General features: G+C 63.4%; 56 protein-coding genes (2 of these 56 cut by a window edge). 35 read left to right on the plus strand and 21 right to left on the minus strand.

The window, feature by feature from the left end; all coding sequences use genetic code 11:
• The 8 genes from ASH00_RS08860 to ASH00_RS08895 all read left to right on the plus strand — a co-directional run.
• Positions 1-678: the 3' portion of a gluconeogenesis factor YvcK family protein gene (locus ASH00_RS08860; protein ID WP_056547550.1), read on the plus strand. It extends 354 nt beyond the left edge of the window; only the last 678 of its 1032 coding nucleotides appear in the window; the start codon falls outside the window, past its left edge; its stop codon occupies positions 676-678.
• Between the two features lie 10 nt (positions 679-688).
• Positions 689-1669, plus strand: a complete 981-nt coding sequence (gene whiA / locus ASH00_RS08865; protein ID WP_056547553.1) for a DNA-binding protein WhiA — start codon at positions 689-691, stop codon at positions 1667-1669.
• Positions 1670-1786: 117 nt separating this feature from the next.
• Positions 1787-2413, plus strand: a complete 627-nt coding sequence (locus ASH00_RS08870; RefSeq protein WP_056547556.1) for a superoxide dismutase — start codon at positions 1787-1789, stop codon at positions 2411-2413.
• A gap of 217 nt (positions 2414-2630) precedes the next feature.
• Complete coding sequence (gap, locus tag ASH00_RS08875; RefSeq protein ID WP_056547559.1) at positions 2631-3641, plus strand: type I glyceraldehyde-3-phosphate dehydrogenase; 1011 nt, start codon at positions 2631-2633, stop codon at positions 3639-3641.
• Positions 3642-3648: 7 nt separating this feature from the next.
• Entirely contained in the window at positions 3649-4896 is a 1248-nt protein-coding gene (locus ASH00_RS08880; protein WP_056547562.1) for a phosphoglycerate kinase, read from the plus strand.
• Positions 4897-4935: 39 nt separating this feature from the next.
• Positions 4936-5751, plus strand: coding sequence for a triose-phosphate isomerase (tpiA, locus tag ASH00_RS08885; protein ID WP_056547564.1), 816 nt, complete (start codon positions 4936-4938; stop codon positions 5749-5751).
• Between the two features lie 20 nt (positions 5752-5771).
• The gene (secG, locus tag ASH00_RS08890) at positions 5772-6023 is read left to right on the plus strand and encodes a preprotein translocase subunit SecG (RefSeq protein WP_026543639.1); all 252 of its coding nucleotides are present in this window, start codon (positions 5772-5774) and stop codon (positions 6021-6023) included.
• Positions 6024-6112: 89 nt separating this feature from the next.
• The gene (locus tag ASH00_RS08895) at positions 6113-6487 is read left to right on the plus strand and encodes an RNA polymerase-binding protein RbpA (RefSeq protein WP_082566005.1); all 375 of its coding nucleotides are present in this window, start codon (positions 6113-6115) and stop codon (positions 6485-6487) included.
• Here the strand turns inward: ASH00_RS08895 and pgl are convergent.
• From pgl to tkt, 6 genes are read right to left on the minus strand one after another with little or no spacing between them, the layout of a single operon-like run.
• Complete coding sequence (pgl, locus tag ASH00_RS08900; protein WP_056547566.1) at positions 6484-7293, minus strand: 6-phosphogluconolactonase; 810 nt, start codon at positions 7291-7293, stop codon at positions 6484-6486. The genes ASH00_RS08895 and pgl overlap by 4 nt on opposite strands.
• Positions 7283-8224 carry a glucose-6-phosphate dehydrogenase assembly protein OpcA gene (locus tag ASH00_RS08905; protein WP_056547568.1) on the minus strand — a complete coding sequence of 314 codons (942 nt, stop codon included), beginning with the start codon at positions 8222-8224 and terminating at the stop codon, positions 7283-7285. The genes pgl and ASH00_RS08905 overlap by 11 nt, the downstream gene beginning before the upstream one ends.
• A complete protein-coding gene (gene zwf, locus ASH00_RS08910) occupies positions 8221-9762 on the minus strand; it encodes a glucose-6-phosphate dehydrogenase (RefSeq protein ID WP_056547570.1) in 1542 nt (513 codons plus the stop codon). The genes ASH00_RS08905 and zwf overlap by 4 nt, the downstream gene beginning before the upstream one ends.
• The gene (locus ASH00_RS08915) at positions 9763-11400 is read right to left on the minus strand and encodes a glucose-6-phosphate isomerase (protein ID WP_056547571.1); all 1638 of its coding nucleotides are present in this window, start codon (positions 11398-11400) and stop codon (positions 9763-9765) included.
• A 6-nt stretch (positions 11401-11406) separates the two neighbouring features.
• Positions 11407-12519 (minus strand): transaldolase, encoded by a 1113-nt coding sequence (tal, locus tag ASH00_RS08920; RefSeq protein WP_056547573.1) that lies wholly within the window; start codon positions 12517-12519, stop codon positions 11407-11409.
• 49 nt (positions 12520-12568) lie between these two features.
• Positions 12569-14740, minus strand: a complete 2172-nt coding sequence (gene tkt, locus ASH00_RS08925) for a transketolase (protein ID WP_082566024.1) — start codon at positions 14738-14740, stop codon at positions 12569-12571.
• A gap of 444 nt (positions 14741-15184) precedes the next feature.
• Here tkt and ASH00_RS08930 point away from each other — a divergent pair, with 444 nt between their 5' ends.
• Both ASH00_RS08930 and ASH00_RS08935 read left to right on the plus strand, forming a co-directional pair.
• Entirely contained in the window at positions 15185-16135 is a 951-nt protein-coding gene (locus ASH00_RS08930; RefSeq protein WP_056547842.1) for a heme o synthase, read from the plus strand.
• A gap of 29 nt (positions 16136-16164) precedes the next feature.
• On the plus strand, positions 16165-17070 hold the full coding sequence (locus ASH00_RS08935) for a dihydrodipicolinate synthase family protein (protein WP_056547575.1): 906 nt from the start codon (positions 16165-16167) through the stop codon (positions 17068-17070).
• 2 nt (positions 17071-17072) lie between these two features.
• Here ASH00_RS08935 and ASH00_RS08940 read toward each other — a convergent pair whose 3' ends face one another.
• From ASH00_RS08940 to ASH00_RS08950, 3 genes are read right to left on the minus strand one after another with little or no spacing between them, the layout of a single operon-like run.
• Positions 17073-18023 carry a COX15/CtaA family protein gene (locus tag ASH00_RS08940; protein ID WP_056547577.1) on the minus strand — a complete coding sequence of 317 codons (951 nt, stop codon included), beginning with the start codon at positions 18021-18023 and terminating at the stop codon, positions 17073-17075.
• A gap of 4 nt (positions 18024-18027) precedes the next feature.
• Complete coding sequence (locus tag ASH00_RS08945; protein WP_056547580.1) at positions 18028-18768, minus strand: ABC transporter permease; 741 nt, start codon at positions 18766-18768, stop codon at positions 18028-18030.
• Positions 18765-19712: an ABC transporter ATP-binding protein gene (locus ASH00_RS08950; RefSeq protein ID WP_056547583.1), complete on the minus strand. Its 948-nt coding sequence runs from the start codon at positions 19710-19712 to the stop codon at positions 18765-18767. Before ASH00_RS08950 ends, ASH00_RS08945 begins: the two co-directional genes overlap by 4 nt.
• 189 nt (positions 19713-19901) lie before the next feature.
• Here ASH00_RS08950 and ASH00_RS08955 point away from each other — a divergent pair, with 189 nt between their 5' ends.
• The 6 genes from ASH00_RS08955 to ASH00_RS08980 all read left to right on the plus strand — a co-directional run bounded on the left by ASH00_RS08955 (position 19902) and on the right by ASH00_RS08980 (position 25100).
• Entirely contained in the window at positions 19902-20741 is an 840-nt protein-coding gene (locus tag ASH00_RS08955; RefSeq protein ID WP_056547585.1) for a helix-turn-helix transcriptional regulator, read from the plus strand.
• Entirely contained in the window at positions 20741-22216 is a 1476-nt protein-coding gene (gene sufB / locus ASH00_RS08960; RefSeq protein ID WP_056547588.1) for a Fe-S cluster assembly protein SufB, read from the plus strand. Before ASH00_RS08955 ends, sufB begins: the two co-directional genes overlap by 1 nt.
• Positions 22216-23514 carry a Fe-S cluster assembly protein SufD gene (gene sufD / locus ASH00_RS08965; protein ID WP_056547590.1) on the plus strand — a complete coding sequence of 433 codons (1299 nt, stop codon included), beginning with the start codon at positions 22216-22218 and terminating at the stop codon, positions 23512-23514. The genes sufB and sufD overlap by 1 nt, the downstream gene beginning before the upstream one ends.
• Positions 23514-23891: a non-heme iron oxygenase ferredoxin subunit gene (locus ASH00_RS08970; protein WP_056547593.1), complete on the plus strand. Its 378-nt coding sequence runs from the start codon at positions 23514-23516 to the stop codon at positions 23889-23891. The genes sufD and ASH00_RS08970 overlap by 1 nt, the downstream gene beginning before the upstream one ends.
• A 73-nt stretch (positions 23892-23964) precedes the next feature.
• Entirely contained in the window at positions 23965-24738 is a 774-nt protein-coding gene (sufC, locus tag ASH00_RS08975) for a Fe-S cluster assembly ATPase SufC (RefSeq protein WP_056547845.1), read from the plus strand.
• Between the two features lie 32 nt (positions 24739-24770).
• Positions 24771-25100, plus strand: a complete 330-nt coding sequence (locus tag ASH00_RS08980) for a metal-sulfur cluster assembly factor (protein WP_056547596.1) — start codon at positions 24771-24773, stop codon at positions 25098-25100.
• A gap of 74 nt (positions 25101-25174) precedes the next feature.
• Here ASH00_RS08980 and ASH00_RS08985 read toward each other — a convergent pair whose 3' ends face one another.
• Positions 25175-25699, minus strand: coding sequence for an O-acetyl-ADP-ribose deacetylase (locus tag ASH00_RS08985; RefSeq protein ID WP_056547600.1), 525 nt, complete (start codon positions 25697-25699; stop codon positions 25175-25177).
• 113 nt (positions 25700-25812) lie between these two features.
• Between ASH00_RS08985 and ASH00_RS08990 the strand changes: the two genes are divergently transcribed.
• Both ASH00_RS08990 and ASH00_RS08995 read left to right on the plus strand, forming a co-directional pair.
• Positions 25813-27219: a class I adenylate-forming enzyme family protein gene (locus ASH00_RS08990; protein ID WP_056547603.1), complete on the plus strand. Its 1407-nt coding sequence runs from the start codon at positions 25813-25815 to the stop codon at positions 27217-27219.
• The gene (locus tag ASH00_RS08995) at positions 27197-28387 is read left to right on the plus strand and encodes a thiolase family protein (protein WP_157359062.1); all 1191 of its coding nucleotides are present in this window, start codon (positions 27197-27199) and stop codon (positions 28385-28387) included. Before ASH00_RS08990 ends, ASH00_RS08995 begins: the two co-directional genes overlap by 23 nt.
• 28 nt (positions 28388-28415) lie before the next feature.
• On the opposite strand, the gene ASH00_RS09000 is transcribed toward ASH00_RS08995, so the two are convergent.
• The 3 genes from ASH00_RS09000 to ASH00_RS09010 are packed head-to-tail and all read right to left on the minus strand — an operon-like array spanning position 28416 to position 30432.
• On the minus strand, positions 28416-29081 hold the full coding sequence (locus tag ASH00_RS09000; protein ID WP_056547607.1) for an energy-coupling factor transporter transmembrane component T family protein: 666 nt from the start codon (positions 29079-29081) through the stop codon (positions 28416-28418).
• Positions 29078-29788, minus strand: a complete 711-nt coding sequence (locus ASH00_RS09005) for an energy-coupling factor ABC transporter ATP-binding protein (protein ID WP_056547610.1) — start codon at positions 29786-29788, stop codon at positions 29078-29080. The genes ASH00_RS09000 and ASH00_RS09005 overlap by 4 nt, the downstream gene beginning before the upstream one ends.
• An 8-nt stretch (positions 29789-29796) precedes the next feature.
• Positions 29797-30432, minus strand: coding sequence for a biotin transporter BioY (locus ASH00_RS09010; protein WP_056547613.1), 636 nt, complete (start codon positions 30430-30432; stop codon positions 29797-29799).
• Positions 30433-30572: 140 nt separating this feature from the next.
• Here ASH00_RS09010 and ASH00_RS09015 point away from each other — a divergent pair, with 140 nt between their 5' ends.
• On the plus strand, positions 30573-32171 hold the full coding sequence (locus ASH00_RS09015; RefSeq protein ID WP_056547615.1) for an ABC-F family ATP-binding cassette domain-containing protein: 1599 nt from the start codon (positions 30573-30575) through the stop codon (positions 32169-32171).
• On the opposite strand, the gene ASH00_RS09020 is transcribed toward ASH00_RS09015, so the two are convergent.
• The 3 genes from ASH00_RS09020 to ASH00_RS09030 are packed head-to-tail and all read right to left on the minus strand — an operon-like array spanning position 32168 to position 33671.
• Positions 32168-32983 carry an SURF1 family cytochrome oxidase biogenesis protein gene (locus ASH00_RS09020; protein ID WP_056547849.1) on the minus strand — a complete coding sequence of 272 codons (816 nt, stop codon included), beginning with the start codon at positions 32981-32983 and terminating at the stop codon, positions 32168-32170. The genes ASH00_RS09015 and ASH00_RS09020 overlap by 4 nt on opposite strands.
• A gap of 2 nt (positions 32984-32985) precedes the next feature.
• Complete coding sequence (locus tag ASH00_RS09025) at positions 32986-33264, minus strand: hypothetical protein (RefSeq protein WP_056547618.1); 279 nt, start codon at positions 33262-33264, stop codon at positions 32986-32988.
• Complete coding sequence (locus tag ASH00_RS09030; protein WP_082566007.1) at positions 33261-33671, minus strand: DUF3099 domain-containing protein; 411 nt, start codon at positions 33669-33671, stop codon at positions 33261-33263. The genes ASH00_RS09025 and ASH00_RS09030 overlap by 4 nt, the downstream gene beginning before the upstream one ends.
• A 125-nt stretch (positions 33672-33796) precedes the next feature.
• Here ASH00_RS09030 and fabG point away from each other — a divergent pair, with 125 nt between their 5' ends.
• Together fabG and ASH00_RS09040 are read left to right on the plus strand one after the other, a co-directional pair.
• Positions 33797-34540: a 3-oxoacyl-ACP reductase FabG gene (gene fabG / locus ASH00_RS09035; RefSeq protein WP_056547620.1), complete on the plus strand. Its 744-nt coding sequence runs from the start codon at positions 33797-33799 to the stop codon at positions 34538-34540.
• A gap of 67 nt (positions 34541-34607) precedes the next feature.
• Positions 34608-35351 carry an SDR family oxidoreductase gene (locus ASH00_RS09040; protein WP_056547622.1) on the plus strand — a complete coding sequence of 248 codons (744 nt, stop codon included), beginning with the start codon at positions 34608-34610 and terminating at the stop codon, positions 35349-35351.
• Between the two features lie 31 nt (positions 35352-35382).
• On the opposite strand, the gene serB is transcribed toward ASH00_RS09040, so the two are convergent.
• On the minus strand, positions 35383-36264 hold the full coding sequence (gene serB / locus ASH00_RS09045) for a phosphoserine phosphatase SerB (RefSeq protein ID WP_442854349.1): 882 nt from the start codon (positions 36262-36264) through the stop codon (positions 35383-35385).
• 155 nt (positions 36265-36419) lie between these two features.
• Between serB and ASH00_RS09050 the strand changes: the two genes are divergently transcribed.
• From ASH00_RS09050 to ASH00_RS09070, 5 genes are all read left to right on the plus strand, one after another.
• On the plus strand, positions 36420-37205 hold the full coding sequence (locus tag ASH00_RS09050; protein WP_056547623.1) for an ABC transporter ATP-binding protein: 786 nt from the start codon (positions 36420-36422) through the stop codon (positions 37203-37205).
• A 16-nt stretch (positions 37206-37221) separates the two neighbouring features.
• The gene (locus tag ASH00_RS09055) at positions 37222-37998 is read left to right on the plus strand and encodes a sulfite exporter TauE/SafE family protein (RefSeq protein ID WP_056547625.1); all 777 of its coding nucleotides are present in this window, start codon (positions 37222-37224) and stop codon (positions 37996-37998) included.
• Position 37999: 1 nt separating this feature from the next.
• On the plus strand, positions 38000-38854 hold the full coding sequence (locus ASH00_RS09060) for a TrmH family RNA methyltransferase (protein WP_056547627.1): 855 nt from the start codon (positions 38000-38002) through the stop codon (positions 38852-38854).
• Between the two features lie 81 nt (positions 38855-38935).
• Positions 38936-39190, plus strand: coding sequence for a type B 50S ribosomal protein L31 (locus ASH00_RS09065; RefSeq protein WP_056547629.1), 255 nt, complete (start codon positions 38936-38938; stop codon positions 39188-39190).
• Positions 39191-39293: 103 nt separating this feature from the next.
• Positions 39294-40367, plus strand: coding sequence for a lipoate--protein ligase family protein (locus ASH00_RS09070; protein ID WP_157359064.1), 1074 nt, complete (start codon positions 39294-39296; stop codon positions 40365-40367).
• Positions 40368-40371: 4 nt separating this feature from the next.
• Here ASH00_RS09070 and pepN read toward each other — a convergent pair whose 3' ends face one another.
• Positions 40372-42978, minus strand: coding sequence for an aminopeptidase N (gene pepN / locus ASH00_RS09075; protein WP_056547633.1), 2607 nt, complete (start codon positions 42976-42978; stop codon positions 40372-40374).
• Positions 42979-43096: 118 nt separating this feature from the next.
• Between pepN and ASH00_RS09080 the strand changes: the two genes are divergently transcribed.
• Genes ASH00_RS09080 through ASH00_RS09090 form a run of 3 tightly spaced genes read left to right on the plus strand, consistent with a single transcriptional unit; the run spans position 43097 to position 46471 of the window.
• Positions 43097-44704: a circularly permuted type 2 ATP-grasp protein gene (locus ASH00_RS09080; RefSeq protein WP_056547636.1), complete on the plus strand. Its 1608-nt coding sequence runs from the start codon at positions 43097-43099 to the stop codon at positions 44702-44704.
• A complete protein-coding gene (locus ASH00_RS09085) occupies positions 44697-45623 on the plus strand; it encodes an alpha-E domain-containing protein (protein WP_056547639.1) in 927 nt (308 codons plus the stop codon). The genes ASH00_RS09080 and ASH00_RS09085 overlap by 8 nt, the downstream gene beginning before the upstream one ends.
• Positions 45620-46471, plus strand: coding sequence for a transglutaminase family protein (locus ASH00_RS09090; protein ID WP_056547640.1), 852 nt, complete (start codon positions 45620-45622; stop codon positions 46469-46471). Before ASH00_RS09085 ends, ASH00_RS09090 begins: the two co-directional genes overlap by 4 nt.
• A 56-nt stretch (positions 46472-46527) precedes the next feature.
• Here ASH00_RS09090 and glgC read toward each other — a convergent pair whose 3' ends face one another.
• The gene (glgC, locus tag ASH00_RS09095) at positions 46528-47769 is read right to left on the minus strand and encodes a glucose-1-phosphate adenylyltransferase (RefSeq protein WP_235563243.1); all 1242 of its coding nucleotides are present in this window, start codon (positions 47767-47769) and stop codon (positions 46528-46530) included.
• Positions 47770-47853: 84 nt separating this feature from the next.
• Here glgC and glgA point away from each other — a divergent pair, with 84 nt between their 5' ends.
• A complete protein-coding gene (gene glgA / locus ASH00_RS09100; protein ID WP_056547644.1) occupies positions 47854-49047 on the plus strand; it encodes a glycogen synthase in 1194 nt (397 codons plus the stop codon).
• Here the strand turns inward: glgA and ASH00_RS09105 are convergent.
• Positions 49044-51131, minus strand: coding sequence for an acyl-CoA dehydrogenase family protein (locus ASH00_RS09105; RefSeq protein ID WP_056547647.1), 2088 nt, complete (start codon positions 51129-51131; stop codon positions 49044-49046). The genes glgA and ASH00_RS09105 overlap by 4 nt on opposite strands.
• Positions 51128-51838, minus strand: coding sequence for a TetR/AcrR family transcriptional regulator (locus tag ASH00_RS09110; RefSeq protein ID WP_056547650.1), 711 nt, complete (start codon positions 51836-51838; stop codon positions 51128-51130). Before ASH00_RS09110 ends, ASH00_RS09105 begins: the two co-directional genes overlap by 4 nt.
• Before the next feature lie 122 nt (positions 51839-51960).
• Between ASH00_RS09110 and ASH00_RS09115 the strand changes: the two genes are divergently transcribed.
• From ASH00_RS09115 to ASH00_RS09135, 5 genes are all read left to right on the plus strand, one after another.
• On the plus strand, positions 51961-53304 hold the full coding sequence (locus ASH00_RS09115; RefSeq protein ID WP_056547654.1) for an acetyl-CoA C-acetyltransferase: 1344 nt from the start codon (positions 51961-51963) through the stop codon (positions 53302-53304).
• Positions 53301-54641 (plus strand): 3-oxoacyl-ACP reductase, encoded by a 1341-nt coding sequence (locus ASH00_RS09120; RefSeq protein WP_056547656.1) that lies wholly within the window; start codon positions 53301-53303, stop codon positions 54639-54641. The genes ASH00_RS09115 and ASH00_RS09120 overlap by 4 nt, the downstream gene beginning before the upstream one ends.
• Positions 54641-55564, plus strand: coding sequence for a MaoC family dehydratase (locus ASH00_RS09125; RefSeq protein WP_056547658.1), 924 nt, complete (start codon positions 54641-54643; stop codon positions 55562-55564). Before ASH00_RS09120 ends, ASH00_RS09125 begins: the two co-directional genes overlap by 1 nt.
• Before the next feature lie 156 nt (positions 55565-55720).
• Positions 55721-56686 (plus strand): trypsin-like serine peptidase, encoded by a 966-nt coding sequence (locus tag ASH00_RS09130; protein ID WP_235563244.1) that lies wholly within the window; start codon positions 55721-55723, stop codon positions 56684-56686.
• Between the two features lie 101 nt (positions 56687-56787).
• Positions 56788-57115, plus strand: the 5' portion of a protein-coding gene (locus ASH00_RS09135) for a kynureninase (protein ID WP_056547661.1). 911 nt of this gene lie beyond the right edge of the window; only the first 328 of its 1239 coding nucleotides appear in the window; the start codon lies at positions 56788-56790; its stop codon lies beyond the right edge, outside the window.

Raw genomic sequence — 57115 nt, forward strand, 5'->3', positions numbered from 1 at the left:
CACGCACTCGGCAATCTCCTCATCGTCACCTTGTGGGAGCTGCTCGGCGACCCGGTCGCGGGCCTTCAGTGGGCAGGAGCGCTCCTCGGCGCGCGTGGACGTGTGCTGCCGATGGCGAGCGTGCCGCTGACTATCGAGGGCGATGTGTTGACAGAGGTCGACGGCGGCCTGCGGCTCCGGAGAGTGTCCGGGCAGGCACAACTTGCCATGGCGGGAAGTTCCGGCAACGTCAGCAAGGTGCGCCTACTTCCCGAGGACGCTCCGGCTTGCGTTGATGCACTCAACGCGATCGAGTTGGCCGATTGGGTCATTCTCGGACCGGGATCCTGGTACACCTCCGTGCTTCCACACCTCCTTCTGCCCGAGCTGCGGGATGCACTCTGCACCACTACTGCTCGGCGTTGCCTGACGATGAATCTGACCAACGACACCAAGGAAACTCTGGGAATGAGCGCTGTCGATCACCTCGCGGTGATCAGGCGTTATGCGCCCGACTTCCGCATCGACGCCGTCATCGCGGACCCTTCGGTGGTTGCCGACCGCGGCGAGTTCGAAGCCGCTGTAGCAGAGATGGGCGGCCGGGCGTTCTTGGGTAAAGTAGGGTCTTCAAGCGGCGGACCGGTCCATGACGCGTTGCGCCTGGCAACGGCCTACCACGACATGTTCGGCGAATTCTAGGAGGGTGTCTGTGGCGCTGACCGCGGATGTGAAAGAGGAACTCTCGCACCTCGACGTCAAAAAATCGTCGGTACGCAAGGCTGAGGTTTCCGCACTCCTGCGTTTTGCCGGCGGCCTGCACATCATTTCCGGGCGGATCGTGATCGAGGCGGAAGTGGACCTCGCATCGACTGCGCGCAGGCTGCGCACGGCCATCGCTGACGTTTACGGGCATACCAGCGAGATCATCGTCGTCTCGGGGAACGGTCTGAGGCGGGGAAACCGCTATGTTGTTCGCGTCGTTCGTGACGGTGAGTCACTCGCACGGCAAACCGGACTGCTCGACAGCCGGGGGAGACCAGTGCGGGGACTGCCGTCCGCCGTCGTCAACGGTTCGGCTGCTGATGCCGAGGCAGTGTGGCGCGGAGCGTTCCTTGCCCATGGTTCGCTGACCGAGCCGGGCCGGTCGTCGGCCCTGGAGGTCACCTGTCCCGGACCGGAGTCAGCACTCGCACTCGTCGGTGCCGCGCGCCGGCTCGGAATAGCAGCAAAAGCGCGGGAGGTCCGCGGGGTGGACCGCGTGGTCATCCGGGATGGCGACACGATCGCCGTCCTCCTTACCCGCATGGGCGCCCATGATGCCCTGATGGTGTGGGAGGAACGGAGGATGCGAAAGGAGGTCCGGGCCACAGCCAACCGTCTGGCCAACTTCGACGACGCCAATCTGCGGCGGTCTGCGCAGGCAGCAGTGGCGGCCGGAGCGCGGGTCGAGCGCGCGCTGGAGATCCTGGGCGAGGAAGTGCCCGATCACCTGAAGTACGCAGGCGAGCTTCGTGTCGGCCACAAACAGGCGAGCCTTGACGAGTTGGGCCGGATCGCGGATCCCCCGATGACCAAGGACGCCATCGCCGGGCGTATCCGCCGTTTGCTCGCAATGGCTGACAAGCGCGCCATCGATCTCGGAATCCCCGGAACCGAGGCCAATGTGACCGCCGACATGTTGGATGACTGAATACGTGCATAGGATGGAAGTTCAAGGGCCTCCCGCGCGCCGGCAAGGGCGCGGGGCCTAGCCTGGAGAACCGCAACAACCGGGCTTCTGCCCGGACTACAGGACCTGGAGGATTTCGTGAGCGAATACGTACTGCCCGAACTCAACTACGACTACGCGGCGCTTGAACCGCATATCTCGGCGCGGATCATGGAGCTTCACCACAGCAAGCACCATGCAGCGTACGTGAAGGGTGCCAATGATGCCCTTGCACAGCTCGCCGAGGCTCGTCAGAAGGGGGACTTCGCTAACGTTCCCAAATTGTCCAAGGATCTTGCTTTCCACACCGGCGGACACATCAACCACTCCGTTTTCTGGAACAATCTCTCGCCGGACGGCGGCGACAAGCCCGAGGGCGAGCTCGCAGCCGCAATCGATGATGCGTTTGGTTCGTTCGACGCGTTCCGCGGACACTTCAACGCAGCCGCACTGAGCCTTCAGGGGTCAGGTTGGGCGTTGCTTGCCTGGGAACCCATCGGCGGAAACCTCGTCATCGAACAGCTCTACGATCAGCAGGGCAACGTTCCCGTCGGGACCACGCCGCTGCTCATGCTGGACATGTGGGAGCACGCGTTCTACCTCGATTACGTGAACGTCAAGGCGGACTACGTCAAGGCATTCTGGAATATCGTCAACTGGGCAGATGTTGCCCGCCGCTTCGAGGGTGCCCGCGCCAACGCATCGGGTCTGATTACCCTGTCCTGATTGATTCCCGCCGCGCGTAACCTTTCCCGCCAACCCGGCGGGAAAGGGCGCCGGTGCGTAACATGGAGTGCAGTGGCCGGTCCTCGAGCGGCTAGTACACGGGAACGAACGATTTCACAACGCGCACAGTGCGGTGCAAGACATTTCAGTCGCCGGGCAGGCTCTACCTCCTGGGCAACAGCCGCCGGCAGCAACCCCTAGCAAGGAGATAGATACAGTGACTACCCGTATTGGAATCAATGGCTTCGGGCGCATTGGGCGCAACTACTTCCGCGCGGCCCTCGAACAGGGCGCCGATCTCGAAATCGTTGCCGTCAATGACCTCACCAGTCCTGAGACGCTCGCTCACCTGCTGAAGTACGACTCCGTCACCGGCCGCCTCGGAGTCAGCGTCGAAGTTTCGGACGGCGCCCTCGTGGTGGACGGCAAGACCATCAAGGTGCTGGCCGAGAGGGATCCTGCTAACCTTCCGTGGGCGGATCTCGGTGTGGACATCGTCATCGAGTCCACGGGGTTCTTCACCAAGGCCTCCGACGCCCGCAAGCACATCGACGCCGGCGCCAAAAAGGTTCTCATCTCCGCTCCCGCCTCGGACGAGGACCTCACAGTTGTACTGGGAGTCAACGACGACCAGTACGATCCCGAGAACCACCACATCATCTCCAACGCCTCCTGCACCACCAACTGCCTGGGCCCCCTGGCGAAGGTGCTCAATGACGCCTTCGGCATCGAGCACGGTCTGATGACAACCGTCCACGCCTACACGGCGGACCAGAACCTTCAGGACGGACCTCATAAGGATCTCCGCCGCGCCCGCGCCGCAGCCATCAACATGGTGCCTACTTCCACTGGTGCCGCCAAAGCGATCGGCCTCGTGCTGCCCGAACTGAAGGGCAAGCTTGACGGCTACGCGATCCGCGTACCGGTTCCCACCGGATCGGCGACCGACCTCACTGTCACTGTCGGCCGCGAAGTGTCTGCAGAGGAAGTGAACGCGGCCTACAAGGCGGCGGCAGCCGACGGCTCGCTCAAGGGCTACCTCTCCTACACGGAGGCGCCCATCGTCTCCTCGGACATCGTGACGGATCCGGCATCGTGCATTTTTGACTCCGGCCTGACCAAGGTCATCGGCAACCAGGTCAAGGTGGTCGGCTGGTATGACAACGAGTGGGGCTACTCGAACCGCCTCGTTGATCTCACCGAAATCGTCGCGGCGAAGCTCTCCTAGGGACACTGTGAGCTACTCATCGCTGGATGATCTGCTAAAAGTCGGCGTGCGCGGGCGGCACGTACTGGTCCGATCGGACCTGAACGTGCCGCTCGATGGCAGCCTCCCCAACCTGCGTGTGACCGACGACGGCCGGATCAGGGCCTCGCTGCCGGTTCTGCGCAGGCTGACCGAGGCCGGCGCGGCGGTGATCGTCATGGCGCACCTTGGCCGTCCCAAAGGTGCACCCGAGCAGAAGTATTCGCTGAAGCCTGCGGTGGACCGGTTGGCTGAGCTGGCGGACTTCGACGTGGCCTTCGCCGATGATGTCACCGGTGAGAGCGCGCGTTCGCGTGCCTCCAGCCTGTCCGAGGGAGCCGTACTGGTTCTGGAGAACGTCCGTTTCGATTCACGTGAGACAAGCAAGGACGATTCCGAGCGGGCAGCGTTCGCAGACGAACTCGTGCAGTTGACGGGTACCAACGGCGCCTACGTGGACGACGCCTTCGGCGCGGTACACCGGAAGCACGCGAGCGTGTATGACGTCGCATCGCGTCTGCCTGCCTACCAGGGCGACCTCGTGAAGGCCGAAGTGGATGTGCTGCAGCGCCTGACCGTGGAGCCGGAGCGGCCCTTCGTCGTCGTGCTCGGTGGTTCGAAAGTTTCAGACAAACTTGCTGTCATCGAAAACCTCATCGGCACAGCGGACCGGTTGTTGATCGGCGGCGGCATGGTCTTCACTTTCCTCGCTGCGCAGGGACACTCCGTCGGTGCGAGCCTGCTTGAGAAGGACCAGCTCGACACTGTACGTGGCTACCTCGCCCGCGCCGAGGAGGCCGGCACCGAATTCGTGTTGCCTACCGACATCGTGGTTGCGGAGAAGTTTGCGGCCGACGCCGGCCATGAGACACGGCCCGCCGAAGCCATGGAATCAGGGCAATACGGCGCGGCGGGACTGGGACTGGATATCGGTTCCGAGTCGGGCGTTGCCTTCGCCCGCCACATTGGCCAGGCGCGCACAGTTTTCTGGAACGGGCCAATGGGCGTGTTCGAGTTCGATGCCTTCGCGGCCGGTACCAAAGCTGTGGCCCAGGCACTCGCTGATGCAACGTCGGCGGGTGCGCTCACGGTGGTTGGCGGCGGTGATTCGGCCGCGGCCGTCCGCGGCCTCGGCTTTGACGAGTCGAGCTTCAGCCACATTTCGACCGGTGGCGGCGCGAGCCTGGAATACCTTGAAGGCAAGGAACTGCCGGGCCTGACCGCTCTGCAGCGCTGACACCACTTCCGCAGACCTCTCTCTAGAACTGGAGAACCCATGACTTCCTCGACGAACGGAACTTTCGACCGGCGTCCGCTGATCGCCGGCAACTGGAAGATGAACCTGGACCACGTCCAGGCCATTACCCTGCTGCAGAAACTGGCATGGACCCTCGATGACGCAAAGCACGACTACTCGCGCGTGGAGGTCGCGGTGTTCCCTCCGTTCACCGACCTCCGCGGAGTCCAGACGCTTGTCAAGGGTGATGACCTCGAAATCGTCTACGGAGGCCAGGACCTTTCATCCTTCGATTCCGGCGCCTACACCGGCGACATTTCCGGTCAGTTCCTGGAGAAGCTTGGATGCGCCTACGTGCTTGTCGGCCATTCGGAGCGGCGAACCATTCATGGTGAGTCGGATGAACTCCTGAACCGAAAGGTACAGGCCGCATACCGCCACAATGTGGTTCCGGTCCTCTGCGTCGGCGAGGGGCTTGAGATTCGCCAGGCGGGGAACCACGTTGAACATACTCTTGGGCAGCTTCGCGAGGACGTCGCCGGGCTGAGCACGGAGCAGGCAGGCAATCTGGTGGTCGCCTACGAACCTGTGTGGGCCATCGGAACGGGTGAGGTTGCTGGGCCAGGTGACGCACAGGAGATGTGCGCAGCCATCCGCGCGGAACTTGCCGTGATCTTCGACGAATCAGTTGCTGCGCGGGTCCGGCTTCTCTACGGGGGTTCCGTGAAAGCATCGAATGCCGCTGCGATTCTCAAGGAGCGCGACGTCGACGGTGTGCTGGTTGGCGGAGCGAGCCTGGACGTCGATGAGTTTGCTAACATTGTCAGGTTCGAGCACCATCTGGTGACCGACTAAGGTCACGCTGAAAGGTCACCGTGGAAATTCTCCGTATCATCCTGTTGGTACTGCTGGGTATCACCAGCTTGCTGCTGACACTGCTCATCCTTCTCCACAAAGGCAGGGGGGGCGGTATGTCCGACATGTTCGGTGGCGGCATGACAACCAGCATGGGGTCTTCCGGAGTTGCTGAGCGCAACCTTAACCGCTTCACGGTTGCCCTCGGGCTCGCGTGGGGCGTGGTTATCGTTGCCCTCGGGCTGATCCAACGCTTCGCCGGGGACTCCTAGAACACCCTTCTGCTATCCCGCGTCCACCACATCAGGGCGTACACTGAACCTCGAACGCAGGTCGTGTGCGGTACTGATGGGAGAAATCCATGGTGAACGCGGGACACGCTTTTAAAGGCTCACGCATCGGTTCCGGCTACATTCTGCCGGCATCGGGTAGGCATCTGGATGCAGAACGCGCGCAGGGTCTTGTAGACCGCACTGTCGTGAGTTACTGGTGTCTGGAAGGCCACGAGACGAGGCCCACCTTCGCAAAGTTGAGCGAAGCCGAGATTCCTGAGGTGTGGGAGTGCGGCCGTTGCGGCCGGCCCGCCGGGCGGTCACCGGGAATGGATCTCAACGTCGACGGCGATGAGCCGTTTAAGAGTCACCTCCAGTATGTGAAGGAACGCCGCACAGAAGCGGAAGCAAAAAAGGTGTTGGAGAATGCGCTGGCGCAGTTGCGCCAGCGCCATTCCGTCTAGCCGGCGTCAGACTCGCCGGTGTCGATCAGACGCCCAGGAAGTTGGCTTGCAGCTTCCTGATCGATTAGCCACAGGGTTTTCCGCCGTCCGCGCGCGCCCGCAGCAGGAACCTGGACAGCGCCGGCACCGGCAAGTGCGAGCCCTACTGCACCAGCCTTGTCCTGACCGGCAACTCCCAGCCAGACTTCCTCAGCCGAGTTGATGGCTTCCAGCGTGAGGCTCACCCGTTTGGGTGGGGGCTTCGGTGCATCCCGAACGCCCACCACGGTTTGGCCTTTGGTACGTACTCCCGCCATCTCGGGGAACAGCGAGGCAATATGCGCGTCGGGTCCGACGCCGAGCAGCAGTATGTCGAATTTCGGCAGACGCGGGTCCGCGAGTTGCGTGCCTGCTGCTGCTTCCTTGTCCGCAGCTTGCTGTAGGCGGGAGGCGTAATCGGCAGCTGCCTCGTCCTCGGTGCTGAAGGAGTCGGATGCACCGAATTCATGCACACGCTCGGCGGAGACGCCTATCTGGTCCAGAAGAGCCGTCCTGGCCTGAACAACATTGCGGTCCTGGTGGCCGGCCGGAAGGAAGCGCTCATCCCCCCACCAGAAATCCACAGTGGACCAGTCCACTGCCGACAGGGCAGGAGACTCGGCCACAGCGCGGAGCGCGCCAATTCCGAGTGTCCCGCCGGTGAGGACCACAGTGGCGGTTCCACGCTCGTTTTGAATATCCACGAGCCGTGTAACGAGACGCGCCGCTACTGACGCCGCCAACAATCCCGCGTCAGGGTGGATACTGACTTTAGGTTCAGGGTTCACTGGTCCGTACGCTCCTCAAATTGGTCCGTGCGAGCCCATCGGTGATGACTTCGCCGAACACGTCATCGGGGTCAAGACGCCGCAACTCTTCCGCGAGACAGTCTTGCAGGCTGCGACGGGGGAGGGAAATTCGCTGTACGGGTTGGTCCGGCTGGTGCAACTCCGCGACGGATCGCCGCGGACGATTGAGCTCGACATCGCCTGCGGCGCGGGACAGCACGACGCGATGCAGGCCGGTTCCAGGCTCTCCGGCCTCGATAGAGACCGGTGTGTCGAGTGCCAGGGTCAGCCACGCTGCAAGCAGTACCGTACTGGGGGAGTCGGAAGCCCCTTCCACGGTAACTGCAGTGATGGGCGATCCATCGAGTTGCTCAAGAACGGCGGCGAGCTGGATCCGCCAATTCGTCAGCCTCGTCCAGGCCAAGTCGGTATCTCCAGCCTGATACGTCCGGCGGATGTTGAACAACGCCGCCGTCGGATCGGGCTCGTTTGCTGAATCGGTAATGCGACGGTGCGCGATGCTGCCGATTGAGGTTTGAGCGGCTGCCTCGGGAACACCATGCGGCCACCAGGCGACGATGGGCGCGTCAGGGAGCAGAAGCGCCGAAACGAGAGACTCACTTTCTCCTGCGAGCTCCCCGTAACCGCGCAGGACGATCACCTCGGACGCGCCGGCGTCGCCGCCGACCCGGATCTGCGCGTCGAGCCGAGTCTGTGCAGAGTCGGTTCCCTCGGCCAGAACGATGATGCGGCAAGGGTGTTCCCTGCTGGCTTCATTTGCCGCGAGGATCGCTTCTTCCTCGTGGCCGGAACGGGTGATGACCACCAGCGTCAGCACCCTGCCAAGGGCGACAACGCCGCCCTTGTCCCGCATGGTCATGATTTCCTTTGAAACCTTGGAGGTTGTTGTATCAGGTAGATCGACGATCATGGCCGCCTCCAGGTCCTTCCATCACGGGCCAGCAATTCATCAGCGGAGTCCGGACCCCAACTGCCGGGAACGTATTTCTCGGGTGCTGAGGGGAGGGTTGACCAATACTCTTCGAACGGATCGAGTATCTTCCACGACAGTTCCACCTCCTGGTGGCGCGGGAACAGCGGCGGTTCTCCGAGCAGCACGTCGAGGATGAGGCGTTCGTAAGCTTCCGGACTGGATTCGGTGAAGGAGTGGCCGTAACCGAAGTCCATGGTTACGTCGCGCACCTCCATCTGCGTTCCGGGAACCTTCGAACCGAAACGGATAGTGGCGCCCTCGTCCGGCTGGACGCGAATGACTACGGCATTTTGTCCGAAATCTCCCTCCCCGTGATCGCGGAACAGAAGATTCGGTGCACGCTTGAAGACGACGGCAATCTCCGTGACCCTGCGGCCCAAGCGTTTTCCGGCGCGGAGGTAGAACGGTACACCGCTCCAGCGCCGGGTATTGATGTCCAACCGGATTGCTGCGTAGGTTTCCGTCGTGGAATCGGCTGGAATACCGTCCTCGTCCAAGAAGGCATTCACCAGCTCGCCTCCCTGCCAGCCGCCGTCGTACTGTCCCCTGGCAGAGTGGGTGGACAGATCGTCAGGCAGTTTGACGGCGGCAAGAACTTTTTCCTTCTCAGCGCGTAAATCCTCCGCGTTGAATGAGATCGGTTCCTCCATAGCTGTCAGGGCCAACAGCTGGAGCAAATGGTTCTGGATGACGTCGCGCGCAGCTCCGACGCCGTCGTAGTAGCCGGCCCTGCCGCCGATGCCGATGTCCTCCGCCATGGTGATCTGGACGTGGTCAACGTAGTTGGCGTTCCAGAGCGGCTCGAAGAGCTGGTTGGCGAAACGGAGGGCGAGGATGTTCTGGACGGTTTCCTTGCCAAGGTAGTGGTCAATCCGGAAAACCGCATCGGGAGGAAAGACCTGCTCAACGATCGCGTTCAGCTCACGGGCCGATTCCAGGTTGTGGCCGAACGGCTTCTCGATAACCACCCGACGCCATTTGCCTTCCTCCGGCTGAGCGAGGCCATGCTCGGACAGCTTCTGGCACACCAGCTCGAACGCCTTGGGCGGAATGGAGAGGTAAAACGCGTGATTACCCCGGGTTCCGCGCGTTGAGTCGAGGTCCTCGACGGTCTTCTTGAGCTCTATGAAGGCGTCGTCGTCGTCGAAGTTCCCCTGAACAAACCGGATGCCGGCTGAGAGCTGTTCCCACACCGACTCGTCAAAGGGGGTTCGGGCGGACTGCTTCACCGAGGTCAGAACCTCCCGGGCGAAGTCCTCATCGCTCCAGTCCCGGCGCCCGAACCCCACCAGCGCGAAACTCGGAGGCAGCAGTCCGCGGTTCGCGAGGTCATAGACAGCCGGCATCAGTTTTTTGCGCGCAAGGTCACCTGTCACGCCAAACAGGACCAGCGAGGACGGTCCAGCGATCCGGTTGAGGCGTCGGTCCCGTGGGTCCCGCAGTGGATTCCTGAACTTGGTGCTGTTATCAGGCATCTACCCGTTTCCGTTTTCAGCTGATCGGGCGGCCAGGTGATCAATGACGTCGTGAAGCTGCCGGATGCCCGCAGGGCGGTCTGACAGGTGGAGGCGCAGGACCGGACGGTGCGCATCTTCCAGAACCTTTGCGTCTCCTGCGGCCTGGGCAGCGATCAACTCACCGAAGCTGAAGGGCCGTTCGGGGATTACCAGGTCCTCTGTAGTAGCTCCGGTTATCTGGAGGTACGCGCCCACCGGTGTTCCGCCCTTGTGGAACTGCCCGGTCGAGTGCAGGAAGCGGGGCCCCCAACCGAACGTCACCGGACGGCCGGTTGCCCGCGCCAGGGCCGGTCGGATCCTGGCCAGCGGAGCCTCAGCGATGCGGTCGAGATACGCCTGTACCGCAAGATAGCCGTTCGGCTCCAGCGATCCGATCAATGCCTCGAGCGCTTCACCGAGTGTGGCTGCCGAGCCGAGCAGGCTTCGGCTGCCGCGAACCTCGACAGCTCCGTCCACGAAGTTCGGGGCTGCGGCCTCGGGCCGCTCGTCCAGCAGTCCGCGGGCGGCCTGCTTGGCCGCCTCCACATCCGGCTGATCGAATGGGTTGATACCCAGAAGCCTGCCGGCGACGGCGGTTGCGAATTCCCACGCCAGGAGCTGGCTGCCGAGGCTGCCTCCGACGGCGATGGCGTTCCCGGCCGGCTCGGTGTTGGAGTCGGGAGAGACCAGATGGACTGCGAGTACGTCCGGTGCACCCGAAGACAATTCAGGAGCGCCCTGTTCTACAACAACCGGAAGGACTCCTGTTCCCAGCTTGCCGGTTGATTCGGCGATGAGCTGTTCGACCCAGTCGCCGAGGCCGATGATTCCGGACCCTTCGTCAACGAACACGATCTTGTCGCGTAGCGGTAGGGTACCGCCGAGAACTGCGCCGAGGCGCAAACCGACGTTGCCGGCGTCGTCATCGAACAGGAATTCACCGATGGATTCTGCGTCATCAAGCAAGGTGGCCACATCCGCCCCCGCGAGGCCTGAGGGCACGAGGCCGAACGCGGTGAGGGCGGAATATCGGCCTCCTACCGTCGGATCCGCGTTGAAAACGGCGCGGTAGCCGGCAGCCCGGGCGGATTCATCCAGTGGTGAGCCGGGATCAGTGACGATAATGATCCGGCTCTTGGCGTCTACTCCGGCATCAGTGAAGGCCTGCTCAAAGGCCCGACGCTGGGAGTCGGTTTCCACCGTTGAACCCGACTTCGAGGACACCACAATGGCGGTGGTCCCGATGCGCTCGGCCAGTGCCCCGCGAACCTGTGCAGGATCGGTTGAGTCGAGAACAGTCAGCTCAACCCCGGCGGACCGGGTAATGACCTCAGGCGCAAGCGACGAGCCACCCATGCCGCAGAGCACAATGTGGTTCACGCCCTCGTTTGCGAGATCGCTGCGCAGCTGCTCGATCTCCGGCAGGAGGGCGCGTGAGGCATCGATCAGGTCAACCCAGCCCAAACGGACCGATGCCTCAGACTCAGACTCAGGTCCCCACAGGGTGGAGTCCTTGGCCATGATCCGCGAAGCAACCTTCTCCTGCACGAGTTCGGGCATGGCCCGCTCGATGGCTTCAGCGGCGGCCCCGGATGCGTTGACAAAGAGGGTAGCCATGAGTGATCAGCCCTTCGCAGATTCGAGAGCGGTAGTGACTGTTTCGAGGAGTTCGCCCCAGCTGGCCACGAACTTGTCCAGACCCTCTTCCTCAAGCAGGTGGACGATTTCCTTGTAGGAGATTCCGATGTTCTCGAGCCGGTCCAGGATGTCATTGGACTCCGCATAGGTGCCGGTGACGGTGTCGCCCGCGATCTCACCGTGGTCTGCAGTGGCTTCGAGGGTCTTTTCCGGCATGGTGTTCACAACGCCGGCGGCCACGAGACCCGTGACGTACAGCGTGTCCGGGTACGCGGGATCCTTGACGCCCGTCGAGGCCCAGAGCGGGCGCTGCGGGTGGGCACCGGCTGTTGCGAGGACCTTCCAGCGCTCGGAACTGAAAGCTTCTTCATAGACCTGGTAGGCGAGACGGGCGTTGGCAAGCCCGGCCTGGCCGCGCAGCGCCGCTGCTTCATCGGTTCCCATGGCGTCGAGGCGCTTGTCGATCTCTGCATCCACGCGGGAAACGAAGAAGGAAGCCACCGAATGGATGGTGGAGAGATCATGCCCGTTGTCCTTCGCCTGCTCAAGGCCCAGCATGAAGGCGTTGATGACTTCGCGGTAGCGCTCAAGCGAGAAGATCAGGGTCACATTGACACTGATTCCGGCTGCGAGGGTTGCCGTGATTGCTTCGAGGCCTTCAACGGTGGCGGGGATCTTGATGTGGACATTGCTGCGGCCCACCGCATCGAACAGGTGCCGGGCCTCGGCAATGGTGCCCGCCGTATCGCGGGCAAGCCGGGGATCAACTTCGATGGACACGCGTCCGTCGACTCCGCCCGTCTTTTCAGCGACCGGGGCAAAGATGTCGCACGCTTGGGCTACATCGGTAGTGGTGATTTCGAAGACGGCAGTGTCGACGTCCGCGCCGGATGCAGCAAGCTGCTTGACCTGCGCTGAGTAGGACTCGCCGTTCTTGAGCGCTGCGGCGAAGATGCTCGGGTTGGTAGTGACCCCGACGACGTCGCGGTCAGTGATAAGCGCCTTCAGGGTTCCAGTGGTGATCCGCTCACGGGAGAGGTCATCCAGCCAGATGGACACGCCGGCTTCGGAAAGTGCGGCGGTAGGGGTGGGAGTCATTGCGTTTTCTCCTTGATCCAGGGTGGATTGTGCTGTCTGTGAGGCAGTGCTAGAGGTGATCGCCGGTTGTCGAAGCAGGGGCGCCGGCTGCTGCCGCCGTCCCGTCCGGAGCACTGCGGGTCCCGGCGGCAGCGATCGAATCGCGGGCAGCCTCGACCACGGCTTCGGAGGTAATTCCGAACTCGCGGAACAGGGTCTTGTAATCGGCTGAGGCACCGAAGTGCTCAAGCGAGACGGAACGGCCGGCATCGCCGACGAGCTCCCGCCAACCTTGGGCAATTCCGGCCTCTACTGACACGCGGGCCCGGATGCCCGAGGGCAGAACTGACTCGCGGTATGACTCATCCTGCTTGTTGAACCATTCGAGGCAGGGCAGGGAAACGACGCGCGCGGCGATGCCGTCCTTCTGCAGCTCCGAGCGGGCCTCGACGGCAAGTTGGACTTCGGACCCGGTAGCGATCAGGATGACGTCCGGGTCACCGTTGGGCGCTTCGGCAAGGACATAAGCACCTCTGGCGACGCCTTCGGCCGAGGCAAAGGTGTCTCCATCCGCTTCACCGGCGCCGCGCTCCCAGGTGGGGATGTTCTGGCGGGTGAGAACGATACCGGCGGGGTTCGAGGTGTTCTCGAGGATGGTGCGCCACGCAACCGCGACCTCATTCGCGTCGCCCGGGCGGACAACGTCCAGACCCGGAATCGCGCGGAGCGACGCAAGCTGCTCGACGGGCTGGTGGGTTGGCCCGTCTTCACCGAGCCCGATGGAGTCGTGGGTCCACACATAGATCGCAGGCACTCCCATGAGCGCGCCGAGTCGGATGGCCGGCCGCTGATAGTCACTGAAGATCAGGAAGGTGCCCGAGAATGCCCGCGTGCTGCTGTGCATGACAATGCCGTTTACTATGGCGGCGGCCGCATGTTCGCGAATACCGAAATGCAGAACCCTGCCGTAGGGGTTTCCGGACCAGGCATCAGTCTGCTTGCTGACAGGCACGAAGGATGGGGATCCCTCGATTGTGGTGTTGTTGGATTCCGCCAGGTCTGCTGAGCCGCCCCAGAGTTCCGGGAGCACTGGACCGACTGCACTGAGTACCTTGCCGGAGGCGGCACGGGTAGACATATCCTTGCCGGCCTTGAACTCAGGAAGGCTCGACTCCCAGCCAACGGGAAGTTCGCGGGCGGAGATGCGGTCGAGCAGCGCGGCGCTGTCTGGATTGGCGGACTTCCAGGCGCTGAACGTGTCTTCCCAGCTCCTGCGGGCTTCCTGGCCGCGGTCCACAACCTTCCGGGCGTGAGCCAGGACTTCGTCGTCGACCTGGAAATGCTGATCCGGGTCGAGTCCCAGGGTGGACTTCAGCGCCGCAACCTCGTCCTTGCCGAGCGCTGAACCGTGGATCTTGCCCGTGTTCTGCTTGTTGGGAGCAGGCCAGCCGATGATGGTGCGGAGGGAAATGATGGAGGGGCGGGAGGTCTCTGCCTTCGCGGCCTTCAGGGCACTGTAGAGCTCGGCGATGTCCTCCACGTATTCACCGGTTTTGGTCCAGTCCACCCGCTGGGTGTGCCAGCCGTAGGCAGCGTAGCGGCCGAGGACATCCTCGGTGAAGGCGATATCTGTGTCGTCCTCGATGGAGATGTGGTTCTCGTCGTAGATCATCACGAGGTTACCCAGTTCCTGGTGACCGGCAAGGGAAGACGCCTCGGAAGTAACACCTTCCTGAAGATCGCCGTCGGAAGCGATGACCCAGATGGTGTGGTCGAACGGGCTCTCACCCTGCGGCGCTTCCGGGTCAAGGAGGCCGCGCATGCGGCGCTGGGCGTAAGCGAAACCGACGGAGGAGGCGAGGCCCTGACCGAGCGGGCCCGTGGTGATCTCGACGCCCGCGGTGTGGCGGTACTCGGGGTGGCCTGGGGTCTTCGAGCCCCAGGTCCGCAGCGCCTTCAGGTCCTCGAGTTCGAGGCCGTAGCCGGAGAGGAAAAGCTGAATGTAGAGGGTCAGCGAGGTGTGCCCGGGGGAGAGTACGAAGCGGTCACGGCCGGTCCACTCCGGGTCGGTGGGATCATGGCGCATGAATTTCTGGAAGAGGAGGTAGGCCGCCGGGGCGAGGCTCATCGCCGTTCCCGGGTGCCCGTTCCCCACCTTCTCTACCGCATCCGCCGCGAGTGCACGGATTGCGTCTACCGCACGCTCATCCAGTTCGTTCCAGTCCAGGTCCTGCTTTTCCAGCTGTGGCACGTTCACCGGGCCCCTCTCTTTACGTCACGGCCAGCGCCGCGGCGCCGAGTGGGACTGCGCCACGGAAGCGAAAGTCCCCGCGGCCAGCCGGCCGTTCACCGTTGAAAACTTGAATACTGCTGCGTTTCGACCACACCGGAAATCCCCGCACGCTGGGTGCTGCTGACACATCTGCCGAGTGAAAAACTCCTCGGGCCTTTCCTTGTGTGTCCCGGCGTGCGGGAGTGATCCAGGCGATACAGGCCAGCTTAGCGCTTTCAATTCCGAATGCGCGTGGCCCGGACTTTTGTGAAGGGTCACACAAAGACACGAACGACGGCGCTGGGATCCCGCCCGCTCCGGCCTCCGTCTTTTCTACGAGCTGTAAAAAACTCGTATGGACCGGGTATGATGGCGGTGGACTTTATCCTCAATTCAGAAGCAGAGCATCCTCCCGTGAATTTCGATCAGGTGGCAGTTGCGCCCAGCGTGAATCAGGCAGGCAGCGGCGTATCCCGCAAGCTTCGCGCGTATCTGGCACTGACCAAACCGCGGGTCATTGAACTGCTGCTGGTCACCACCCTTCCCACCATGATCTTCGCCCAGGGCGGGTTTCCGTCGCTCGGCCTGGTCATAGCCACCATGGTCGGCGGTGCCTTTGCTGCCGGAAGTGCGGGTGCTTTCAACTGCTATCTCGACCGTGATATCGACAAGGTGATGAACCGAACGGTCAACAGACCATTGGTGACCGGAGAAGTGACACCGCGGGAAGCGCTGATTTTCGCGTGGGCCCTGGGCATCGCATCGGTCGCCATCCTGTGGGTAGGCACCAACCCTCTCGCTGCCTGGCTCGGAGTGGGCGCAATCTTCTTCTATGTCGTCATCTACACGCTCATCCTGAAACGTCGGACAGCGCAAAACATCGTGTGGGGCGGGGCAGCAGGCTGCATGCCGGTGCTGATTGCATGGGCTGCAGTGACAGGAACGGTGGAATGGCCGGCGGTTGTGCTCTTCCTGGTGATATTTCTATGGACGCCGCCGCACTATTGGCCGCTGTCCATGAAGTACAGCGATGACTACAATGCAGCGAACGTGCCCATGCTTGGTGCCATTGCGGGCGCCGGAGTTGTCTCCGTTCAGGTCGTTCTCTATGCCTGGGCCACGGTGACTTGCTCGCTCCTACTTGTTCCCGTGGGCGGGGCAGGTTGGGTTTACGCAATCGCGGCAGTTCTCAGCGGCGGCTGGTTCATTCTGGAGTCCCATAAACTGCACGCCTCTGCCCAAGCGGGGACAGCCACGGGCAAGACGGCGATGAAGGTCTTCCACGGATCAATCAGCTACCTCACCGTGCTGTTTCTGGCTCTCGCTATTGATCCCTTCGTCGGGACTGCAATCTTCGCGAGCTAGCAGCAGCGCTCTCCACCTAGGATGGTGGAATGGTCTTCACCGGAGTCGTTGCCTACCCCCTGACGCCTTTCACTGCGGACAGCGCGGTGAACTCAGCTGAACTTTCGCTCCTTGTGGATCGTTTGGCCCGGTCGGGGGTCGATTCCGTCACGGTGCTCGGGTCCTCGGGCAGCTTTGCCTATCTTGACGGTGATGAACGGAAGCGGGTCATTTCCTGCGCGGTTGACGCCGCCGCAGGCCGCGTTCCGCTGGCGGTGGGTATCAGCGCAGTCGCTACCCGGGAGGTAGTTGCAGGAGCACGGGCCGCGGAACGGCTGGGGGCGGACGGGGAGGTTCTCTCACCTGTGTCCTACCTGCCGCTGACCGACGACGAGCTCATTGCGCTGGTGGAGGAAGTAGCCTCTGCCACTACTCTGCCCATCTGCCTATACAACAATCCGTCCACCACCCAGTTCTCCATCGACGTGGAATTGGTGGGTCGGCTTGAGCACGTGCCCTCCCTGGTCGCTTTCAAGGACACGGCTGCTACTCCCGCAGAATTCGCCGATCGCGCCGCACGGTTGCGGGGAGCGCTCAACCGGCGGATCAGTCATGGCGCCAGCGGCGACCCACTTATAGCGACCGGCGAGGTGACCGCGGACGCCTGGCACACGGGCCTCGCAGCGCTCTTGCCTGCCAGTTACCTGGCGTTCCGCGCCGCAGTGCTGAAAGGTGATCCGGCGAGGGTGTCCGCGGAACGGTCCCGACTGGTGCCGGTGGTCCAGGCCGTCCACCGCCTGCGGAAGCTCAGCGGTCTGCATGCCCTGGGCAGGGCGTGCGGGGTCGACGCCGGAGATCCGCGACGGCCGCTCCTTCCGATCGCCGGAAGCGAGCAGCGCGACCTGGCGCGGCTGGCTGAGGCGTTCGACGACGTCGAGGACGGCGTGCAGGGCTGACGCTACTCGGCGCCGCTAGCAGCTTCTACCCGCCGGCGGGAATACCCGATGTAGATGGCGTGCGCCATCGCCGCGGTGAGCACGGAAGCTCCCAGCATGTGCAGCGCAACCAGGGCCACCGGCAGGTGGAGGAAATGCTGCAGGTAGCCAACAGCGCCCTGGGCAAAGACGACGACGGTCAAAAGAACCAGGGCGAAGCGCAGGCGCTGCGCAACCCGGAGCCGGTACGCAGTAAAGACCAGCACGAGTACCGTCAACACGAGCAGGTAGACCGGGGCGGCATGGATGCGGGTCATCAGATCCGGGTTGAGGTTGTTCCGCGCCGCACCCGCGTCTCCTGCATGGGGCCCCGATCCGGTGACTACCACACCGAGCAGCACCGCGGCGGTCACCAGTACCCCCGCGGCGGCGAGGAGCCGTCGGAGCAGCGGTGTGGCACGCGGAGTGTTGTCAGCTTCCGCCTCAGCGGGGGAAAGCCGTGTGCGGTTCACCAGCACCGTGGCCACCGTAATCAGGACCATCGAGATGATGAAGTGCCAGCCAACCACCCACGGGTTGAGCTGAGTCAGGACCGTGATCCCACCCACCACAGCCTGCGCGGGGATCCCCGCGAAAAGAACAACGGCGGGCACAAAAAGGTCCCGCCGGGTCTTTCGCATGTTCCACAGGACCACGAGCATGGCGATCGCGATCGCGGTGAGGACGAAGGTGAGCAGGCGATTCCCGAATTCGATGATGCCGTGTACGCCCATTTCCGGGGTGGTGACCATGGAGTCAGCGGTGCACAGCGGCCATTCAGGACAACCCAGGCCGGATGCGGTGAGCCGCACTGCACCACCTGTGACGACGATCAGGATCTGGGAGACAAGCGAGGCAAGCGCCAGGGCGCGAACCGACGGTGTGACTGTCCGGGGTAGGCGCTCGACCAGACGGGCAGGGGAGATTTGAGTCATGTTCCTAACTCCATTTGAACCAGCGGACGGCGGCCAGACCCACGACGGCGGCCCAGCCGCACAGCAGTGCGAAGGACAGTGCATCGAATGTGCCGGAGGTAAGGGCAGCGCGCAGTCCGTCGCCCAGTGCGGCCGAGGGCAGCAGCGCAACGACGGGCTGGATGACCTCGGGCATGCTGCTGCGGGGGATGACAGTACCGCCGACGGCTGCCAGCAGAACCCACGTCAGATTGGTCACAGCAAGGGTTGCCTCGGGGCGGAGGGTTCCCGCTATCAGGAGGCCCAGAGCAGTGAAGGCCGCGATTCCCGGCACCAGCATGGCAAGTACCGGAAGAATCCCGCTGAACGGGGGATGCCAACCAAGCAGAACCGCCGTCGTGCCGATGACTGTGATTTGGATAGCGAGAACCGCACCCACCGCGAGGACCTTCCCCAAAATCAGCCCACTGCGGCCGAGCGGCGTGGTCGAAAGGAAGCGAAGCACACCGTAACGGCGGTCGAACCCGGTTGCGATCCCTTGTCCGGTGAATGCCGTGGAAAGTACGCACAGCGCAATCACACCCGGGGTCCCTGCCTCGAGCCGCGGCACGCCGAGAACATCGAAGAAGGGGGTGAAGGCAATGGCGCTCAGTGCAAGCAGGGGCAGCACGATGGCCAGAACGAGCTGTTCCCCATTGCGAAGCATGGCGATCGTCTCATACCTGCCATGCTGCAGGACCCGCACGGGCAGCGGGGAAGCGCTCATCGGATACTCCGTCCGGAGACATCGAGGAAGACGTCCTCCAACGAGCGGGAGGTCAGGGAGATCGAGGCCGGCAGGATGCCGTTCTCGGCCCACCAGGCAGCGATGACTGCCAAGTCCTCTGGTGTGAGTGCACCGTTCACGCAGTATTTGCCGGGCGAGGGCTCAGTGACATCGAGATGGATCAGGCGGTCGGCGGGCAGCGTGAGGCCGATCCGCGCTTCAAACCGAAGCTCCCGGGCGGCATCAGCGGTATGGGCGGTCAGTTCGGCCACTGTTCCCTGTCTGACCGTCCTGCCCTGGTCAATGATGTAGACGTAATCCGCGAGCCGTTGGGCGTCGTCGAGCAGGTGAGTGGTCAGAATGATCGCAAGGCCTTCGTCCCGAAGCTCCGTAATCAACTCGAAGACGATATTGCGTGACTGCGGATCAAGTCCTGCACTTGGCTCATCGAGGAAGAGCACTTCAGGATTACCCACGAGGGCACACGCAAGGGCAAGGCGCTGCTTCTGGCCTCCCGAGAGCCGCCTCACCGAGGTCCGTGCGAATGAGTCGATTCCAAGCCGGGCTGCCAGCTGCTCGACATTGAGGGGTGAGGCATACATGCCGGCCACGTGGTGCAGCAGGGGCAGTGGCCGGACTGCCGGAGGCAGCCCGCCCTCCTGCAGCATGATGCCGACGCGGCTGCGAAGTGGGGCGCCTGCGCGCCACGGATCTTCGCCAAGGAGGCGCACGCTGCCGCCGCTGGGCTTCTGCAGGCCCTGCGCGCACTCGAGCGTGGTGGTCTTGCCCGCTCCGTTGGCGCCCAGCAATGCGGTGACGCTACCCATGTCAGCGCGGAGACTGACGCCGTCGAGCACGCGGATCATCTTGCCGTCGAGGGATGAGACCGGGCCGAAGTCCTTGACGAGCCCGCTGACTTCGACGGCGGGAGGGGAGGAAGGCACCGCATAATTCTACGCCACGTAGTAGCTGTCTCACGATGGCTCTATCGGCACACCGGATGGGTAGCCTCGCCTTACTGGAAGCGGGTGGGCTTCTGGAATAGATTAGGACATGGTTATGTTGTCTTAATTGGCTCGTCCCGCTCATTTGAGCTCCCAGCCTACTTCCCAATGCACCCTAAGGAGGCCCCGATGTCACATTCCGTTGTCCCGGGCCGTACCAAGGGAGATAGCGTTTTCGGTGGAGTTGACGATGCCGATTCCCGCCGCGCCGTCGATGAGCGGACCAGGGATAAAGTGCTTTCCGCAGTTCTTGAGCACGGTCCGGTGAGCGCGGCTGAACTCGGCGACCGGCTGGGCTTCACGTCGGCGGCGGTCCGGCGCCATCTTGACGCGCTGTCCCGTGACGGCCTGATCGAGGTCAAAGTCATCGGCAGTCCTTCCCCGGGTGCAGGCCGTCCCGCGCGCCGCTATGTCCTCAGCCAGCGGGGCCAGACACGGCTGGGCAACGATTATCTGCACATCGCGCAGGCAGCGCTAGGTCAGCTACGGGAGATCGCGGGGCCTGACGCCGTCCGCCAATTTGCAGCGGGCAGGTTCGCCGACATGGAAGAGCGGTACCGACCGGTCATTGAGTCCGCGGGGGACCGCCTGGAAGACAAGGCTTCAGCGCTTGCCGAAGCACTGAGCCTTGACGGATTCGTCGGCTCCACACGGGAAATCGGCCGGAACGCACCCCATGCGGCGATGCTGAGCGTGCAGCTCTGCCAGGGACATTGTCCTATTCAGGAACTCGCGGCTGACTTCCCTGATTTCTGTGAACAGGAAACCGATGTCTTTGCCCGGCTGCTCGGCGTGGACGTTCGCAGGCTGTCCACACTCGCAGCCGGCGGCCACGTCTGCACAACACACATACCGATCGGCCGCATCGCGCGCGCCGGTGAAACTGCCCGCCAATCACCCGAAAGCGACGCCCCGGCGCCGCACCCATACGTAACAAACGTCTCCAACCATCAGCAAGGAAGGCCGTGATGACGGATCAGACAGATCAGAAGGCATTGGTTCCCGAGGCCGTGCCCGCAGGAGTACTCAGCGACATCCTCGAGAGAAATCCGGAGCTCGAAGGCATCGGTACCTACGAGTACGGCTGGTCCGACAAGAACGACGTCGGCGCCAACGCCCGTCGCGGCCTGAGCGAAGAGGTTGTCCGCGACATCTCCGCCAAGAAGAACGAGCCCGAGTGGATGCTCGATCTTCGGCTGAAGGGTTTGAAGTACTTCGACCGCAAGCCGATGCCCAACTGGGGCGCGGACCTGTCCGGCATCGACTTCGACAACATCAAGTACTTTGTGCGGTCCACCGAAAAGCAGGCCGGTAGTTGGGAAGACCTTCCCGACGACATCAAGAACACCTACGAAAAGCTCGGCATCCCTGAGGCTGAGCGTAATCGCCTGGTTTCCGGCGTCGCCGCGCAGTACGAATCCGAAGTTGTCTACCACCAGATCAATGAGGAACTCGAGCGCCAGGGCGTCATCTTCATGGACACCGACACCGCGCTGCGGGAGCACCCTGAGTTCTTCGAGGAGTATTTCGGTTCGATCATTCCGGTCGGCGACAACAAGTTTGCTTCACTGAACACCGCTGTCTGGTCCGGAGGCTCTTTTGTCTACGTACCGCCCGGTGTCCATGTTGAGATTCCGCTGCAAGCCTACTTCCGCATCAACACGGAGAACATGGGTCAGTTCGAGCGGACACTGATTATCGCTGACGAAGGCTCCTACGTGCATTACATCGAAGGCTGCACGGCACCCATCTACACGTCAGACTCGCTGCACTCCGCCGTCGTCGAAATTGTGGTCAAGAAGAACGCACGCGTTCGCTACACCACTATCCAGAACTGGTCCAACAACGTCTACAACCTGGTAACCAAGCGGGCCATCGCGCATGAAGGCGCCACCATGGAGTGGATTGACGGAAACATCGGCTCCAAGGTCACCATGAAGTATCCGGCTGTCTACCTGGTCGGGGAGCATGCCAAGGGCGAGACGCTGTCGATCGCATTCGCCGGCGAGGGCCAGCACCAGGACACCGGATCCAAGATGGTCCACATTGCGCCGAATACGAAGTCTTCGATCATCTCGAAGTCGGTCGCCCGTAGCGGCGGGCGCGCCGCATACCGCGGGCTGGTGCAGGTCCGGGAGGGCGCAACGCACTCGGCCAACACCGTACGCTGTGATGCCCTGCTGGTTGACACCATCTCCCGCTCAGACACCTACCCGTACGTGGACATCCGTGAAGATGATGTCACCATGGGCCACGAAGCCACGGTCTCGCGAGTGAGCGAAGAGCAGTTGTTCTACCTCATGTCCCGAGGGATGCCCGAGGACGAGGCCATGGCGATGATCGTGCGCGGATTCATTGAACCCATTGCACGTGAACTCCCCATGGAGTACGCGCTCGAACTGAACCGCTTGATCGAACTCCAGATGGAAGGAGCCGTAGGTTAATGGCTGAAACCACCCAGTTGACCCCCGAACTGACTGACGAGAAGGCCCGTATCGGATCACCGTCGAGCCCGGAGAAAATTGCCATCGACGGCTTCACCGAGGAAGGCGAAAACCTTTCCCCGACGAACACCGGCGCCGAGCAGCACGGGTTGAAGAAGCACAGCCACGGGGATGACCCTGTTGTGCCGGAAGCATCTCGAGGTGAGCGGCTCAAATCTTACAAGCTTGCCGACTTCCCACCACTGACCGGCCGCGAAGAGGACTGGCGGTTCACGCCGATCAAGCGCCTCCGCGGTCTGCATACCGATGCCCTGACAGGCAGTGGGCCCGAGGTTACCGTGTCCGGTGCATCGAACATCCTGGTGGAAACCGTCGAGCGCACAGATCCCCGCTTCGGTTCCGCAGCAATTCCTGAGGACAGGGTTGCCGCGGCCGCGTGGGAGGCGGTTACGCAGGCAACCGTCGTGACCATCCCCGATGAGACGGAAGCCGACTGCGACGTCACCATCTCGATCAACGGCACCGATGAGGCTCCCGCTGCACAGCACCTCATCATTTCTGCAGGGAAGTTCTCCAAGGCTGTCGTGGTGCTCGACCACCATGGCAAGACCACTCTGGCGCAGAACATCGAGATTGTGGTCGGAGACGGCGCGCAGCTCACGGTGGTAAGTGTCCAGGAATGGGACGACGACGCCGTACACGCCTCCTCGCAGCAGGCGAAGATCGGCCGGGACGCCCGTTTCAAGCACGTGGTCGTCACTCTGGGTGGCGACCTGGTGCGGCTCACGCCGTCGTCATTCTTCACCGCTCCCGGCTCCGAGGTGGAAATGTACGGCCTCTACTTCGCCGATGCAGGGCAGCACCTTGAGCAGCGGCTCCTCGTTGACCACGCCGTACCGAACTGCAAGTCCCGCGTCACCTACAAGGGTGCCCTGCAGGGACAGGACGCGCACACTGTCTGGGTAGGCGACGTGCTGATCCGCAAGGAAGCCGAGGGAACGGATACGTACGAGACCAACCGGAACCTGTTGCTCACCGACGGCACCCGTTCGGATTCCGTACCGAACCTCGAGATCGAAACCGGCCTGATCGAAGGCGCCGGACACGCGAGCGCAACAGGCAGGTTCGACGATGAGCACTTGTTCTACCTGATGGCCCGCGGGATCGATGAGAAGACGGCCCGCCGTCTGGTAGTGCGCGGATTCCTCAACGAGGTCATCCAGCAGATCAAGGTTCCGGTACTGGAAGAGCGCCTCACGGAAGCCGTGGAGCGCGAGCTGGCTGCAGGGAACTACTGATGACCCAGACACCTGAGAACGGCACCGGGCCGCAGGGCGAGCTCGTCTGCAATGTGAATGATATTGAGGTCAAGCAGGCGCTGCGGATCCTCATTGACGATTACCCCGTAGCAATCGTCAAAGATTCCGACGGCGGCATCCACGCCATCGGCGACACTTGCTCCCATGCCGATATTTCCCTTTCCGAGGGCGATGTCGAGGGCTGCAGGATCGAGTGCTGGGGACACGGTTCCCAGTTCGATCTGCGCAGCGGCATGCCGCTCCAGCTTCCCGCCTACGAGCCTGTGCCGGTTTTTGCACTTGAGATCCACGGTGACGAGGTTTACGTCGACATCACTACGGTGACCAACTCGGCGCCTGTCCCCGATCGCGGCTAGAACTGTCACGAGCCAGAACACTTTCGAACATTTGAGCAACCCTGCAATGCAGGATGCAAAGGAGAACCCAAAGATGTCCACCCTTGAGATCAAGGATCTGCACGTCAGCATCGAGACGGAACAGGGCGCCAAGCCCATCCTCAAAGGCGTCAGCCTGACCATCAACACCGGCGAGAGCCACGCCATCATGGGCCCGAACGGCTCCGGCAAGTCGACTCTCGCATCCACCATCGCCGGTCATCCCCGTTACACGGTGGACAGCGGCTCGATCACCCTCGACGGTGAGGACGTCCTGGAGATGAGCGTCGATGAACGGGCCCGCGCCGGACTCTTCCTCGCAATGCAGTATCCGGTCGAGGTTCCCGGTGTCACCATGACAAACTTCCTGCGCACGGCCAAGACCGCACTCGACGGCCAGGCCCCGAGCCTCCGGCACTGGACCAAGGACGTGAAGGAGGCAATGTCGCAGCTGCGCATTGATGCCGACTTCGCTCAGCGCAACGTGAACGAGGGCTTCTCCGGCGGCGAGAAGAAGCGTGTGGAGATCCTTCAGCTCGAACTGTTCAAGCCGAAGTTCGCCATCCTGGACGAGACCGACTCGGGTCTCGACGTCGACGCGCTCAAGGTTGTGTCAGAGGGCGTCAACCGTGAGCACAGCAAGGGCAACATGGGCACCCTGCTCATCACCCACTACACACGCATCCTGCGGTACATCAAGCCTGACTTCGTGCACGTCTTCGTCGACGGCCGAATCGCTGAAGAGGGCGGCCCTGAGCTCGCCGATCGCCTGGAGGAAGAGGGCTATGACCGCTTCCTCGTGGCCGGTACAGCCACTGCCGGCGCCTGATCCGGCTACCGACACAAAGAGAGGCTCCTGACATGAGCGATGTGAACGCAGCACAGACATCCCTTGAGGATGTCGAAGAGTCGCTGAAGGACGTCATTGATCCTGAGCTCGGCGTGAATATTGTCGATCTTGGTCTGTTGTACGGCTTGAAGTACGCCGACGACGGCGCTTTGCTGATCGACATGACCCTCACCACCGCAGCGTGCCCCCTGACCGACGTGATCGAGGAACAGGTGGGGCAGGCGCTCGATGGGGTAGTCGACGACTGGAGGCTCAACTGGGTGTGGATGCCGCCGTGGGGTCCCGAAAAGATCACAGACGACGGCCGCGACCAAATGCGGGCACTGGGCTTCAATATCTAGCCCATACGGAACACCGGTCCGCACACAAGGGGAGGCAGCGCTGCGAGCGCTGCCTCCCCTTGTGTGCGTCAGCGTCAGCCTTCACTGTTCGTGTGAGCGTGCCGGAAGACCGAAACAAGCCGCTCCGAAAACAGCACGAAGCTGATCTGCCGGATACCGCCGTCGTAATCAGCAACCGTCGCGAACGCAATTCTGGCCACCGCTTCGGGGTCCCAACCAAAGATTCCGGCGCTGATCGCGGGAAAGGCAACCGAGCGTGCGCCCAGCTCGTCGGCGAGCCTGAGACTCTGTCGGAAGCAGGATTCAAGCAGCGCGGGGTCACTCTGGCCCGCATGGCGGTTGGGACCGACGGTATGGACTATCCAGCGGGCAGGCAGCCTGAATCCCGGCGTCGCGACAGCCTGACCCACCGGCAGCCCGCCGGGCAATGAATTTGCGCGGATTTCACGGCACGCTTCGAGCAGTTCCGGCCCCGCCGCCGCATGGATGGCACCGTCCACCCCACCTCCGCCCAGCAGCGATGAGTTCGCTGCATTGACGACGGCGTCGACGTGCTGGGTGGTGATGTCACCGTGGAGGATCTGGACTTCCGGTGCCATGACGGTCACATCCGTTCTGCCCGGTGACAGGACCGAGCGGTTCGACAGCGATGAGCGTGTGCACCAATGTACTAACGTTTGCGGTATTGCCAGAAGAGGGAGACGCCCCAACCATGCCCTTCATCGACCGTCTGCTGTACTGGGCACGCCGCGAACCCGGGCGGAACGCCGTCGTCGCCGGGTCCCTGCGGCTGACCTACGGCGAGCTGGCTGCACGGGCGTCCTCACTGCAGTTGCCTGAGGGAGGAACGATCGCCCTACAGATCAGCGATCCGGTGCGGTTCGCCGTTGCTTTCACCGCCGTGGTTGGACAGGGTAGATGCGCCGCCGTCCTTGATCCCAGCTGGCCGAGTGATCTTCGGGTCAGGATCCTGGAGGCCCTCCATCCGGACGCCGTGATCACTTCAGCGGATCCGGCGGAGGCCGCGCACCCGTCTTCGCTGGCCGACGCAGCTGCCGACGCGCGCTTTTACTGCGGATTCACCTCTGGCACGTCCGGAGTCCCGAAAGGGTTTGTACGAACTGTCGGTTCGTGGTCCCGCTCACTGGAGCGGAGCGTGAACTGGTTCGGTGTCACTCCGGGGTTGCGTGTCTGTGCACCGGGTCCGCTGGCTGCCAGCCTGAATCTGTACGCCCTCGCCGAGTGTCTCTACGCCGGTTCGACCTTCCACTCACTGGCACCCGGGGATAGGGCAGCGACAGGTCCGCTGACGGCGCAGGTCCTGAGGTCCGAGCGCATCGAGCATCTCGTCGGGGTCCCGTCCACACTGCGGCTGGCTCTGGAGCGAATCGAGGGAGAACTACCGGAACTGCGCACCGTGGTGTCCGGCGGTGCCCGGCTTTCCGCGGCGGATACCCAGATCATCCTGCGCAGTGCGCCGGCCGCCCGCGTCTTCGAGTACTACGGCGCGTCGGAGCTGAGCCTGGTCACCGCCCGGCGGGTGGACGGCTTTGACGGGAACGATGTCGGCCGTCCCTTCCCCGGGGTGCGGATCAGGATCGACGCGGACAGCGGTTCCGGCCGGCATGGCGACGTGGGTACCATTTCCGTCCAGACCGACACAGCGATCGAAGGTTATCTCTTCGGAGACGACGGACGCGCCTTCCGGCGCGACGGGAGCTGGGTCACGGTGCAGGACCAGGGCTGGATTGACGACGACGGCGCGCTGCACCTGACCGGTCGGCACGGCGACATGCTCGTGGTCGCGGGAAGCAATGTCTATCCGAGCGAGGTCGAAGCCGCGCTCGCGACGGCAGGTCACCCGGCCGCCGTCGTGCTCGGGGTTCCGGACGCACGCCGTGGCTGCGCGCTGGCCGCTGTCATCCAGGCGCCGCCGGATGCCGTCATCGACACCCGTGCCCTTCGCACCCGGCTGAAGGAGCTGCTGCCCGTCGATAAGGTGCCGAAACTGATCCTCCGAACCGAGCGGCTACCGTTGACCACCGCGGGAAAACCGGATCGCGCGGCACTGAAGGCGACAGTAGTAGGAAGGGACGGTGCCCTTGAGCGGCTTGCCTGAGGACCGTCGGGACGAGAGGCGGGCCGTCATTGCCCTCTGCCGCCGCACACCGTTCGGCCGCCTCCGCGGGGTGTTCTCGTCAACCGAGGCGCATGAGCTGCTCGCAGCCGTCCTGCATGCCGCGTACCGGGACGCCGGCCTTCCGGAGAGTGGCTTGGCGGACGTGATCATCGGCAATGCCGCCGGTGGCGGAGGCAACGTCGCGCGGTTGGCAGCGCTGACCGCGGGCCTGCCGGTGGAGGTACCCGGCCTCACGATCGACCGTCAGTGCGCTTCCGGTCTCGACGCGATCTCGTTGGCCTGCCGGCTCGTGGAGTCGGAGGCAGGCGCCTGGTTCATCGCCGGGGGTGTGGAAAGCTGCAGCACCGCTCCCTTGCGCGCGCACCGGTTGACCTCGCTGCCCGGAGCGCCCGACTTCTTCTCCCGCGCGCGGTTTGCACCGGAGACTCACGGCGATCCGAGTGCCGGCCAGGCAGCTGAGAACGTTGCCGCCGCCTTCGGCGTCCAACGTGACGAGCAGGACCAGTACGCCCTCCGCAGCTACACCCGCACCGCCGCAGCGCTCGATGGAATGTCGGCGGAGATAGTTCCGACTGCCGGCTGCGACACGGACGAGACACCACGTCGTGGGATGACATCGAAGGTCCTGTCCCGATTCCTACCGGCATTCACGGCGGCCGGGAGCGTTACTGCCGGCAATTCCTGTGCCGATGCAGACGCAGCGGTAGTCGCCGTCGTGACGAGCCGTGCACGTGCCAGGGCGGCGGGCTTCAACACAGTGCTTGAATTCCACGGTTCTGCATCTGCCGGAGGGGCGCCTGCCCTCTTTGGAACCGCCGGCGCGCACGCGGTGCTGAAGCTCCTCGAAGGGATCCAGTTGAACAGGAAAGCTGTATCCACCTGGGAGTACAACGAGGCGTTCGCGGCGCAGGTGCTCGCCTCGGCACAGCTGTTAGGAGTTGCCCCTGAACGTCTCAACCTCCACGGCGGTGCTCTTGCCTATGGCCACCCATATGGTGCCTCGGGCGCGATGCTCGTTGCCAACCTTCTGCGCCAGGCCTCCATGCCGGGCGGTCCCCGGGACGACGGCGGCTGGTCGGTGGCTGCGGTGAGCGCAGCCGGCGGCGTAGGGACAGCCGCCGCTTTCCGTACGGTGAGCCTCCAGTAGCAGCGGGAGGATCCGCTGCCCAGCAGCCCTACGAACCAGACCTGGATGCTCCACCGGGAGTGCCGCCGTCGTGATCTGCTTCCGCGAGACCGCGCGCTGCGAGCGCATCTCCGGTCTGCTGTGCATAGGCCACCGCACCGATGAAGACGGGAAGGATCAGCGCGCGTGGATTGCGTTCCAGGCCGCGGGCACGGGCCGCGTCGCGGGAATCCTCCGCAGAGCCGACCAGATAGGGGATGCTGCGCAGCATCAGTGCGACGGTCAGCCCAAAGCGTTCCGGATCGGCGCCAAGCGGCCGCAGCGGACGAGCCAGTGAAACCAGTCCGTCGAGAATGCGTTGGCTCTCGGTTGTCAGCGTGATCAGCAGGGCAGCCAGAACGCAGGTCACGATGTTCCCGACAACGAGGAACGCTGGAAGGAGTCCCGCGCTGAACCACTGGAACGCTCCAAGGACGACGATGAGCAGCCACATCTTCCGAAGGGGCTGGAGCAGCTCGCGGAGCCCAAGCCGAGCACCCACGAGGTAGGCCAGGACAACCAGGCCCAGACCGGCCAGTGTGGCTTCCAGCGAACTTAGTGCCAGGACCGCCACCGACAGCACAGCCACCGGCAGGAACTTGGCCCACAGGGGAACGGCATGCAGGATCGATCTGCGCTCCACATACGCGCCGAGCAGGCTGGCGTGACCCCTCACAGCGGCCCTTCAGCGGACGCATCATGCAGGCTGAGGTCGCGGTAGGCCGCGACGGCGTCGGCGGGGACGCCGTCGAATATCACCCGGCCGGAATCAACCACCAGGGTGCGTTCAGCCTGCAGCGCGAAGTCCAGCGAATGGGTGGTGAAAATGACCTGCTGGTCAAGCCCGCGGAACAGGCGCCGCACGCGTTCTGAGTTACGGAGGTCAAGGAGGGTGGTCGGTTCATCGGCAACGAGGACCTTGGGATCACACGCAAGGACGGTTGCGAGGGCGAGGAGCTGGCGTTCACCGCCCGAGAGGTCGTAGACGCTCTGATCCGCAAGATGCGCGAGTCCGAATCGGCCGAGAACTTCAACAGCTGCCGTGCGCCGCTCCCCGCGGTCTCGGTAGCGCCGGCGCAGGGACAGCTCCACGTCTTCACGACCGGTGGGCATCACCAGTTGGGACAGCGGGTCAGTGAACATGAAAGCCACGCTTTGCCGGACCGCCGCGCCTTTGCGCGCGGTGTCCAGCCCGTCGACCGTCACCTGACCGGACGTCGGCAGGACCAGTGAATTGATCAGTTTCAACAGGGTGGACTTGCCGGATCCGTTTGCGCCGATGATGCTGATGCGGCTTTCTGCCAGTGTGAGATTCAGCGGTGCCAGGATGGTTCGTGGTGCCGGATGATCTGCCTGTACGGCTGCTTCGCTGAACTGGATCATTGCCTACCTCAGCGCCGGCGGGCTGAACGGGACTGGAGACGGGGGAACGCCTTGAGAACACTGAGCCCGATTGCAGCGGCCGCCAGGTTCTTCAGGACGTCTCCGGGGAGGAAGACGACGTCGGCTGCGATGGCAGCGGCGAGGTCAAGTTTTGCATTGATCATCATGCCGATGATTCCCAACGGATGCGTGATGAGCAGGCTGGTCACAGTGCAGGCAACGAACAGTGCAAGGAACCGGTAGCGGGAAAACCGGCGGAAGACGATGCGTGCGAGGAAGCCGACCACGAAGGCTGCAATGGGGAAGGCGATGATGTAACCGGCTGATGGGCCGAAGAGGACACCGATACCGCCTCGGAACTGGCTGAAGATCGGTAGTCCCGCGAGCGCAACGGCCACGTACAGGCTGAGGGCTGCGCCCGCCCGCCACGGGCCGAGCACAATTCCGGTCACCATGATTGCCAGGGTCTGCAAAGTGATGGGCACCCCCACCTGCCCCACCGGTATAGCGGGTAGGATGGCACTGGCGGCCACGACGGCTGCGAAGACCGCGATCAGCGAGAGATCGGTCGCATTCCAGGAAGAACGAGCCCGTGCCGGAGAATCGGCACGTGTGGAATGCGGAGCCGAATTAGTCTGTTGCATCGTGACGCTTTCTGTGAGATCTGCACAACGGTGAGCTGTTACTTACCGAGATTAGTGCGGAAAGAAGCAAACGCTTTTGTAGGTTTCCTACAACATTGAGGTCCGGCCTACCGCGCCGGAACAGGAAAGGCCCAGCCACCGTGATTACCGTGTCTAATCTTGAATTGCGTGCGGGCGCAAGGCTGCTCATGGATCAGGTGTCCTTCCGGGTGGACCGGGGAGACAAAATCGGGCTCGTCGGGCGAAACGGCGCCGGCAAGACAACGCTGACCCGGGTATTGGCGGGGGAGGGTCTGCCGGCCGCGGGCACCATCACCCGCACCGGGGAGATCGGCTACCTGCCGCAGGACCCGCGTACTCCCAACATGGAGCAGTTGGCCCGTGACCGGATCCTCTCTGCCCGCAACCTGGACGTTGTTGTCCGGAAGCTGCGTGAGACGCAGGACCAGATGGCCAGTGAAGATACCACCGTCCGGGACAAGGCCATGGCTCGCTATGACCGCCTGGAGACGGAGTTCCTCGCCCACGGCGGCTACGCGGCAGAAGCCGAGGCGGCTGCTATCTCCTCGAATCTCGCGCTTCCGGAACGAATCCTCAACCAGCCGCTGAAAACACTGTCGGGCGGTCAGCGCCGACGGGTGGAGCTCGCGCGCATCCTTTACTCCGGCGCTGAAACCATGCTCCTCGATGAGCCGACCAACCACCTGGATGCTGATTCCATTACCTGGCTGCGGGAATTCCTGAAGAATCACCAGGGCGGGCTGATTGTCATCAGCCACGATGTGGAGCTGCTTGAAGCGACCGTCAACAAGGTGTTCCAGCTTGATGCGAACCGGGCCACCATCGACCTGTACAACATGGGGTGGAAGCGCTACGTACAGCAGCGTGAGACCGATGAGCGGGCGCGCAAGCGGGAACGGGCCAACACCGAGAAGAAGGCCCAGGTGCTGATTGACCAGGCCAACAAGATGCGCGCGAAGGCAACCAAGGCGGTCGCTGCCCAGAATATGGCAAAGCGGGCTGAGCGGATGCTCTCCGGGCTCGATGACGTACGCGCACAGGACCGCGTAGCAGCTCTGCGCTTCCCCGAACCGGCGTCGTGCGGCCGCACGCCGATGACGGCAGAGGGTCTGAGCAAGTCCTATGGCTCGCTGGAAATTTTCACCGACGTCGATCTGGCCATCGACCGCGGCTCCAAGGTGGTGATCCTCGGGCTGAACGGTGCGGGCAAAACCACCCTGTTGCGAATGCTTGCGGGGGTTGACAAGCCGGATACCGGGAGGATCGTGCCGGGTCACGGCCTCAAGGTGGGCTACTACGCCCAGGAGCACGAGACGCTGGACACCGAGCGCACCGTCCTCGAGAACATGCGATCCTCGGCACCCGACATGCGGGATGCGGAGGTCCGGGGCATTCTCGGTTCCTTCCTGTTCTCCGGTGACGATGTCGACAAGCCGGCAGGGGTCCTCTCCGGAGGCGAGAAAACTCGCCTCGCCCTTGCAACGATCGTGGCATCATCCGCCAATGTGCTGCTGCTCGATGAGCCCACCAACAACCTGGACCCGGCAAGCCGCGCGGAAATCCTTGGAGCCTTGCGGAACTACTCCGGCGCGGTAGTGCTCGTCAGCCACGACGAGGGCGCTGTGGACGCATTGAACCCGGAACGGGTAGTGCTGCTGCCTGACGGCGTGGAAGACCTCTGGAACGACGACTATCTTGACCTGGTGACGCTCGCCTAGAGTCCCTGGGCGTCCAGAATCGCATCCTCTTCCTGCTCGGAGGAGGCGCGTCGTCGTGCCCGTGCGGGCGCTGCCTGCACATGCTCGTCCTCATGGTCGATACGGTACTGCTGCCGGGCGGCATAACCCAGGCCAACGAACAACAGCACTCCGAAGGCGAACCACTGCATGGAATAGGACAGGTGCGGACCGAGGTCGATAGCCGGCTTGGCCGGGGCGATCGGGGCTGTGGCCGGGGCCGGTGTTTCGCTGGCCACCAGACCGTACGCAGCGGTGGAAATCGGATACTCCAGCTGCGATTGATAGGCAGCCAGGTCAATGGAGGCCAGTTGTCCCTGCGGCGCGGACCGGTCCAGGTCCGGCTCTGCCGGACGAATGCGTGCGACGACGGTGACTTCTCCCTCCGGCGCGGGAGGAACTGTATCGGGGCGGCCCGCGCGGTCGTTGCCAATTGGCAACCATCCACGGTTGATGACGACGGCGGTGCCGTCCTGGAGCTTCAACGGAACCAGAACTTCGTAGCCCGGCCGGCCGCCCAGCGGCCGGTTACGTACGATGCGCTGGTTGGCGGAGTCATAGTGTCCGACGAGCGTGACAGGGGCCCATTCCGTTGCCTCATCAAAAGACTCAAACAGCGACGGCGAGTAGGGGATCGGCGCGAGATCATAGTTTGCCTCGACCGTGTTCACGGTAGCCGCCGCCTGGTCCCGCCGGTCCAACTGCCACAGCCCCAGTGCGCTGCAGGCTGCGGCCAGCACCAGAACGAGCGCCAACCAGCCGAACCAGCGGGGTGTCGCCAGGTATTTCAGTATCTTCACGGCGCCGCCGGACTGCCTTCCAGCGGCAGCGTCTGCTTCCAGAGTCCTCTGGTGGTGAGGTACTCCTCCAGCCACTCGCGGTGCTCGCTGCAGGCGAGCCACGTCTTTCTGCGCTCAGGAGTGTGAATGCGGGGGTTGTTCCAGAGGAGTTGCCAGGACGCACTCTGTCCGCAGGCTTTCCGGGAGCAGATGGGGTTGCCGTGCGCTGTAGATGCAGCCCTGGTTGACTGCGCTGTTGAGGCAACTGCGCCCGGCAACTGGTCGAAGATGCTCACGATGTTCCTTCCTGCTTCCCGGCTTCCTGATCGAGCTCCGGCTCGTCTTCGATGATCTCGCCCTGCAGCGTGACGGACTCCTCTTTCACTGCCGCCGGTGCCGGTGCTTCCAGTTCCGCGGCAGGAGCACGGTCGAGCAGCGAATCGCTGTGGGCGAGGTTGCTGGTGTCGCTTCCACCATTCGCTATGATCACCGCGAAATAGGGAAGGAACACGGCTCCCGCGATCATGACCCACTGCAGCCAGCCCTCCACCACGAAAACGAGGATCAGGCAGACCATGCGAATTCCCATGGACACGGAATACTTGATCATCCGCTGGCGCATGTCATCGCTGTGCGCCTCGCGGGCATCACTGATGTTATGGATTTCCGGGCGGCGCTTTGACTGATGGCTCAGCTTGATCATCACACTCCAAGGGGACTATTCCATTGTCTCACTCCCGAGCCCCCACTTAAAGTTCCCGGCAACATCGGTCAGTGCAGATAGGATCGAACGGATGCTCAGCACCGCTCCTCCCGAAAGGACCCTCCGTGCAGGAACAAGACACCGCTGGAACGCCCGAGAAGAAAACCGGACGCAGCGTCCTGGTAACGGGAGGCAACCGCGGGATCGGGCTGGCAATTGCTCAGTCCTTCCTCGCCAACGGTGACCGGGTGGCCATCACGTACCGAAGCGGCAATGTTCCGGCCGGGATGCTCGGGGTGAAAGCGGACGTCACGGACAACGCGCAGGTCGATGCCGCCTTCAGCGAAGTTGAGAACACCCACGGCGCTGTTGAGGTGCTGATCGCGAACGCGGGTATCACCCGGGACACCCTGCTTCTTCGGATGAGTGAAACGGATTTCACGGACGTCGTAGACACAAACCTCACAGGCTCCTTCCGGGTGATCAAGCGGGCCAGCAGGGGGATGCTTCGCCTGCGCAAGGGCCGGATTGTCCTCATCTCGTCAGTGTCCGGGCTGTATGGAGCGCCGGGACAGATCAATTATTCGGCCTCCAAGGCCGGGCTCGTGGGAATTGCACGCTCGCTGACGCGGGAACTCGGATCCAGGGGAATCACCTGCAACGTGGTTGCTCCCGGATTCATCAACACGGACATGACCGCCGCGCTACCGGCCGAAACCCAGCAGACCTACCTTTCCTCCATCCCAGCCGGCCGGTTCGCGGATGCAGACGAGGTTGCCAACGTGGTCCGTTGGGTTGCCAGCGACGAGGCGGCCTACATTTCAGGGGCCGTCATCCCCGTTGACGGCGGACTCGGAATGGGTCACTGACTACCACCACAGCAGTTCTTCGCACTACACAGCCAAAGGCACAACCGAATCAAGGAGGGCCCCGGACATGGGCGCACTGGACAGCACAACGGCAATCGTCACGGGATCGTCCCGCGGAATCGGCGCTGAGGTGGCAAAGCTCCTGGCCGCGCAGGGCGCCGCCGTCGTCGTCAATTACCGGCAGAAGGCGCCCCGGGCCAACAAGGTGGTCGCGGGCATCGAGGCCGCCGGCGGCCGTGCCGTGGCAGTGGGCTCGGACCTGACTGCCCAGGACGGCGCACAGGCACTCGTGGACGCTGCTGTGCAGAATTTCGGTGGACTCAACCTGCTGGTCCTCAATGCCTCCGGCGGTATGGAGTCCGGCCTCGGGGAGGACTACGCGCTCAAGCTCAACCGGGACGCACAGGTCGGCATGCTCACGGCAGCTCTTGACGCCATGCCCGCCGGCTCCCGCGTCGTCTTTGTCACGAGCCACCAGGCCCACTTCATCAACACGGTGGAAACGATGGACGCCTACGAGCCGGTAGCGCGCAGCAAGCGTGCTGGTGAGGATGCGCTTCGGGAGATGGTTCCGGCGCTGACCGAACGCGGCATCAGCTTCGTCGTCGTCTCCGGAGACATGATCGAGGGCACGGTCACCGCTACCCTGCTCGACCGCGCGGCGCCGGGCGCCATCGAGGCCCGCCGGCAGGAGGCGGGACGCCTCTACACGGTGGAGGAGTTCGCGGCCGAGATTGTTGCCATGGCAACCGCTGATGTTCCCACCGGCCACACAGAGTACGTAGGCGGAGCTGAGCACTTCACGCGCTAGCCCTTAGCCGGCTGCCGCGAAGAGCATGGACCTACAACCGCACGAAGTGGCGGACCACGTCAAGGTAGGGAAAGTTCACCGCAACATCAGCGGCTGACCGCACCGCCGGCTTGGCGTTGAACGCGACGCCAAGCCCGGCAGCGGCCAGCATGTCCAGGTCATTGGCGCCGTCGCCCACTGCAACCGTACGTTCGAGCGGTATCCCGGCGGCCTCGGACCATGCCCGCAGGCACCGTGCCTTCTCCGCCCGGTCCACCACCGGACCGATCACTGAACCCGTGAGCGTGCCGGCGTCCACGCCCAGTTCATTGGCTTTGGCATGGGTCAGGTTCAGACGCGCGGCCAACGGCTCGAGAATCTGGCTGAATCCGCCCGAAACCACCGCAACAACATGACCAGCATCCAGGAATGCCGCGACCAGATGTTCTGCACCTTCGCTCAGCTCGATCCGGGTGCCGACATCATCAATGACACCCTCAGTCAGCCCGGCGAGCACAGCTACCCTCGCATGCAGACTCTGTGCAAAATCCAGTTCGCCGCGCATTGCGGATTCCGTGACGGCAGCAACCTCCGCTTCCCGGCCGGCGTGTGCTGCAAGGAGCTCGATGACCTCCTGCTTGATGAGGGTCGAGTCCACATCCATGATGAGCAGTTTGGTTCCCTCGCCGAGGAGCGCAGTAGGCACCACCGCGATGCCCGTTTCATCTGACAACAGCGGCGCAACCGTCGTGCGAAGCGTATCGATGTCGTCATCGGAACTGACGGTCAGGCAGTCAACCTGGTAGCGGCCGTCGTCGTTCCGGCTTTCACCAACGACGACGGCGCCACTTTCCTGCAGGGCGCGGCGCACCCGCAAGCAGTGAGCATCCTCCAACCGGGCGCCGAAGCTGACCACCCTGAACATCTCCGCCACGTGCGCCAACGGCCTTTCCTCGATCCGAATCTCCTCTGTCATTATGATCCCCTGCCCGGCGGCGGTGAAACCGGTGACGGGCCATACGGATTTCCGGTCATGCCGCCGCTGTTCATTTAACGTTCAAGGCTGCTCTTGGCCTAGTGTCTACTGTCATGAGTGATGTTCTGGAACTCTCCGGGGTGAGTCTTGTCCGCGGAGGCAAAGCGCTCCTGGACGACGTCAGCTGGCAGGTCCGTGAGGGTGAGCGCTGGGTGGTTATGGGCCCCAACGGCGCGGGCAAAACCACGCTCCTGCAGATCGCAGGCGCGCGGATCCACCCAACGCGCGGCGTGGCGGGAATCCTCGACGAGGTGCTGGGAGCGGTCGACGTCTTCGAGCTGCGGCCCCGTATCGGCCTCGCCTCGGCGGCGTTGGCGTCCCAGATCCCGGAACATGAAACCGTGCTCAATGTGGTCGTTACTGCCTCCTATGGAGTGACCGGCCGCTGGCGCGAACAGTATGAGCGGCTGGATGAGCGTCGGGCCTTCCGGCTGCTCGACGCCTGGGGTGTCTCCACCCTGATGAACAGACCCTTCTCTTCGCTGAGCGAGGGCGAACGCAAACGTGTCCAAATAGCGCGTGCCCTGATGGCTGACCCGGAGCTGCTCCTGCTCGATGAGCCTGCCGCCGGCCTGGATCTGGCCGGACGCGAGGACCTCGTCGCGCGCCTCAGCGAACTTGCTGCGGATGAGGATTCGCCGGCGATCGTCCTGGTGACGCATCACCTCGAAGAAGTACCTCCGGGCTTCACTCACGCGATGCTCCTGCGTGAGGGTTCAGTGGTGGCGGCTGGACCCGTCGGTGATGTGCTGGTGGCCGAACACCTGAGCCTGGCGTTCGACATGCCTCTCGAAGTTGCCCAACGGGATGGCCGTTACAGCGCCGTCGCGCGGTCCTAGCAGCGGAAGTCACTTCGTGGACCTGTGGCGCGATGCGCTGATCCTGCTCGGCGGTTTGTGGGCCGGAACCATCAACACGATCGTCGGTTCCGGCACCCTGGTGACGTTCCCCATTCTGGTTGCCCTGGGGTACGCCCCGGTGACCGCCACCATCAGCAATGCCATGGGACTCGTGGCCGGCAACGTAACCGGCGCATGGGGGTACCGGGAAGAGCTGAAGGGCAACGGCCGAACCCTGGCCCGGCTGTTGCCAGCTTCGCTGCTCGGAGGCATTGCCGGTGCGGCCCTCCTTCTCAACCTCCCCGAGACCGTCTTCGGGCTGGTGGCGCCGTTCCTGATCGTGGTCGCGCTCGGGTTTGTGATCTTCCAACCGAAACTGCAGCGTTGGGTGCGGCGGCGCGCTGAGACCAAAGCGCCCACAAGATCCCATCCGTTGGCACTGACGGTGCTCGTCTTCCTGGCCGGCGTCTACGGCGGCTATTTTGTCGCCGCGCAGGGCATTCTGCTGGTGGGGATCCTGGGCATTTTTCTTTCCGGCACCATGCAGTCAGCCAACGCGATGAAGAACGTCCTTGTGCTTGGGGTGAACCTGATCGCAGCTGTCTCCTACATGCTCTTTGCCTTCGATCGCATCGAATGGTGGGTTGTCCTGCTCATCGCCGTTGGTTCCCTTGTGGGCGGGGTTATCGGGTCCAAGGTCGGCCGGCGCCTTTCCCCCCTCATTCTGCGGAGCGTCATTGTGGTCCTCGGTCTGGTTGCGCTCTACGTCATGATCGTGCGGCTGGTGAGCTAGCGTGGCCCTGGAGCGCCTCGCCGACGCGGCGGACCCCCGGGTTACTGACTACACCGGACTGACCGATACGCAGCTGCGTCGGCGCCGCGAGCCGGCAGAGGGCCTGTATATCGCCGAAAGCACGAAGGTGCTCCGGCGGGCCATCGACGCCGGGCATACGCCGCGATCGTTCTTCCTGACGGACAAATGGCTCCCGGATCTCGAAGACATCCTTGCCCGTTTCCCGGACACACCTGCCTATGTCGGGTCCGAGTCGGTACTGGAGGACATCACCGGCTTCCATCTTCACCGCGGCGCCTTGGCGGCCATGAATCGCCCTGCTCCGCTGGCACTGGAGGATGTGCTGCATAGCGCGCACCGCGTGGCGATCCTCGAAGACATGGTGGATCACACCAACCTGGGCGCGGTTTTCCGTTCCGCAGCGGCGCTCGGCGTGGATGCGGTCCTGATCACGCCACGCTGCGCTGATCCGCTGTATCGAAGGGCTATCAGGGTCAGCATGGGAACGGTCTTCCAGGTGCCGTGGGTGAGGCTGGACTCGTGGCCGGGCAGCATCGCAATGCTTCGAGCGTCCGGTTTTCTGGTGGCGGCACTGGCCCTGGCACCGAATTCGCTCGAGCTGCAGGAGCTGTCGCAGCGCGATCCGGACCGACTGGCCCTCATTTTGGGCACTGAGGGTGAGGGGCTCTCGCAATCCACACTCGAACAAGCAGATATCTCCGTCAGGATTCCGATGAGTTCCGCCGTGGATTCCCTCAACGTCGCAGCGGCAGGCGCCGTCGCTTTCTGGGAGTGCAGGTCGCGTGCGGACCAGCGCTCCGAGTGCTCTTTCGCGGATCCCCCGCGCGTGCGGTAGAGTTGGTTGCTGGTCTACGGGCCGTCAACTTTCAAACCACCGGTGCCTGGCAAAATCCAGGCAACTACAGAAGGTACTCCCATGAAGTCTGATATCCACCCCAAGTACGCATCGGTCGTCTTCCGCGACCTCGCTTCTGAGAAGTCTTTCCTCACCCGCTCAACCGTTACTTCCAACAAGACGGTTGAATGGGAAGACGGAAACACCTACCCGCTGGTAGAGGTGGAAATCTCTTCGGAGTCCCACCCGTTCTACACCGGCAAGCAGCGCATCATGGACTCCGCCGGCCGCGTCGAGCGCTTCAACCAGCGCTTCAAGGGTTTCGGCAAGAAGTAATTCGCTTGAACAGTGTTACTGGGCCCGAACCGGAATTTCCGGTTCGGGCCCAGCGCTTTAAGCCGTATACCAAGGGGTAGCCGGAAGGTGCAGCAGGAGGATCATGGATCACGGGGCCACACGGGAATTTCACGGTGAATACAAGGTTGCCGGCGGCAAGCTGGTAGTGGTGGACACCGACGTCGCAGGCGGGAAGCTGAGTCAGGTGTCGGTGAACGGTGATTTCTTCCTGGAGCCGGACGAGGCGCTGGATGACATCAATGCCGCCCTGGAAGGGCTTGAGACCGATACTTCGCACGGCGAATTGGCATCGGCGATCCGACGGGAGCTGCGACCGGATGCGCAACTCTTCGGCTTCTCGCCGGAAGCAGTCGCCACCGCCGTCCGCAGGGCGCTGGGAAAGGCTTCCGGCTTCGCTGACCACCAGTGGGAGATCATCGGTCCCACGCCGCTTCCCACCGCCATGCACGTCGCGATGGACGAGGTGCTGACCCGTGAGGTGGGTGCCGGCCTGCGTAACCCAACCCTGCGCTTCTGGGAGTGGGAAAGCCCCTCGGTGGTCATCGGCAGTTTCCAGTCCATGCGCAACGAGGTAGATGCTGACGCGGTTCGTCGCCACGGCGTGAGCGTGGTCCGCCGCATGAGCGGCGGCGGAGCCATGTTCATGGAGCACGGCAACGCCATCACCTATTCGCTCTACATCCCGCAGTCACTGGTGGATGGAATGAGCTTCGCTGACTCCTACCCGTTCCTCGATGACTGGGTGATGGAAGGATTGAAAAAGCTGGGGATCTCCGCCTGGTACCAGCCGCTCAACGACATCGCAACGGATATCGGCAAGATCGGCGGCGCGGCGCAGAAACGGCTGAGCAACGGCGGCATGCTCCACCATGTGACGATGTCCTACGACATCGATGCAGACAAAATGCTCGAGATCCTCCGGATCGGACGCGAGAAGCTCTCTGACAAGGGAATCAAGAGCGCCAAGAAGCGGGTGGACCCCCTCCGTCGGCAGACCGGACTGACACGGGAGGAAATCATCCAGGTCCTGAGCGAAACCTTCAGGGAGCGCTACCAGGCCGTAGACGGGATCCTGACAGAGACCGAACTGGCAACGGCGCAGACGCTGGTCGAGGAGAAATTCGGTACCGACGAATGGCTTTACCGCGTGCCGTGATTCGTCAGCCCGCCGCCTGTTGGGCCCGCAACGCGCGCAGCAGGTGGTCGCGTTCCTCCACCACGATCCTCCGGAGGGATTGAGGTGACCCCGTGTGTTCATCCAGCCAGGAATCTGTCAGCACCACCACCGGATGGTCTTCAGGAACGGATCCCTCGGCGAGGTCCTGATCGCCGGGATACAGTCCACGCACAATCCTTGCCGACATTTCAATCGGCAGCTCCCGCCATACCCTCTCAATCTCCTGGAAATAGGCATCGACATACGGATCACGCAGTTCCGACGGTCCTTGCTGGAAACCGACCATGGTGGCGCTGAGCAATTCGTTGGACAACCGATCGCCGAAGACGGCCTCCTTCCACGCTCTGGCCTTGACGGCAGTGTCCGGGAACGACGTGCACGCCGTCGTGAAGCCGGTTCGGCCCGATGCAGTGCGGTCACGCTGGAGGGCGGCTTCGAGTTCATCAACCGTGGCAAGGTTCTGCGCCGCCAACGCCTGCCACAGCTGCCAGGTGAGTTCGTCGTCGATCACCAAACCGTCAACAGTCTCCGTGCCTTCCAGCAGGCCGCGCACCAGGGGCGCAAGGGTTGCTGTCTTCCGGGCGGTTGCGGCCAGCGCCCGTGCCCAGACCAGCTGATGATCAGAACCGGGTGCGGCGGCTTCCAGCCCGCGGAGCAGGAAACGCGTGAAGCGCTCGCGCAGAGCCATCCGTGCCGGGACCGGGGCATAGTGTTCGACGGCGTGCCGGGCGTTCTGAAGCAGCTGCTGGAGGATCCCTACGCCCTCCTCGGCCGGCGCTGTCCTCCCGACCGCCTCCACGTAGTCGTCTGCGCTGAGGATGCCATCACGAGTCGAGGACCACAATGCAGCCAGGCATACAGCCCTCGCCAGGGGTTCCTCCAGCCGGTCCGCGGAGGACAGAAGCGTTGCGAGGGAGCGATCATCGAAGACGAGCTTTGCATAGGTCAGGTCATCGTCGTTGATGAGCAGCAGATCGGGCTGTGCGCTGCCGATGAGTTCGGGAATCTCCGTGCGGTCCCCATCCAGCAGGACATCGTGGGAAGCGGTGCGGAGCAGCCTGCCGTTCGAATCAAGCGAGTAGAGCCCTAAACGGACGCTGTGCGGGCGGGGAGCAGGTGTTGAGCTCACGGGGTCGAGCGCCTGCTGGAGGATCGCCAGCGAAGTATAGACGCCGTCGTCGTCGGTTTCCACCTGAGCGGCAAGCTGCGGAACTCCAGAGGTCTGCAGCCACCGCTGTGCCCAGTCCGACATGTCCCTGCCCGAGGCTTCACTGAGAGCTCCCAGCAAGTCATCGAGTGTGGTGTTCGAGAAGGCGTGCTTGCGGAAGTAGGACCGTGCCGCGGACGCAAAAGCTTCGAAACCGGCGTAGGCCACGAGCTGCTTCAGGACCGAGGCACCCTTGGCATAGGTGATGCCGTCGAAATTGAGCTTCGCGGCTTCCAGGTCCACGATGTCCGCGACGATCGGGTGGGTGGAAGGCAGCTGATCCTGCAGGTAGGCCCAGGCCTTGCGCCGGGTGGCGAAGGTGACCCACGAGGTCGGCGAATCCAACGCCTCCGCTACCGCGAGCGCTCCCGAGAAGTCAGCGAAAGATTCCTTCAGCCACAGATCATCCCACCAGGTCATCGTCACGAGATCGCCGAACCACATATGCGCCATCTCGTGCATGATCGTATTGTCCCGCGCCTCGTACTGCGCGTGCGTGGCCCTCGACTGGAACACATAGGACTCGGTGAAGGTCACCAGACCGGGGTTTTCCATGGCACCGAGGTTGTATTCGGGCACAAAGGCCTGATCGTATTTCCCGAACGGGTAAGGGTACTGGAACAAGTCGTGGAAGTAGGTGAGTCCCCGGCGCGTGGTGTCGAAGATCCGCGCCGCATCGAGGTGCGCGCTGAGCGACCGGCGGCAGAACAGGGACAAGGGGATGGTCAGCACCTCTCCGCCGTCCAGAATGCCGGTCCATTCGTCAGTTACGGATTCGTATGGACCGGCCAGGACCGTCGTGATGTAGGTCGAAATGCGCATTGTGGGCGCGAAGTGCCAGGTCGCGGAGCCGTCGTCGTGCTGGTCGCGGCTGGTCTCGGCGCCGTTCGATGCGACGGTCCACCGCTCCGGGGCGCGAACGTGGAAGCTGAAGGACGCCTTGAGGTCGGGCTGTTCGAAACAGGCGAAGACACGGCGGGCGTCGGCTGGCTCATACTGGGTGTACAGGTACGTCTCACCGTCGGCGGGATCCTCGAAGCGGTGCATGCCCTCGCCGCTGCGGCTGTACAGCGCCGTACCGTCCACGATCACGGTGTTCTGCTCAGCAAGCTGGGGGAGCATGATGCGCGCGCCGTCAACAACCTGCTCTGGATCCAGAACCGCGCCGTTCAGCGTGACGGATTGCACCCTGGCGGGGATGAAGTCGAGGAAAGTGTCGGCACCGGGGGAGGAACAGTCAAACGTCACAACTGTCCGCGATGAGAACCCGGTACTCCCGGCATCCTCCGCGGCGCGTACATCCAGCGTGATCTCATAGCTGGAGACGGTGATGATTGCTGACCGGTCCGCCGCCTCATCGCGGCGCAGATTCTCGTTGTGCACCGGCCTATTCAACCATGATCGGAGCGGCCAGCCGCGATGGCTGTCGAGGGCACGACGGCGCGCAGCCGGTCCGTGGCGCCGGTAGGTAAACAGGTCCGATACATGGCAATGTGGAGCCATGTCCGAGCTCTTTGAAGACTACGCAACCGTCGCACGACGCACCGTCGCTTACGACGAGATGTTCGACGACGCCAATCAACCGCGCTCTGAATACAGACCCGTGGCTGCCGCCCTTGAAGAGCTCAACCTGGCCGATGTGACCGCCCGGGCGGACTCGATGGCGCGGACGTTCCTCGATCGCGGAGTCACCTTCGATTTTGCGGGGGAGGAGCGACCCTTCCCGCTTGATATCGTGCCTCGCGTCATAGCTGGTTCCGACTGGGACTCACTTGAACGCGGCGTGACGCAGCGGGTGCACGCACTCGAAGCCTTCCTCAACGACATCTACGACAAGATGAGCGTCGTGACCGACGGCGTCATTCCCCGCCGCCTGATCACTTCCTCGGCGCACTTCCACCGGGAGGTGGCCGGCTTCGATCCGGCCGGAGGGGTGCGCGTGCATATTTCCGGAATCGACGTGGTGCGGGACGCCGAAGGCACTTTCCGCGTCCTCGAGGACAATGTGAGGGTCCCCAGCGGCGTCAGCTACGTGCTGGAGAACCGCCGGGCCATGGCAAAGGGGCTGCCCGAGGCCTTCGGCCAGCAGCACATCCGTCCGGTCGAGGAATACCCGCGCCGTCTGCTTGCAGCGCTGCGAAAAACAGCGCCGCCCGGAGCGGAGGACCCCACCGTCGTCGTGCTCACGCCCGGCGTGTTCAACTCGGCGTACTTCGAACACACCCTGCTCGCCGGGCTTATGGGCGTGGAGCTCGTCGAGGGCCGGGACCTCATCTGCCGGAGCAACCGGGTTTACATGCGGACTACGGCTGGGGAACAGCGCGTCGATGTGATTTACAAGCGCATCGACGATGAATTTCTCGACCCGCTGCAGTTCCGGGCAGATTCGGTGCTCGGTTGTCCCGGGATCGTCAACGCGGCGCGGGCAGGCACTGTGACCATCGCTAACGCGGTAGGAAACGGTGTGGCCGATGACAAGCTCGTTTACACATACGTGCCGGACCTGATCCGCTACTACCTCAATGAGGAGCCGATCATCGCCAACGTTGACACCTTCCGGCTGGAGGAACCTGTTGCCCGGGAAGAAGTGCTGGACCGGCTCGACGAGCTGGTGGTGAAGCCCGTGGACGGATCGGGCGGCAAGGGTCTGGTGATTGGTCCTGATGCGACGGCGGACGAGCTTGCCGCACTCCGGAACCGGATTCTGGCCGATCCCCGGGGCTGGATTGCGCAGCCTGTCCTGCAGCTCTCCACCGTGCCCACAATGTCCGGCGGTCAGTTCGGTCCCCGCCATGTTGACCTTCGTCCGTTTGCCGTGAATGACGGTGAGAACGTGTGGGTCCTGCCCGGCGGGTTGACCCGGGTAGCCATGAAGGAGGGCTCACTGATCGTGAACTCCAGCCAGGGAGGCGGATCGAAGGATACCTGGGTGGTCGACGGCCAGTCAGACAGCGCGCCTGTCCGTCCCGAAGCCGCTCCGGTGACCGAGCGGGTCAGTGTGTGGCCCGTTGAGACGGGGTGGCGGGACCGGCAACCCGAACAACAGCAACAGCAGTTGCATGAGCAACATCAGAACAGCGGTGAAGGAGAGGTGCACAACAATGCTTAGCCGGATTGCCGAGTCGCTGTTCTGGATCGGCAGGTACGTTGAGCGGGCTGACGGCACAGCCCGTATCCTCGATGTTCACCTTGAACGGCTGAACCAGATGCCTCGTCCCGTTCAGCGGGACGTCTCGCGGCAGCTGCTCGGAGTTATGGGCAGCAAACCTGAGTCTGGTGACTTCGGCCTGCCTGATCTCATCGAGGCACTAGCCTTCGATCGCAGCAGCGCTACTTCCATCGCCGGAGCCCTCGGCGCTGCACGGGAGAACGCGCGTCGGGCCCGGGAAACGGTGTCCGGAAGCGTGTGGGAGGGGCTCAACACCACCTGGTACGGGCTTACGCAGCATCGGAAAGACGTAGTCGGGACCTACCGCTTCTGCCACTGGGTCATCGAACGCACCGCTATGGTGCGCGGTCTCTCGGACACCACCATGAGCCACGATGAGAGCTGGCAGTTCCTGGTGCTCGGGCGCAGTCTTGAACGGGCAGACATGACTGCCCGGATGCTCTCCACGCGTGACGTTCACGCATCCGGCCTGTCGTGGGTGAACATGCTCCGCTGCGCCGGCGCGTACGAGTCGTTCCTGAGAACCCGGCGCGCATCCTTCGGCGAACAGCACGCGGCTCAGTTCCTCCTGCTGGACCGGCTGTTTCCGCGTTCGATCGTCTACGCCCTGAGTGATGCCGAGAAGTGCCTCGCGAACCTGAACCCGGCCTACCAGCGCGTCGGCTTCATCAATGACGCCAGCAGGATCGTGGGCCAGGCCCGCACCTTCCTTGAGTTCCATCAGACGGACGACCTCATGCTGGAGCTGCCCGAGCATATGGAAAGAGTCCAGAAGGCGTGTGCGCGTGCCTCTGATGCCGTCTCACGCACCTATTTCTCGCAGGCAGCGGAACTGTCCTGGGTAGGGGAGGTCTCATGAGCCGCTTGCTGATTGAACACCGGACCGGCTACGACTATCTGCGCCGTGTGTCGCTGTCCTACAACGAAGCGCGCATGACCCCGCTGACAGATTCTCAGCAGGTGGTGCTCGAATCAACGGTCACCCTCAATCCGTCCGGTGCATCAATGGCCACCTACCGTGACTACTGGGGTACCCGTGTGACGTCATTCGACGTCCACGTGCCCCACGACCGGCTGGAAGTATCGGCGCGGACCCTCGTGGAAGTCAGCCGCACTGAACGCATTCCAGCTCCGGAGGAAGTCGTGAGCTGGCAGCACCTGCGCTCCGACGAAGTTGTGAACGATTACGCTGACTGGCTTCCGGACACGCCTCTGACGGAACCCGATGCTGAAATCCGCTCGCTGGTCCGGGATGTCATCGGCGGCGAGGACCCCCATGCCGCCGCGCACTCCGTTTTTGACTGGCTCAAGGGCGAGATGAAGTACGTGCAGGGCGTTACAGGTGTGCAGTCCAACGCCCGTGATGCCTGGTCCGAGCGCCAGGGGGTTTGTCAGGACCTTGCTCACGTCGCGATCGGCGCACTGCGCAGCCTCGGTATTCCCGCCCGGTACATCTCGGGATACCTGCACCCTCGCAGGACGGCGGCAGTCGGTGAGGCGGTGGCGGGACAGTCCCATGCCTGGGTCGAGTGGTGGGACGGCGAGTGGCGCGGCTGGGACCCGACCAACAGCGGCCCCGTCAGCGACTTCCATGTGTCTGTGGCGCGGGGCCGTGACTACCGCGATGTCTCGCCTCTGAAGGGCATCCTCTCGGGCGGCGGTGGGTCCTCACTCAACGTGACGGTGGAAATCACCCGCGTAGCCTGACGGTGGGCTGCGGGGTAAACGGACCGCGGCCCACCGCCGCGCTGCGCAATCTCCCGTTACCCCTCGACTACCTGCCCCTTGCTGAGAATTGTCAGTCCGGACTCCGTCACCGTGAATCCGCGGCTGATATCCAGTTCGCGGTCCACGCCGATCTTGGCACCGGGGGGAATGTGGACGTTCTTGTCGATAATCGCCTTCCGGACAACCGCTCCTGAACCAATCGCCACGTGATCGAGCAGGACGGAGCCCGTCACATCGGCTCCCTCGTCGACGAAAACGTCCGTGGCCAGGACCGATCCCTGCACCGCACCACCGGAAATGACGACGCCGTTCGAAACGATCGAATCGTGCGCGACACCTGAAACGCCGCTCGCGCTCCGGACAAACTTGGCGGGCGGGGAAATGCTCTGCCGGGTGTAGATCGGCCACTCGAGGTTGTACAGATTGAACAACGGGAGCGGGGTGATGAGATCCATGGTGGCGTCATAGTAGGAATCCAGCGTGCCGACATCGCGCCAGTACTGGCTGTCCCGATCGGTCGATCCGGGAATCTCGTTGGTGGTGAAGTCATACACAGCGGCATCTCCACGCTCCACGAAGTGGGGGATGATGTCCCCGCCCATGTCGTGTTTGGTGTTGAGGCGTGCGGCGTCAACCTCGAGGGCTTCGATCAGGGCGTCCGTATTGAAGACGTAGTTGCCCATGGACGCCAGGAAGCTGTTGGGGTCATCGGGAAGTCCGGGCGTTGTCTCGGGCTTCTCGACGAAAGCCGAGATGCGGCCGGGATCATTGGAATCGACTTCGATGACGCCGAACTGGTTAGCGAGATGAAGCGGCTGCCGCACAGCTGCGACGCTCACCGACGCCCCGCTGCGCTGATGCGCTTGCACCATCTGCTCGAAGTCCATCCGGTAGACGTGGTCCGCTCCGATGACGACGACGATGTCCGGCCGCGCGTCATGGATCAGGTTGAGAGACTGGTAAATGGCGTTGGCACTGCCCAGGAACCAGCTCTTGCCGCGCCGCTGCTGCGCGGGCACGGAGGCGATGTACTGCTGCAACTGGGTGGACATGCGCCAGGTCTCGGAAATGTGCCGGTCCAGGCTGTGCGACTTGTACTGGGTGAGCACCACAATCTGGAGATAGCCGGAGTTGACCACATTGGACAGCGCGAAATCGATGAGCCGGTAACTGCCGGCAAAAGGAACCGCAGGTTTGGCCCGGTCCGCCGTGAGCGGCATGAGCCGCTTTCCTTCGCCGCCTGCCAGTACCACCGCAAGCACTTTCTTGACTGCCACGGGTAACCCCTTCCGCTCGTCCTTGAGTATGACCACGTTCGACTCACACTAGAGGACTCGCCCGCCCTGCACTACGTTGTAATTGTGCGAATAGACATTGTGACAAAGGAGTTCCCGCCCGAGATCTACGGCGGCGCAGGCGTTCACGTAGCGGAATTAGCTCGCGTGCTCGCCGGGCGCGTCGATTTAGCCGTGCACTGTTTCGGCGCAGAACGTCCAGCGGACTATCACGGCGCCCGCGTGAGCACCTACGGCGTCCCTGACGGGCTGACGGATGCAAATGCCGCGGTGCAGACCCTGGGCACGGATCTGTCCATCCTGCAGGGCATCAGCGGTTCGGACCTGGTGCACTCCCACACCTGGTATGCCAATATGGCGGGCCACCTCGCCTCGCTCCTGCACGGCATCCCGCATGTGCTCAGTGCACACAGCCTGGAACCGTTGCGTCCGTGGAAGGCCGAGCAGCTCGGCGGCGGTTATGCGCTTTCGTCCTGGGTGGAGAAAACAGCATATGAGTCTGCTGCGGCGGTGATCGCGGTCTCCGACGGCATGCGTCAGGACATTCTGCGCTGCTACCCGGAGGTTGATCCTGCCCGAGTGCAGGTTGTGCACAACGGGATTGACACCAAAGCGTGGACTGCAGACGGCAATGACGACGCCGTCCGTGCGCTGGGAATCGACCCAGACCGTCCCAGCGTGGTTTTCGTGGGCAGGAACACCCGTCAGAAGGGTGTTCCGTACCTGCTGCGGGCTGCGGCGAAGCTGTCAGCAGACGTGCAGTTGGTGCTGTGCCTGGGAGCGGCAGATACGCCGGAACTTGCCGCCGAAACCGCCCGCCTGATCGACGATCTGCGTGCGCAGCGCGGCTCAGTGATCCTGATTGAGCGGATGCTCCCGCGGAATGAGCTGGTCCAGGTACTCAGCCACGCAACCGTCTTCGCCTGCCCCTCAATCTATGAGCCGCTCGGCATTGTGAACCTTGAGGCGATGGCGTGCGGTGCTGCCGTGGTAGCGAGCGCAACGGGCGGCATCCCCGAAGTGGTGGAGGACGGCGTGACTGGCGTACTCGTGCCCCTCGAGCAGGTTCAGGACGGAACAGGAACCCCACTTGATCCGGAGGGGTTCGTGGATGATTTTGCGCAGGCAATCAACGCGCTGGTTTCCGATCCGGAACGCGCCCGCGCCATGGGAGGGCGCGGACGCATCCGGGCGGAGGAGCACTTCTCTTGGGACTCCATTGCAGAGTCCACCCTGAGTGTTTACCGATCGGTTCTCTAGCGCGTTTGAGCTTTGCGCGCGATCAGGATCTTCTCTTCCAGCGGCGCATCATCGCTGGCTCGCTGGATCCGTGCGTAGGCGCGGGATTCCTCCTGCCGCTCACGCTCGGCTCCCGTCGCGATGGCCGCCCGCAGATGCTCAGGGCCGTAACCGAACGCGTCGACCAGGTCGACGGCGTGCGGCCGCAGCTTCAGGAGCAGCCGGTTGATGTACGGGCCGAGGGTGCGGGCGCGCTGGGCTGACAGCCGGCCGTTCATCAGGTACCAGCCGAGGTTGTCCTCGATGAGGCACAGCCCAAACAGGTCACGGAGCCAGGTGAGTACCTGCCGCGTTCCTGCATCCTCGGTCTTGGCGAGCGCCGCTGTGAACGCCTCCCACTGCAGAAGTTCGGCGTGCGCGCGCGCAGCCTGTATCAGTTCCTGCTGATGCTGGTTAAAGATTTTGGCAGCTTTCGCCGGCGAAAGCTTGCGCGCGCCCCGGAGCTCTCCGGCGAGTTCGCCGACCATAGTGTCAACGCGACCGCACAGCAGCTCGTGCTGTGTTCCCTCGTCCCTCAGGGCAATGGCGGATTTTCGCTCCGAACCGGTGTCAACGACCGTCTGCAGCACTCGCCGCAGACCTGTTCGGTGAAGGGTCCGGTCTGCTGCCTGAGTTGCGACGAAGCGCGCGAGGACCCCAAAGTCAACTCCCTGGAATTCCTTGGCATAGTCAGCGAGGAGCCGCTTGGCCACGAGTTGCAGGAGCACGTTGTTGTCGCCCTCGAAGGTGGTGTAGACATCGAGGTCTGCCCGCAGCGAGGTGTATCGATTTTCGGTCAGGAAGCCTGCACCTCCGCTGGCTTCCCGGCATTCCTGCAGCGTGTCCAGTGCGTGCCAGGTGGAGAGCGGCTTCAACGCTGCAGCGAGGGTTTCCAGGTCCTGGCGGTCTTCGTCGGTGTCATGTTCACCGGAGAACACACCGTCGAACTTCGCCAGCAGCTCCTCGTGTGCAAAGGATGCGGCATAGGTGGTTGCCAGGCGGGGGAAGAGCCGACGCTGGTGCAGCTGATAGTCGAGGAGTACTTCCTCGGACAACTCGGAGGTAGTGCTGAACTGGCGCCGTTCCACCGAATACTGGATCGCGGTCTTCATGGCCAGCTTGCTGGCGGCTACGGCAGCGCCGTCGAGTGAAACGCGACCCTGAACGAGGGTTCCGAGCATGGTGAAGAAGCGGCGGCCTGGAGATTCGATGGGCGAGGTGTAGGTTCCGTCCGCTGCGACATTCCCATAGCGGTTCAGGAGGTTCTCCCTGGGAACCCGCACCTGCGTGAAGTGCAGCCGTCCGTTGTCTATGCCATTCAGACCGCCCTTCAGCCCATCGTCCTCGCCGCCGATCCCGTCCAGAAAGTTTCCCTTCTCATCCCGCAGGGGAACGTACAGGGCGTGCACGCCGTGATTTACTCCGCGGGTGATCAGTTGTGCGAAGACAACTGCTGCTTTTCCATCGCTGGCCGCGTTGCCGATGTAGTCCTTCCACGCTGCACGGAACGGCGTATGGAGAATGAACTCTTCGCTCTCCGGGTGGAAGGTGGCAGTGGTGGCGATGCTGGAGACATCTGATCCGTGCCCGGTCTCCGTCATGGCGAAGCACCCGGGTATTTCCATGTTCATGATGCCTGGGAGCCACCGATGGTGGTGATCCTCGGTTCCGAGGTGCAGCACTGCGGCCCCGAACAGACCCCACTGGACACCTGCCTTGATCTGGAGAGAGGGGTCGGCAACCACCAGTTCTTCGAAGCCGGCGACATTGCCTCCGTGGTCATCCGACCCGCCCAACTCCGTTGGGAACGCCCGGTGCACCGCTTTGTTCTGAACCAGAAGGTGAAGTTGGTCCAGACAGCGTGCGCGGTGCTCCGCACAGGATGCGCCCTCAGCCTTGTGCAGCGCCGGATCGGCTGCGAGCGCGCGTGCAGCGCGGCGGGAGTCGGCCCACCGGCCGAGCAACTGCTCGCCCAACGCTGCAACGTTAACGACGGCGGCGTCGTCGTCGTGGATTGGAAGGGTCGCGGGGACCGAGAATTCGGGACGCGTTGCGGTCTGGGTCATGATTCGTCCTTCGAACGTGGATTGCGGCGGGAGGTATGGGCAAGGGGTGCGCTCGGCACGGCGGCAGCGATGCCATCAAAGAGCCAGGCAGTAATGGAGTCTGCGAGGTCAGGCTCAGTGGGCCGGGCCGGGCCGGGAGGCGTCGACAACCATTGTTCGCCCGCGGCACGGACCATTCCGATGGCGGCGCGGGGCCAAAGAGCCAGCGGTTGTGGAATAGCCGCCGCCCGCGGTTCTTGGGCGAGGTATTCCTCCATGGGGCTGGCGAGCATGACCGAGATGGCGTCGAAGAAGGAGCTGAGCGTGGGCGACGCGTCCAACGTCGACGCTGAATCCGGTGTTGGCTGGGTCACGAAAACATAGACGCTCGGCGAGGATGAAGCCATCTGCAGGTACGCGGAAACCATTGCCCGCAGACCGTCCCTCGGCGTGCTGGCCTTCCGCGCGGCTTCGATGAGCTGTTCCTGCATGCGACCCACCACGACCTCGCCCATTGCGCGCTGCAGACCTGCTTTATCTCCGAAATAACGGTAGAAGACGGATTTTGAGGTATCCGCCGCCGAAGCGATGTCCTCCATGGAAGCGCCCGGACCGATCCTGTGGACTGCCTTGCGCGCAGTCCTGATCAGCTCCGCGCGGCGGGCTTCGCGATGTTTTGACCACCTGCTGGAACGTCCGTCCGCGGTGGGGCGTCTCAGGGGCGCCATGATCTGATTCACGATACCCAGCGTATCAGGTACGCTGGGTATCGATAACTGAGGTGTTGCCCGCGAGAGATCAGAGGTTTGATCCTGCAGCCGCTTCCACCCTTCAAGTCCAAGGAGCAGCAGTGAGTACTCTTCCCGACCAGCAGAACGCCGCACCCCAGAGCAGCAGTGGTCAACGCGGCGCGCGGAGCGCCGTCGTGATTGGAGGCAATCGCATCCCATTTGCCCGCTCGGGTGGACCATACGCGCAGGCGTCCAATCAGGAGATGCTGACGGCCGCTCTGGACGGCTTGGTGGCGCGTTTTGGGCTACAGGGGGAGCGAGTCGGAGAGGTTGCTGCAGGCGCCGTCCTCAAGCACTCCCGGGACTTCAACCTGACCCGCGAGGCGGTGCTGGGATCAGCCCTCGCCGCAGACACGCCAGCTTATGACGTGCAGCAAGCGTGCGCCACCGGCCTCGAGACGGTGATTGGGCTCTCCAACAAGATCAAGCTCGGACAAATCGAATCAGGCATTGCCGGTGGAGTCGATTCGGCTTCAGACGCGCCCGTAGCGGTGAGCGAGGGCCTGCGGCGGGTATTGCTTGAGCTTGCGCGCGCACGGTCTACCCCGCAAAAACTTGCTGCACTGCGTAAACTTCGTCCCGTCGATCTCAAGCCGAATGCCCCGACAACGGCGGAACCCCGCACCGGCCTGTCCATGGGGGAGCACCAGGCAATCACCACCTCGCGCTGGAACATCAGCAGGCGGGCCCAGGACGAGTTGGCGCTGGCAAGCCACGCCAACATGGCCGCTGCCTATGACCGCGGGTTCTTCGACGACCTCGTCACGCCCTTCCGCGGGGTCTCGAGGGACGGAAACCTGCGCGCTGACACCTCCCTTGAAAAGCTGGGATCGCTCAAGCCGGTATTCGGCCGGAACCTGACCGGCGAGGCCACCATGACCGCCGGTAATTCCACCCCGCTGACAGATGGTGCGGCGGCGGTACTCCTGGGCTCCGAGGATTATGCGCGCAAACACAATCTGCCCATGCTGGCGAACGTTGTGGACGCTGAAGCGGCCGCCGTTGACTTTGTGCACGGTAAGGAGGGGCTCCTGATGGCGCCGGTCTACGCAATGCCGCGCCTGCTGCAACGCAACGACATGACGTTCGAGGACTTCGACTTCTTCGAAATTCACGAGGCCTTCGCCAGCACCGTGCTGAGCAGCCTCGCCGCCTGGGAGGACGAGGATTTCTGCCGCACCCAGCTCGGTCTTTCCGGTGCGCTCGGAACAGTGGACCGCACCAAACTCAACGTCAACGGTTCTTCGCTGGCCGCGGGTCATCCGTTCGCAGCGACCGGAGCACGCATTGTCGCTTCGCTGGCTAAGTCCCTCGCCGAGAAGGGCTCGGGACGCGGTCTGATCTCGGTCTGTGCTGCCGGGGGCCAAGGCGTCGTGGCTATTCTGGAGGCGCGCCGACCATGACGGACACCTATCTCAACCTGGTCAACGCCCAGCCTCTCAGCAGGATCGCGAAGGCCGCCGGCCTGCCGCGGCCGGTCCCGCTCCGCCGTTACGCTCCAGATGCGCCGCTCGTGCCGGGACCGGTTTTGGTGCTGGGCCGCTCCCGCAGCACGCAGGACATGGCTGCAACACTGCTCGAGTGGAACCTGGACGTCCGTCGGCACCTCCGGCCAAAGGAGAAGTTCGGTGCGGCCGTCGTTGTGCTTGATGATTTAGCACACCCCGGCGAGCTGTCGGAGGTCTTCCTCGAACTTGGCCACGGACTGCGGAACCTGCTTCCAGGCGGGCGCATCGTCACAATCTCCCGGCCGGTCACCTCCGAAATCTCCCCCCAGACCGCTGCCGCCCGGCAGGCCGTCGACGGGACGCTGCGCAGTCTGGCGAAGGAACTGCGGGGAGGAGCGACCGCTAACGGGATCCTCCTTGGTGAGGGTGTGAATACAGGCGCACCGAGCGTCCGAGGGACACTCGAGTTCCTGCTCTCCGGCAAAAGCGCCTATGTGGATGGGCAATTCATCGCAGTAGGGTCGGATCACGGCGCGCCGCCCAGGTCCGCAGAACTGCCGCTCGCCGGCCGCACGGCTGTAGTGACCGGGGCCGCACGCGGGATTGGTGCGGAGATTGTCCGTGTCCTCCGACGCGACGGTGCGCACATCATCGCCGTGGACGTACCGGCGGCGGGGGAGCAGTTGGCGCAGGTAGCCAACCACGCCGGCGGCACTGCCCTGCAGGTTGATGTCACCGCTCCTGACGCCGCCGAGCGAATCCTTCGGCATGCTGCCACCCGGTACGGCGGACTCGACATCATGGTACATAACGCAGGCATCACCAGAGACCGGCTGCTCGCCAACATGGACCAGGCTCGATGGAGCTCCGTGCTCGCTGTCAATGTTGAGTCCCAGCTCCGCATCAATGAAAAGTTGCTCAGTTCGGACCACTTCAACAGCAACGGCAGCATTGTGTGTCTGGCCTCCACCAGCGGGATCGCCGGCAATCGGGGCCAGACAAACTATGCAGCGTCCAAGGCAGGCGTGATCGGCATGGTTCGCGCCACTGCCGATGCCCTGGTGGGCTCCGGGCGCACCATCAACGCCGTCGCACCGGGATTCATCGAGACGGACATGACGGCGAGAATTCCCTTCGCCACCCGCGAGGTGGCACGGCGCCTGAGCAGCCTGCAGCAGGGTGGGCTCCCCCTGGACGTAGCCGAAGCGGTCTCATTCCTCGCCTCGACCAATGCCGCCGGCATCAACGGTCAGGTCCTGCGTGTCTGCGGACAGAACCTGGTAGGTGCCTGATGGATCGCCGCTTCGACGCTCCTCCGAAGCTGCCGACGCTCTACGCTGCGGCGCTGGCGCGTCAGGCAAGGAACGCGCTGCGCAGGCCCGCGCCGGCGGACCTGTTGCCGACAGAGCGACACAGGGTTGACAACATCACGGCCACGCAGGAGAAGCTTGACGCTTTCCAGCGCCTGATGGGCCGCCCACAAGCAGAGTTCCTCCCTTCGGGATATCTCCACACCCTCGCGTTCCCGGTGGCGGTCAGCGTTCTTGCCAGGCCGGACTTTCCGCTTCCGCTGCTCGGTATGATCCACCTCAGTAACGAGATCCACCACCTGCGTCCGATTTCGCTCAGCGAACGCCTGAGTGTCACCGCCTGGGTCGAAAATCTGTTGCCGCATCGCAGCGGCACCCAGGTGGACGTCTTGGTTGACATCGAGACTGACTCCGAATCCGTCTGGAGAGGCAGGTCCACCTATCTGGCGAAGGGCGTCAAAGCGAACGGTCCGGTGGGTACGGCCCTGCCGTCCGCGGGCGACCGCCAACCCGAACAGCTACCGGAATATCACACCCGCCAGTGGGCACTGGCGAGCGACATCGGGCGGCGTTACGCGAGCGTCTCGGGTGACTACAACCCTATCCATCTGAGTGGGATCTCGGCGCGGGCAAGTGGTATGAAGCGGCCTATTGCCCATGGCATGTACCTGGCCTCGCGCATGGCGGCAGAAATGGGCCCTGGGGACGCAACACCCTTCCGCTGGACAGTTGAGTTCAGGGCTCCGGTCACCCTGCCCTCAAGGGTATTCCTGTCGGCGGGCATGGACAGGTCAGTAACGGCCCAGTGGCAAGGGGCCGAAGTGACCGCCTGGGATCCGCGTCGTCGTCGTAAGCATTTTTCCGGTCGAATGGAAAGGCTGGGAGACAGCGCAGGCGAGGAATAATTGCATGACCCTCCTTCAATGTCCAGAGGGACGGCCTGATTCGCCATCAGTTTCAACCCAGATGGTCTCCTGGTCTGTGATCGGCCTTTCGAACAGTGCAGACTCCAGAAGTCAGCTACCGCTGACGGTTCACCACTGATCGAAACGAGGAATTTCGTGAATTCACGAGGTTTGAAGGCAGCCGTTCTCGCAGCATCGACGCTGATGGCTACGGCACTGATGACCGGCGGGCCGGCCCAGGCCGCTCCGCAGACGCCGCTGAAGGCGCCGGCGGCCACCATCTCCCATGCACAGACCGACTCCCAGGATGCGCTTGAGGCGTACTGGACTCCGGAGCGGATGAAGAACGCAAAGCCAGGCAACACCATCAACTCACAGGGCTGGGGGGAGCAGGGCCGCTCCATCATGCCGAAGGCAGGCGCGGATGCCCTTGCCGCACCACAGCCCAAGGCAGCACCGGTCAAGCGCGCAGGTAGCCCTGCACCGGTGTCGCATATCGGGAAGGTCTTCTTCACGCTCGGCGGCCAGAACTACGTCTGCTCGGCGAATTCGGTTCAGAGCTTCAATCAAAGCACCGTTGCCACCGCCGGGCACTGCACCTATGACATCAATGCCGGCTGGGCAAGCAAGTTCGTGTTCGTGCCCGCCTACAGCAATGGGTCTGCTCCATACGGCATGTGGTCGGCAACGTCGCTGCATTCCACCAGCGAATGGATCTCCCGCAACGACATCAGCTACGACGGCGCCTTCGCCGTTGTAGCGCCTTTGAACGGGCGCACGCTGGCCGCCACCGTGGGTGCGTCGAGGATCGGCTTCAACCTCGCCCGCGGTCTCACCTACACCGCCTACGGTTATCCCGCAGCTGCTCCCTTCAACGGGGAATCCCTGAAGAACTGCTATGGTACCGCCTCACGCGACCGGATCGGCGGCACACAGTCCCAGGGCATCCCGTGTGACATGACCGGCGGGTCTTCCGGCGGGCCCTGGTTCATCGGATCGGGCTCGTCCGGCACACAGAACTCCGTGAACAGCTTCGGCTACAACACCCAGAAGAACGTCATGTACGGACCGTACTTCGGAAGCTCCATCCAGAGCGCGTACACCAACGCGTCCAACCGCTAGCGCACAACGCTTACCGGTCCGGAAAGGCCGGCTCCACCTCAGGCGGTGGGGCCGGCTTTCGCGTCACCGGTGAGCCGGTGTTGCGCACCTACACTGATTGGATGACGAACGACTCCCTGCTTGCCCGTGCCCGCATTCTTGATGCGGAGGACCCCCTGGCCTCCTGCCGCGCGCTATTTGAAGGCCACGACGACGATGCTATTGCGGCCTATCTGGACGGAAATTCGCTCGGGCGCCCGCTGAGGGCAACCACGGAGCACCTACCTGAGTTTGTTCGGAAACAGTGGGGAGGCAGGCTCATCCGTGGCTGGGACGAGGAGTGGCTGGAGCTTCCCCAGAGCGTAGGGGACCGCATCGGGCGGGTTGTGCTAGGTGCGGCGGACGGCCAGTGTGTCGTCGCCGATTCCACGAGCGTCCTGCTGTACAAGG

The sequence above is a fragment of the Arthrobacter sp. Soil782 genome (genome assembly GCF_001428435.1).
Lineage (GTDB): Bacteria > Actinomycetota > Actinomycetes > Actinomycetales > Micrococcaceae > Arthrobacter_D > Arthrobacter_D parietis.

Excerpts from the sequence above, each read along its gene's own strand:
- tpiA (WP_056547564.1), top strand. The coding sequence starts at position 4,936 with ATGACTTCCTCGACGAACGGAACTTTCGACCGGCGTCCGCTGATCGCC.
- ASH00_RS08895 (WP_082566005.1), top strand. The coding sequence starts at position 6,113 with ATGGTGAACGCGGGACACGCTTTTAAAGGCTCACGCATCGGTTCCGGC.
- ASH00_RS08905 (WP_056547568.1), bottom strand. The coding sequence starts at position 8,224 with ATGATCGTCGATCTACCTGATACAACAACCTCCAAGGTTTCAAAGGAA.
- zwf (WP_056547570.1), bottom strand. The coding sequence starts at position 9,762 with ATGCCTGATAACAGCACCAAGTTCAGGAATCCACTGCGGGACCCACGG.
- ASH00_RS08915 (WP_056547571.1), bottom strand. The coding sequence starts at position 11,400 with ATGGCTACCCTCTTTGTCAACGCATCCGGGGCCGCCGCTGAAGCCATC.
- tal (WP_056547573.1), bottom strand. The coding sequence starts at position 12,519 with ATGACTCCCACCCCTACCGCCGCACTTTCCGAAGCCGGCGTGTCCATC.
- ASH00_RS08935 (WP_056547575.1), top strand. The coding sequence starts at position 16,165 with ATGGTCTTCACCGGAGTCGTTGCCTACCCCCTGACGCCTTTCACTGCG.
- ASH00_RS08940 (WP_056547577.1), bottom strand. The coding sequence starts at position 18,023 with ATGACTCAAATCTCCCCTGCCCGTCTGGTCGAGCGCCTACCCCGGACA.
- ASH00_RS08945 (WP_056547580.1), bottom strand. The coding sequence starts at position 18,768 with ATGAGCGCTTCCCCGCTGCCCGTGCGGGTCCTGCAGCATGGCAGGTAT.
- ASH00_RS08955 (WP_056547585.1), top strand. The coding sequence starts at position 19,902 with ATGTCACATTCCGTTGTCCCGGGCCGTACCAAGGGAGATAGCGTTTTC.
- sufB (WP_056547588.1), top strand. The coding sequence starts at position 20,741 with ATGACGGATCAGACAGATCAGAAGGCATTGGTTCCCGAGGCCGTGCCC.
- sufD (WP_056547590.1), top strand. The coding sequence starts at position 22,216 with ATGGCTGAAACCACCCAGTTGACCCCCGAACTGACTGACGAGAAGGCC.
- ASH00_RS08970 (WP_056547593.1), top strand. The coding sequence starts at position 23,514 with ATGACCCAGACACCTGAGAACGGCACCGGGCCGCAGGGCGAGCTCGTC.
- sufC (WP_056547845.1), top strand. The coding sequence starts at position 23,965 with ATGTCCACCCTTGAGATCAAGGATCTGCACGTCAGCATCGAGACGGAA.
- ASH00_RS08980 (WP_056547596.1), top strand. The coding sequence starts at position 24,771 with ATGAGCGATGTGAACGCAGCACAGACATCCCTTGAGGATGTCGAAGAG.
- ASH00_RS08985 (WP_056547600.1), bottom strand. The coding sequence starts at position 25,699 with ATGGCACCGGAAGTCCAGATCCTCCACGGTGACATCACCACCCAGCAC.
- ASH00_RS08990 (WP_056547603.1), top strand. The coding sequence starts at position 25,813 with ATGCCCTTCATCGACCGTCTGCTGTACTGGGCACGCCGCGAACCCGGG.
- ASH00_RS09005 (WP_056547610.1), bottom strand. The coding sequence starts at position 29,788 with ATGATCCAGTTCAGCGAAGCAGCCGTACAGGCAGATCATCCGGCACCA.
- ASH00_RS09010 (WP_056547613.1), bottom strand. The coding sequence starts at position 30,432 with ATGCAACAGACTAATTCGGCTCCGCATTCCACACGTGCCGATTCTCCG.
- ASH00_RS09030 (WP_082566007.1), bottom strand. The coding sequence starts at position 33,671 with ATGATCAAGCTGAGCCATCAGTCAAAGCGCCGCCCGGAAATCCATAAC.
- ASH00_RS09040 (WP_056547622.1), top strand. The coding sequence starts at position 34,608 with ATGGGCGCACTGGACAGCACAACGGCAATCGTCACGGGATCGTCCCGC.
- ASH00_RS09050 (WP_056547623.1), top strand. The coding sequence starts at position 36,420 with ATGAGTGATGTTCTGGAACTCTCCGGGGTGAGTCTTGTCCGCGGAGGC.
- ASH00_RS09065 (WP_056547629.1), top strand. The coding sequence starts at position 38,936 with ATGAAGTCTGATATCCACCCCAAGTACGCATCGGTCGTCTTCCGCGAC.
- ASH00_RS09070 (WP_157359064.1), top strand. The coding sequence starts at position 39,294 with ATGGATCACGGGGCCACACGGGAATTTCACGGTGAATACAAGGTTGCC.
- ASH00_RS09080 (WP_056547636.1), top strand. The coding sequence starts at position 43,097 with ATGTCCGAGCTCTTTGAAGACTACGCAACCGTCGCACGACGCACCGTC.
- ASH00_RS09085 (WP_056547639.1), top strand. The coding sequence starts at position 44,697 with ATGCTTAGCCGGATTGCCGAGTCGCTGTTCTGGATCGGCAGGTACGTT.
- ASH00_RS09090 (WP_056547640.1), top strand. The coding sequence starts at position 45,620 with ATGAGCCGCTTGCTGATTGAACACCGGACCGGCTACGACTATCTGCGC.
- ASH00_RS09105 (WP_056547647.1), bottom strand. The coding sequence starts at position 51,131 with ATGACCCAGACCGCAACGCGTCCCGAATTCTCGGTCCCCGCGACCCTT.
- ASH00_RS09110 (WP_056547650.1), bottom strand. The coding sequence starts at position 51,838 with ATGGCGCCCCTGAGACGCCCCACCGCGGACGGACGTTCCAGCAGGTGG.
- ASH00_RS09120 (WP_056547656.1), top strand. The coding sequence starts at position 53,301 with ATGACGGACACCTATCTCAACCTGGTCAACGCCCAGCCTCTCAGCAGG.
- ASH00_RS09125 (WP_056547658.1), top strand. The coding sequence starts at position 54,641 with ATGGATCGCCGCTTCGACGCTCCTCCGAAGCTGCCGACGCTCTACGCT.